The 43,353-nt window shown below is 71.7% G+C and carries 34 protein-coding genes and 1 pseudogene (1 of these 35 running past the window's edge); 21 read left to right on the top strand and 14 right to left on the bottom strand.

Annotation, left to right across the window (positions count from 1 at the left end):
- The first annotated feature begins 158 nt into the window (after positions 1-158).
- The gene (locus ACSDR0_RS28445; protein WP_435291958.1) at positions 159-620 is read left to right on the top strand and encodes a hypothetical protein; all 462 of its coding nucleotides are present in this window, start codon (positions 159-161) and stop codon (positions 618-620) included.
- Between the two features lie 63 nt (positions 621-683).
- Here ACSDR0_RS28445 and ACSDR0_RS28440 read toward each other — a convergent pair whose 3' ends face one another.
- Positions 684-932 carry a hypothetical protein gene (locus ACSDR0_RS28440; protein WP_435291957.1) on the bottom strand — a complete coding sequence of 83 codons (249 nt, stop codon included), beginning with the start codon at positions 930-932 and terminating at the stop codon, positions 684-686.
- Positions 933-1,336: 404 nt separating this feature from the next.
- Here ACSDR0_RS28440 and ACSDR0_RS28435 point away from each other — a divergent pair, with 404 nt between their 5' ends.
- From ACSDR0_RS28435 to ACSDR0_RS28405, 7 genes are all read left to right on the top strand, one after another.
- On the top strand, positions 1,337-1,978 hold the full coding sequence (locus ACSDR0_RS28435) for a hypothetical protein (protein ID WP_435291956.1): 642 nt from the start codon (positions 1,337-1,339) through the stop codon (positions 1,976-1,978).
- A gap of 803 nt (positions 1,979-2,781) precedes the next feature.
- A complete protein-coding gene (gene kdpF / locus ACSDR0_RS28430) occupies positions 2,782-2,871 on the top strand; it encodes a K(+)-transporting ATPase subunit F (RefSeq protein WP_350811823.1) in 90 nt (29 codons plus the stop codon).
- 16 nt (positions 2,872-2,887) lie between these two features.
- Positions 2,888-4,549, top strand: a complete 1,662-nt coding sequence (kdpA, locus tag ACSDR0_RS28425) for a potassium-transporting ATPase subunit KdpA (protein WP_435291955.1) — start codon at positions 2,888-2,890, stop codon at positions 4,547-4,549.
- A complete protein-coding gene (kdpB, locus tag ACSDR0_RS28420) occupies positions 4,549-6,681 on the top strand; it encodes a potassium-transporting ATPase subunit KdpB (RefSeq protein WP_435291954.1) in 2,133 nt (710 codons plus the stop codon). The genes kdpA and kdpB overlap by 1 nt, the downstream gene beginning before the upstream one ends.
- Positions 6,682-7,539 carry a potassium-transporting ATPase subunit C gene (locus ACSDR0_RS28415; RefSeq protein ID WP_435291953.1) on the top strand — a complete coding sequence of 286 codons (858 nt, stop codon included), beginning with the start codon at positions 6,682-6,684 and terminating at the stop codon, positions 7,537-7,539. It abuts the gene before it with no gap.
- Positions 7,540-7,680: 141 nt separating this feature from the next.
- Positions 7,681-10,242: a DUF4118 domain-containing protein gene (locus ACSDR0_RS28410; protein WP_435291952.1), complete on the top strand. Its 2,562-nt coding sequence runs from the start codon at positions 7,681-7,683 to the stop codon at positions 10,240-10,242.
- Positions 10,239-10,907 carry a response regulator gene (locus ACSDR0_RS28405; RefSeq protein WP_435291951.1) on the top strand — a complete coding sequence of 223 codons (669 nt, stop codon included), beginning with the start codon at positions 10,239-10,241 and terminating at the stop codon, positions 10,905-10,907. The genes ACSDR0_RS28410 and ACSDR0_RS28405 overlap by 4 nt, the downstream gene beginning before the upstream one ends.
- 162 nt (positions 10,908-11,069) lie before the next feature.
- On the opposite strand, the gene ACSDR0_RS28400 is transcribed toward ACSDR0_RS28405, so the two are convergent.
- From ACSDR0_RS28400 to ACSDR0_RS28385, 4 genes are all read right to left on the bottom strand, one after another.
- Complete coding sequence (locus ACSDR0_RS28400) at positions 11,070-12,920, bottom strand: pentapeptide repeat-containing protein (RefSeq protein WP_435291950.1); 1,851 nt, start codon at positions 12,918-12,920, stop codon at positions 11,070-11,072.
- A gap of 298 nt (positions 12,921-13,218) precedes the next feature.
- Entirely contained in the window at positions 13,219-14,568 is a 1,350-nt protein-coding gene (locus tag ACSDR0_RS28395; protein WP_435291949.1) for a cation:proton antiporter, read from the bottom strand.
- Positions 14,569-15,008: 440 nt separating this feature from the next.
- A complete protein-coding gene (locus ACSDR0_RS28390; protein WP_435291948.1) occupies positions 15,009-16,088 on the bottom strand; it encodes a hypothetical protein in 1,080 nt (359 codons plus the stop codon).
- Positions 16,089-16,306: 218 nt separating this feature from the next.
- On the bottom strand, positions 16,307-16,867 hold the full coding sequence (locus tag ACSDR0_RS28385; protein ID WP_435291947.1) for a TetR/AcrR family transcriptional regulator: 561 nt from the start codon (positions 16,865-16,867) through the stop codon (positions 16,307-16,309).
- Between the two features lie 95 nt (positions 16,868-16,962).
- Between ACSDR0_RS28385 and ACSDR0_RS28380 the strand changes: the two genes are divergently transcribed.
- Together ACSDR0_RS28380 and ACSDR0_RS28375 are read left to right on the top strand one after the other, a co-directional pair.
- Positions 16,963-18,231, top strand: coding sequence for an MFS transporter (locus ACSDR0_RS28380; protein WP_435291946.1), 1,269 nt, complete (start codon positions 16,963-16,965; stop codon positions 18,229-18,231).
- Positions 18,232-18,280: 49 nt separating this feature from the next.
- Positions 18,281-19,117 (top strand): aldo/keto reductase, encoded by an 837-nt coding sequence (locus tag ACSDR0_RS28375; RefSeq protein WP_435291945.1) that lies wholly within the window; start codon positions 18,281-18,283, stop codon positions 19,115-19,117.
- 210 nt (positions 19,118-19,327) lie between these two features.
- On the opposite strand, the gene ACSDR0_RS28370 is transcribed toward ACSDR0_RS28375, so the two are convergent.
- Positions 19,328-19,933, bottom strand: coding sequence for a TetR/AcrR family transcriptional regulator (locus tag ACSDR0_RS28370; protein WP_435291944.1), 606 nt, complete (start codon positions 19,931-19,933; stop codon positions 19,328-19,330).
- A gap of 276 nt (positions 19,934-20,209) precedes the next feature.
- Here ACSDR0_RS28370 and ACSDR0_RS28365 point away from each other — a divergent pair, with 276 nt between their 5' ends.
- The 7 genes from ACSDR0_RS28365 (at position 20,210) to ACSDR0_RS28335 (ending at position 27,376) form a co-directional block, all read left to right on the top strand.
- The gene (locus ACSDR0_RS28365) at positions 20,210-21,040 is read left to right on the top strand and encodes an NAD(P)H-binding protein (protein ID WP_435291943.1); all 831 of its coding nucleotides are present in this window, start codon (positions 20,210-20,212) and stop codon (positions 21,038-21,040) included.
- Positions 21,041-21,081: 41 nt separating this feature from the next.
- Positions 21,082-22,017, top strand: a complete 936-nt coding sequence (locus tag ACSDR0_RS28360; RefSeq protein WP_435291961.1) for an MBL fold metallo-hydrolase — start codon at positions 21,082-21,084, stop codon at positions 22,015-22,017.
- A 2,109-nt stretch (positions 22,018-24,126) separates the two neighbouring features.
- Entirely contained in the window at positions 24,127-24,552 is a 426-nt protein-coding gene (locus ACSDR0_RS28355) for an alpha/beta hydrolase fold domain-containing protein (protein ID WP_435291960.1), read from the top strand.
- Positions 24,536-25,375 (top strand): alpha/beta hydrolase, encoded by an 840-nt coding sequence (locus tag ACSDR0_RS28350; RefSeq protein ID WP_435291942.1) that lies wholly within the window; start codon positions 24,536-24,538, stop codon positions 25,373-25,375. The genes ACSDR0_RS28355 and ACSDR0_RS28350 overlap by 17 nt, the downstream gene beginning before the upstream one ends.
- A 69-nt stretch (positions 25,376-25,444) precedes the next feature.
- Complete coding sequence (locus ACSDR0_RS28345; RefSeq protein ID WP_435291941.1) at positions 25,445-25,570, top strand: hypothetical protein; 126 nt, start codon at positions 25,445-25,447, stop codon at positions 25,568-25,570.
- Between the two features lie 305 nt (positions 25,571-25,875).
- Entirely contained in the window at positions 25,876-26,304 is a 429-nt protein-coding gene (locus ACSDR0_RS28340; protein WP_435291940.1) for an RrF2 family transcriptional regulator, read from the top strand.
- A 127-nt stretch (positions 26,305-26,431) separates the two neighbouring features.
- Positions 26,432-27,376: a sulfite exporter TauE/SafE family protein gene (locus tag ACSDR0_RS28335; protein WP_435291939.1), complete on the top strand. Its 945-nt coding sequence runs from the start codon at positions 26,432-26,434 to the stop codon at positions 27,374-27,376.
- A gap of 206 nt (positions 27,377-27,582) precedes the next feature.
- On the opposite strand, the gene ACSDR0_RS28330 is transcribed toward ACSDR0_RS28335, so the two are convergent.
- Entirely contained in the window at positions 27,583-29,004 is a 1,422-nt protein-coding gene (locus tag ACSDR0_RS28330; protein WP_435291938.1) for an Ig-like domain-containing protein, read from the bottom strand.
- Positions 29,005-29,369: 365 nt separating this feature from the next.
- Here ACSDR0_RS28330 and ACSDR0_RS28325 point away from each other — a divergent pair, with 365 nt between their 5' ends.
- Positions 29,370-33,074 (top strand): S8 family serine peptidase, encoded by a 3,705-nt coding sequence (locus ACSDR0_RS28325; RefSeq protein WP_435291959.1) that lies wholly within the window; start codon positions 29,370-29,372, stop codon positions 33,072-33,074.
- A 22-nt stretch (positions 33,075-33,096) separates the two neighbouring features.
- Here the strand turns inward: ACSDR0_RS28325 and ACSDR0_RS28320 are convergent, their stop codons facing one another.
- From ACSDR0_RS28320 to ACSDR0_RS28300, 5 genes are all read right to left on the bottom strand, one after another.
- On the bottom strand, positions 33,097-34,149 hold the full coding sequence (locus ACSDR0_RS28320) for a hypothetical protein (protein ID WP_435291937.1): 1,053 nt from the start codon (positions 34,147-34,149) through the stop codon (positions 33,097-33,099).
- Between the two features lie 233 nt (positions 34,150-34,382).
- A complete protein-coding gene (locus ACSDR0_RS28315; RefSeq protein WP_435291936.1) occupies positions 34,383-34,964 on the bottom strand; it encodes a DUF305 domain-containing protein in 582 nt (193 codons plus the stop codon).
- A 221-nt stretch (positions 34,965-35,185) separates the two neighbouring features.
- Complete coding sequence (locus ACSDR0_RS28310; protein WP_435291935.1) at positions 35,186-37,129, bottom strand: ABC transporter ATP-binding protein; 1,944 nt, start codon at positions 37,127-37,129, stop codon at positions 35,186-35,188.
- 2 nt (positions 37,130-37,131) lie between these two features.
- A complete protein-coding gene (locus ACSDR0_RS28305; protein WP_435291934.1) occupies positions 37,132-37,971 on the bottom strand; it encodes an ABC transporter ATP-binding protein in 840 nt (279 codons plus the stop codon).
- A gap of 2 nt (positions 37,972-37,973) precedes the next feature.
- Positions 37,974-39,014: an ABC transporter ATP-binding protein gene (locus ACSDR0_RS28300; protein WP_435291933.1), complete on the bottom strand. Its 1,041-nt coding sequence runs from the start codon at positions 39,012-39,014 to the stop codon at positions 37,974-37,976.
- Positions 39,015-39,402: 388 nt separating this feature from the next.
- Here ACSDR0_RS28300 and ACSDR0_RS28295 point away from each other — a divergent pair, with 388 nt between their 5' ends.
- Both ACSDR0_RS28295 and ACSDR0_RS28290 read left to right on the top strand, forming a co-directional pair.
- A complete protein-coding gene (locus ACSDR0_RS28295; RefSeq protein ID WP_435291932.1) occupies positions 39,403-40,209 on the top strand; it encodes a UTRA domain-containing protein in 807 nt (268 codons plus the stop codon).
- 260 nt (positions 40,210-40,469) lie between these two features.
- Positions 40,470-41,738, top strand: coding sequence for an MFS transporter (locus tag ACSDR0_RS28290; RefSeq protein WP_435291931.1), 1,269 nt, complete (start codon positions 40,470-40,472; stop codon positions 41,736-41,738).
- Here ACSDR0_RS28290 and ACSDR0_RS28285 read toward each other — a convergent pair.
- Entirely contained in the window at positions 41,725-42,687 is a 963-nt protein-coding gene (locus ACSDR0_RS28285; protein ID WP_435291930.1) for an endonuclease/exonuclease/phosphatase family protein, read from the bottom strand. The genes ACSDR0_RS28290 and ACSDR0_RS28285 overlap by 14 nt on opposite strands.
- Positions 42,688-43,047: 360 nt before the next feature.
- On the bottom strand, positions 43,048-43,338 hold the full coding sequence (locus ACSDR0_RS28280) for a hypothetical protein (protein ID WP_435291962.1): 291 nt from the start codon (positions 43,336-43,338) through the stop codon (positions 43,048-43,050).
- On the opposite strand from ACSDR0_RS28280, the pseudogene ACSDR0_RS28275 reads away from it, so the two are divergent.
- A pseudogene (locus tag ACSDR0_RS28275) lies at positions 43,256-43,353 on the top strand (enolase C-terminal domain-like protein); its annotated part runs 370 nt beyond the window's last position; the annotation flags it as partial. The gene ACSDR0_RS28280 and the pseudogene ACSDR0_RS28275 sit on opposite strands and share 83 nt — an antisense overlap.

The following is a 43,353-nucleotide window of genomic DNA, read 5'->3' as shown; positions in this document are numbered from 1 at the left end:
AGAGCAACAGATCATCCAGCCGGAGTGTCACCCGCCTCCCGAGCCGGATCTGTCGCACGGGTCCTGAGCCCTGACACCATGATCATGCATGTCCTACGGGTCAGTCTCTAATACCGGTCTCACCATCTGCGCCATCAAGACCGGCTATGTTAGAGATCATGAAGAAGACGTACTTGGCGGTACTGGCGGTGGTCTTCGCGTTTCTCACAGTGATTGGCGTCGTCACTTTCCCTGCGTTCTCCTATGTAATGGGGAATCGGAGCAAGTGCGGTGAGGAATACAACATCATCGACAAAGCCTTGGCGTCATTCGACATCCTGGACGCACGCCCGCCTGGGGCCGTCCCGCGCGGGGAGCGCGACTTCAGCTGCGACACCGACGATTATTTCGCATCCGTGAGTCGTTCTTATCGCTCGGCACAACAGCAAACTCTGGAAAATGTCCAGTCTTACTATCGCGCCATTGCCCTTCAACAGGGTTGGAAAGTCGTCGTCTCCAGTGAGGAGTTCTCTGACGGTGAGGACTGCGTGGTGAAGGACATCGAGGGCTCTCAAGTCAATCTGTCGGTTTGGTTCCCTCCAAAGGCGAAGGGCGATTACCACGTGAGCGTGTCCACTTAGCCTTGCTGACAACCTGAACGCCTGTCAGGCCTGGGTGGCGAGGAAGCCACCTTCGGTAGGTTTCTAGATCATGAGGGCGATGCCGTTGTCGGCGAGTTCTTGCGGGGTGAATACCGCGCTGGTGTCGTCGGCCAGTTCGGCGCTGTAGCCGATCTCGTAGCGGTTGGCGGGGGCTTTGACCTCGGTGACCTCGATGGGGTGGCCGTTGGCGTGGGCCATGGTGCGGCGGATGATGAGGATCGCTTCGGCGTAGTCCATGCCCAGGCGGGCGCGTTCGTCTTCGTAGACGATGCGGGAGGTGGTCAGGGTCATCCACCGGATGGGGCCGTGTTAGCGGATGAGGGACTGGTAGAAGAAGCCGGGGTACATCAAAGTCTCCACCGAACCCGGGGCGACTCATGGTCCGTGGAGATCGATCTCATGGACACGCCTCTGTCGGACCTCGCTGGAACGCCTTGTAATAGATCACACAGAGGATGACCGGGTACGGCTCTAGAGCGATGGCAGCCACTTTAAAGGCGCATGTGGACCCTTGAATCTCGGTGAGATGTTGGAAGCTTTTCGAGACTTCGTTGAGACCGCCGCCATGTCTTCTCCCGCTTGACCTTCCTGTTCGTCCCGGCGGAAGGAATGATGACGTCAGGGGCCATCGGATATCCATCGATGATGGGTGAAATCTCGCTTACCGGGATTCGGGGGGCAGGAGACACTGTGGCATGCGTCCCTACGAGCAGGCCGATGACCTCGAGCAGGCTGTCGACGAGTTGAGTGCCCGCATCTACACGGCGTTGCGTGACGGTGGTCTCGACGCCGAACCCCTCGTCGAGCTGGCCTGCCTGACAGAGGAGTGGGACGTGTCCACCGCTGTCACGCGGGAACTCCTCGAACGCCCCGCCGTCGAGCTGACGGCCGCCGACCTGGCCCGGCTGGGCAAGGCTCTTCTCGACGACGTCGGCTTCGGGCCGACCTTCGCTCTGGAACCGGGCCTCTTGGTGCCGCTGGAGGAGGCGCTGAAGGTCGTGGATCGTGACGTCCGCGCTGCGGGGATCACCGGGACGCTTCGGATGGTCCTGCCCGACCGGGACTCCATGGGCCTGGCATGGGTCGAGTTCCAGGGCATTCGCCATGGCAACGGCCTCGGGCCCGGAGGGGGCGACGCCCAAGGAGTGCTCCAGTACGTAGCCGACGCCACCCAGGATGTGGTCGTGGAGGCGACGTGGAAGATGTGGCCCGCCTGCCCGGTGCACGACCGGGGCCTGCGCGCCGAGCTGGAGAACGAGATCGCCGTGTGGCACTGCACGAGCAGCGGAACGCACACCGTCGCGCCGGTGGGTGAACTGCTGCCCGAACGCCGTTAACGGTCTTCCGCCGACTTGCCTAAACTCCTAACGGATTAAAAGTGGATGGCGCTTCTTGGCTTTCGCGACGCTCCGACCTGGCGCTTCGAGTGCTGCCTTGTCCTTGTTCAGCGGGGCAACTCGCGCATAGTCCAGATCTTGAAATCCTGCCAGGATGAACCGCGGTCGGCCACGCTGCCCGGTGGGCTCGGGCTGAGACATCCGATGGGCGGGGTGCGTCAAGTCGGTCCGGAGTGGCCGCCGACGCGGTCGGCGGGTTGTAGGCACGGTGGGGTGCGCGTCGGTGGTTGCTCCGGCGCCCGGGGGTCTGGGGACTGGGGACTGCGAAGCCTCCAGCGGTAACGGCGATCAGGTGGTGTGGCTCAGCCTTGGGCCGCTGCGGGCTGCTGGGCTGCTGGAGGGGTGGGGAATGCGGTGTGTTCTCGGTAGCTCTGGCGGGTGGTCAGGCAGTGGAACAGGCAGCCTGGCGGCCGGGGTGGGCGGCGGCTCAGAGGCCGCCGCGGGAGCAGTCGGGCAGTCGAGCAAGCCTGGCGGCCGGGTTCGTGATCTCGCGCGGAGGAGGCGTCGGGCTTGCCGGCCGGGCCGTATGTGCCCCGTCAAGCCTCGGGGCCGGGGCGTATGGAACCCGTCAAGGCGTGCAGAAAGCGGGAAAAAGGGCGGTTTCCTTACGTATGCCCCACCCGTCGGGTGGTGGCGGACAAATCCCGGATTCGAGGAGTGGGGATGGCAGACGTCATCTTCGTCGCCCTGACGGTCGCGATTTTCGTGATCCTCGGGCTGGTCGTCAGGGCGGTGGAACGGTTGTGAGTGCCGTGAACGCCACCGGTCTGGTCGTGGTCGTCGGCTTGGTGATCTTCATGGTCGCGGCCCTGCTCTTCCCGGAGCGCTTCTGATGAGGGAGTGCCCCTGATGTCCTCGACCATGGCCGGGATCCTGTTCATCGGATCCCTCGTCGTCGCCCTCGCGCTGGTCCACCGGCCGCTGGGCGACTATATGTATCGCGTCTACACCGGTACGAGGCACCTCGCCGTCGAGCGGGTGATCTACCGGCTCGTCGGTGTCCGGCCGGACACCGAGCAGAGGTGGGGCGTCTACGCCCGCGCCCTGCTGGCGTTCTCGGCGATCTCCGTTCTGCTCCTCTACGGGCTGCAGCGGCTGCAGGACAGGCTGTTTTTGTCACTGGGCTTCGCCCCGGTGCCCGACCACGTCGCCTGGAACACCGCCGTCAGCTTCGTCACCAACACCAACTGGCAGGCGTACTCAGGCGAGTCGACCATGGGCCACCTGGTGCAGATGTCCGGCCTGGCGGTGCAGAACTTCGTGTCCGCCGCGGTGGGCATGGCGGTGGCGATCGCGCTGGTCCGCGGCTTCGCGCGCAGGAGGACCGAGGAACTCGGCAACTTCTGGGTGGACCTGGTCCGCGGCACCGTCCGCGTCCTGCTGCCGCTCGCCCTCGTCGGCGCGGTCGTGCTGCTGGCGGGCGGCCTGATCCAGAACTTCGCCTCCCCGCACGAGGTGACCACCCTGACCGGCGGCACCCAGGCGATCACCGGCGGTCCGGTGGCCAGCCAGGAGATCATCAAGGAGCTGGGCAACAACGGCGGCGGGTTCTACAACACGAACTCGGCCCACCCGTTCGAGAACGCCACCGCCTGGACCAACTGGGTCGAGATCTTCGCGATCTTCCTGATCCCGTTCGCGCTGCCCCGCACGTTCGGCCGCATGGTCGGCGACACCCGGCAGGGCTACGCGATCGTCGCGATCATGGGGACCCTGGCGCTGGCGAGCGTCGCGCTGCTGACCGGGCTGGAGATCGCCCACGGCGGTACGGTCCCGCAGGCGGTGGGCGCGGCGATGGAGGGCAAGGACGTGCGCTTCGGCGTGCCCAACTCCGGCACCTTCGCCGCAGCCACCACGCTCACCTCCACCGGGGCGGTCAACTCCTTCCACGACTCGTTCACCGCGCTCGGCGGCATGCTCACGATGTTCAACATGATGCTCGGCGAGGTCGCCCCCGGCGGCGCGGGCGCGGGCCTGTACGGCATGCTCGTCCTCGCCGTGATCACGGTCTTCGTGGCCGGGCTCATGGTCGGCCGCACGCCCGAGTACCTGGGCAAGAGGATCGGCTCCCGCGAGATCAAGTTCGCCGCGATGTACTTCCTGGTCACGCCGCTGCTCGTGCTGACCGGCACGGCATTGTCGATGGGCTCGGCCGAACAGCGGGCGAGCATGCTCAACAGCGGCCCGCACGGCTTCTCCGAGGTGCTGTACGCCTTCACCAGCGCGTCCAACAACAACGGATCCGCGTTCGGCGGCATCACCGTCAACACGCCGTGGTACGACGTGGCCCTCGGCCTGTGCATGGCCTTCGGCCGGTTCCTGCCGATCATCTTCGTTCTCGCCCTGGCCGGATCCCTGGCCAGGCAGGCACCGGTGCCCGTCTCGGCGGGCACGCTGCCCACGCACCGCCCGCAGTTCGTCGGCATGGTCGTCGGCGTGACGGTGATCCTCGTCGCGCTGACCTTCCTGCCCGCCCTGGCGCTCGGCCCGCTCGCGGAAGGAATCCAGTGATGCCCACCCAGACGCTCGAAGCGCCGGGCCGTACCCCCGCTCCGAAGGACGGCAAGGTGGGCGGCGGCCTCCTCGACCCCCGGCAGCTGGTCACCTCGCTGCCCGAGGCGGTGAGGAAGCTCAACCCGGCCACGCTCTGGCGCAACCCGGTGATGCTGATCGTCGAGATCGGCGCGGCCTTCACCACGGTGCTCGCCGTGCTCACCCCGTCGTTCTTCGCCTGGGCCACCGTGGTGTGGCTCTGGCTGACGGTGATCTTCGCCAACCTGGCCGAGGCCGTCGCCGAGGGGCGCGGCAAGGCCCAGGCGGCCACGCTGCGCGCCGCCAAGCGCGACACCACGGCGCGGCGGCTGCGCGGACGCGACTCCACCGAGTGGGACGTCGTCGGAGCCCCCGAACTGCTGCCGGGGGACTTCGTTGTCGTGGAGGCCGGGGAGATCATCCCCGGTGACGGCGACGTGGTCGACGGCATCGCCTCGGTGGACGAGTCGGCCATCACCGGCGAGTCCGCCCCGGTTATCCGCGAGTCTGGCGGCGACAGGTCGGCGGTGACCGGCGGCACGAAGGTGCTGAGCGACCGGATCGTCGTCCAGATCACCCAGCGGCCCGGCGAGAGCTTCATCGACCGGATGATCGCCCTGGTCGAGGGCGCGAACCGGCAGAAGACCCCCAACGAGATCGCCCTCAACATCCTGCTGGCCGCCCTGACGATCATCTTCCTGGTCGCCACCGCGACCATGCAGCCGCTGGCGATCTACGCCAAGGCCCAGAACCCCGGCGTACCGGACTCGCTGGCCCTGACCGGGGACGGCGTCACCGGCGTCGTGCTGGTCGCGCTGCTGGTCTGCCTCATCCCGACCACCATCGGGGCGCTGCTGTCGGCGATCGGCATCGCGGGCATGGACCGGCTGGTCCAGCGCAACGTCCTCGCGATGAGCGGCCGCGCGGTCGAGGCCGCCGGAGACGTCAACACCCTGCTGCTGGACAAGACCGGCACCATCACGCTTGGCAACCGGCAGGCGTCGGAGTTCCTGACCGCCACCGGCGTCTCCGCCGGCGAGCTGGCGACGGCCGCGCAGCTGGCCAGCCTCGCCGACGAGACCCCCGAGGGCCGCTCCATCGTGGTCTACGCCAAGCAGGCGTACGGCCTGAGGGAGCGCGGGCCCGGAGAGCTCGTCCACGCCGAGTGGATCGGGTTCACCGCGCAGACCCGGATGAGCGGCGTCGACCTCGACGGCCGCCGGATCCGCAAGGGCGCCGCCACCGCCGTCATGAAGTGGGTGCGCGAGCACGGCGGCCACCCCACCGACGAGGTGGGGAGCATCGTCGACGCCGTCTCCGGCTCCGGTGGCACCCCGCTGGTCGTCGGGGAGGTCGTCGAGGGCAAGGCGCGTGTCCTGGGCGTCGTCCACCTCAAGGACGTCGTCAAGCAGGGCATGCGCGAGCGCTTCGACGAGATGCGCAGGATGGGCATCCGCACCGTCATGATCACGGGCGACAACCCGCTGACGGCCAAGGCCATCGCCGACGAGGCGGGCGTGGACGACTTCCTCGCCGAGGCCACGCCCGAGGACAAGCTCGCCCTGATCAGATCGGAGCAGGAGGGCGGCAGGCTGGTCGCCATGACCGGCGACGGCACCAATGACGCGCCCGCGCTCGCGCAGGCCGACGTCGGGGTGGCGATGAACACCGGCACCTCGGCCGCCAAGGAGGCCGGCAACATGGTCGACCTCGACTCCAACCCGACCAAGCTCATCGAGATCGTCGAGATCGGCAAGCAGCTGCTCATCACCCGCGGCGCGCTGACGACCTTCTCGATCGCCAACGACGTCGCCAAGTACTTCGCGATCATTCCCGCGATGTTCGCGGCGGTCTACCCGGGCCTGGACGCGCTGAACGTCATGCGCCTGTCCAGCCCGCAGTCGGCGATCCTGTCCGCGGTCGTCTTCAACGCGGTCATCATCGTGGCGCTGATCCCGCTCGCCCTGCGCGGCGTGCGCTACCGCCCCTCCAGCGCGTCGAAGCTGCTCAGCCGCAACCTCTACGTCTACGGTCTGGGCGGCATCGTCGTGCCCTTCGTCGGCATCAAGCTGATAGACCTTCTCATCCAGTTCCTTCCGGGGATGTCTTAAATGGAACGCATGCCTAGCTGGATCCGCCAGCATCTCGCCGCGCTCCGCGCGCTGCTCGTCCTGACCCTGGTGACCGGGGCCGTCTACCCGCTGGTGGTCACCGGCGTCGCCCAGGCCGTGTTCAACGGCGGGGCCAACGGCTCCATCGTCCAGAAGGACGGCAGGGACGTGGGCAGCGCGATCGTCGGCCAGAGCTTCACCGACGCCGACGGCAGGCCGGTCGGCAGGTACTTCCAGAGCAGGCCGTCGGCGGCCGGTGACGGCTACGACATGCTCTCCACCGCCGCGAGCAACCTCGGGCCCGAGGACGTCGTGGACGTCCTGCCCGTCCCCGGGACGGAGGACGGGGAAGGCAGGCAGAGCCTGCTCACCCAGGTCTGCGCCAGGTCCAGGGCCGTCGGGGAGCTGGAGGGGGTCAGCGGCGCCAGGCCGTACTGCACGCCCGACGGGGTCGGCGCCGTGCTGAAGGTCTTTCCCGCCGTCGGCACCCCCACCCGGGCCGTCAGCGTCAACCAGGCCTGCCCGGCGGCCCCGTTCGTCGCCGAGTACCGCGGTGTCAGGGTCGAGTGCGGCAGGCCCGGCGAGGACTACGCGGCCGGTCGCACCGTCCCGGTCCGCGGTACAGCCGAGGCCGTGGTGCCCGCCGACGCGGTCACCGCCAGCGGCTCGGGCCTCGACCCGGACATCTCCGTCGCGTACGCCGACCTCCAGGCGGCCCGGGTGGCCAGGGAGCGCGGCCTGCCCGTGGAGACGGTGAGGCGGCTGATCGCGGCGAACACCACCGGCCGCCCCCTCGGCTTCATGGGCGAACCCGCGGTGAACGTCCTCGAACTCAACCTGGCCCTCGACAGGGGATGACGTCCCCCGCCGGGGCGGGCGCGGCACCGTGCCGCGCCCGCCCCTGAAGGTCCCGCCCCCTCGCACCCTCCGAACCCCCGAACCCCCGAAGCTCTCGCAGTTCTCGAAGTTCTCGAAGTGGAAGTCCGAAGGAGGTAACCGGTGAGCAAGGGGCGAGGGCGGCTGCGCATCTATCTCGGAGCCGCCCCGGGTGTCGGCAAGACGTACGCGATGCTGTGCGAGGGCCGACGCCGTCTCGCGAGAGGCACCGACGTCGTCGTGGGCCTCGTCGAGACCCACGGCCGTTCCCGCACGGCGGAGCTGCTCGACGGGATGGAGATCGTCCCGCGCAGGAGCATGGTCCACCGCGGGAGCGTGTTCACCGAGCTGGACGTGGACGCCGTCATCGCCAGGAGGCCCAGGGTCGCCCTGATCGACGAGCTGGCCCACACCAACGTGCCGGGCTCGCGCAACGCCAAGCGCTGGCAGGACGTCGAGGAGATCCTCGACGCGGGCATCGACGTCGTCTCCACCGTCAACATCCAGCATCTGGAGTCGCTCAACGACGTGGTCGAGGAGATCACCGGGGTGGTCCAGCGCGAGACGGTGCCCGACGAGGTGGTCCGCCGCGCCGACCAGGTGGAGCTGGTGGACATGGCCCCGGAGGCGCTGCGGCGGCGGATGGCCCACGGCAACGTGTACGCGCCGGAGAAGGTCGACGCGGCGCTGTCGAACTACTTCAGGGTCGGCAACCTGACCGCGCTGCGCGAGCTGGCGCTGCTGTGGGTGGCGGGCAAGGTCGACGACCAGCTCGACCGCTACCGCGCCGAGCACGGCATCGACGGCACCTGGGAGGCGCGCGAGCGCGTCGTGGTCGCGCTGACCGGCGGCCCGGAGGGCGACACGCTGGTGCGGCGGGCCGCCAGGATCGCGGACAGGAGCAAGGGTGCCGACCTGCTGGCCGTGCACGTCACGCGCGCCGACGGCCTGGCCGGAGCCGACCCCGCGAGCATGGCCCGGCAGCGCACGCTGGTGGAGGACATGGGCGGCACCTACCACCAGGTCGTCGGCGACGACGTCCCGAGCGCCCTGCTCGACTTCGCGCGCGGCGTCAACGCCACCCAGCTGGTGCTGGGGGCCTCCCGGCGCGGCCGGTTCGCCCAGGTCCTCTCCCGGGGGGTCGGGGTGACCACCACCGCGCGGTCCGGGTCCATCGACGTCCACATGATCACCCATGACGAGGTCAAGAGGGGACGTGACCACGCCCCGTCGCGGGCCGCGCTGACCCGCACCCGGCGGGCGGCGGGCTGGGGTCTCGCGATCCTCGGGCTGCCGCTGCTGACGATGGCGCTGTATCCCTTCCGCAGCGACGTGAACCTGCCGACCGACATACTGCTCTTCCTGCTCATGGTGGTCGTGGTCGCCCTGGTCGGCGGCATGTGGCCCGCAGTCACCGCCGCCGTGCTCGGCTTCCTGCTGCTCAACTACTTCTTCACGGCGCCGGTCGACCGCTTCACCATCGCCGATCCGGAGAACCTGTTCGCGCTGAGCGTCTACGTGCTGGTGGCCGTCATGGTGAGCGCGGTCGTGGACGTCGCCGCCCGCCGTACCCGGGAGGCGGCCCGCGCCCGCGCCGAGGCGGAGGTCCTCTCCACCCTGGCCGGGCACGTGCTCCGCGGCGAGCACGCGCTCGCCTCGCTGCTCGCCCGGCTGAGGGAGACCTTCGGGCTGGCCTCGGTCACCCTGCTGGAACGCACCGGCGATCCGGGCCCCGACGACCAGTCCAACCCCGAGGCGTGGCGGATCGTGGCCACCGCCGGTGAGGCGCCCTGCACCTGCCCGGGGGGCGCGGACACCGACGTGGTCATCGACGAGCGGCTGGCCCTGGCCATCCGGGGCAGATTGCTGGAGGCGTCCGACCGGCGGGTGCTGGAGGCGTTCGCCGCTGAGGCGGCGGTGGCGCTGCGGCAGGATCGGCTGGAGGAGGAGGCGGAGCAGGCCAGGCCGCTGGCCGAGGCCGACAGGATGCGCACCGCGCTGCTCGCCGCCGTCAGCCACGACCTGCGTACCCCGCTCGCCTCGGCCAAGGCCGCCGTGGAGAGCCTGCGCAACACCGGCATCGACTGGTCGCCGCAGGACAGGGAGGAACTGCTCGCCACCGCCGACGAGTCCCTGGCCAAGCTGGACCGCCTCGTCGCCAACCTGCTCGACATGAGCCGCCTGCAGGCGGGGGTGCTCGGGCTGCGGCTGGAGGCGACCGCGATCGAGGAGATCGTGCCGCGCGCCGTCGACGACCTCGGCCACCTGTCCCACCGGATCGAGGTGGACCTCTCCGCCGACCTGCCCGAGGTCGTCGCCGATCAGGCGCTGCTGGAACGGATCCTGGTCAACCTCATGTCCAACGCCGTCCGCTACAGCCCCGAGGACCGGAAGGTCCTCGTCATGGCCGGCGCGTACGGCGACCACGTGGAGATCCGCGTCGTCGACCGCGGCACGGGCATCCCGCCCGACGCCTACGACCGGGTCTTCATGCCTTTCCAGCGGCTCGGTGACCGCGACAACCACACCGGCGTCGGCCTGGGCCTCGCCCTCTCCCGAGGGCTCGCCGAGGCGATGGCCGGCACCCTGCTACCGGACGAGACACCAGGAGGTGGTCTCACCATGATCCTGACACTTCCCGTTTCCTCCCGCTCGCGCGCACATCCCGCGGCGGGACGGCCATGACCCGCGTCCTCGTCGTCGACGACGAGCCCCAGCTCCTGCGCGCCCTGCGCATCAACCTCGCCGCGCGCCACTACGACGTGGCCGTGGCCCCCGACGGCGGCGGGGCACTGCGGCAGGCCGCCGACTGGCATCCCGACCTGGTCGTGCTCGACCTCGGCCTGCCCGACCTCGACGGGATCGACGTCATCCACGGCCTGCGCGGCTGGACCACCGTCCCGATCATCGTCCTCTCCGGCCGTACGGGAGGATCCGACAAGGTCGACGCGCTGGACGCCGGGGCCGACGACTACGTCACCAAGCCGTTCGGCATCGACGAGCTCCTCGCCCGCATCCGGGCCGTCTCCCGGCGCACCGCGCTGCACGACGCGGAACTCGCCGAGATCCGCATCGGCGACCGGGTCGTGGACCTGGTCGACAAGACCGTCTCCGGTGGCGTACGGCTGACGCCCACCGAGTGGCACCTGCTGGAGATCCTGGTCCGCAACCCCGGCAAGCTCATCACCCAGCGGCATCTGCTGACGGAGGTCTGGGGTGCCAAGTACCTCGGGGAGACCCACTACCTGCGCCAGTACATGGCCCAGATGCGCAAGAAACTGGAACGGGACCCGGCCCGCCCGGTCCACCTGCTCACCGAGCCGGGCATGGGGTACCGCTTCCAGCCCTGACGGGCCCGGCGAGCCCTGACGAGCCCGGCGGGTTCGGTGGGTTCGGCGGGTTCGTTCCGGGCACCCGCGAGGTGAGCCCGTGCTCGATCCCCGTGCTGGATTCCCGGGCCCGATCCCCGCGGTGTCCCCTCCGGCCCTCGCGCACGACGGAGGCGCCGGTTCCTACCGGCGTCCCCTCAGGGCGTCGCGCCCCCGGGCCACGATGAGGTCGACGGCCTTGACCTCGTCGATGTCGCGGGCGGCGGCCAGGGCGTTCTTGGCCGCGTCGTAGGCGTCCAGGGCCCGGTGCCAGTTGACGTCGTCGCCGCCCTCGCCCCCGTCGGCCAGGCGGTCGATCTCCTCGCCCAGCCGCGTGACGTTCTCCTCCTGCGTCCGCCTGCTCCTCTCCAGGAGGGCCGCCCGCGCGGCCGCCTCCAGCTTGGCGGCCCTCCCGCGCCGCCGCCCGCGCGCGACCGTCTTGAATAGCACCCAGAACGCGACCAGGCCCACCAGGGAAAGGAAGATCACCCACCCGATCGCCAGCCGGCTGGACGACCCCGACAGGTCGGCGTCCTTGGCGCGGTCGGTCTTCATGCCGGTGACCTCGGCGTCGGCGAAGACGGCGCCTCGCAGCTCGGTGTACCTCAGGTCGGCGTCGGTCAGCGTCGCCCCGCGGAAGACCGCGCCCTGGAACTTGCCGCTGCTCAGGTCGGCCCGCTCCATTTTGGCGCCGGTGAAGTCGGCGTGGTCGGCCCTGGCACTGCCGAACTCCGCGTCGCGCAGGTCGGCGCCGCCCAGCCTGGCCTCCGTCAGGTCGGCGCTGCCGAACTCCGCCCCCGACAGGTCCGCCTTCGACAGGTTCGCCCCGGCCAGCTTGGCGCTGCGGAGCTCCGCCCTCGCCATGCGCGCCCCCGTCAGGTCGGCCCCCATCAGCTCGGCGCTGCCGAGCTTGGCGCGCTCCAGGCGCGCGCCGCGCAGGTCGGCGCCCTTGAGGTAGCGGATCGTGGCCCCGGTGGCCGAGACGTCGCGCAGGATCGCCCGGTCCAGCTTGACGCTGCCCAGGTCGACCCCGTCCAGCTTGGCGCCGGTCAGGTCGGCGCAGCTCAGGTCTCTGGGGAACTCGGTGACCGAGGTCAGGTCCCAGCCCGCGTACTTCTGCCCGCTGCCCCGCTCGCACGCCGGGTCGGGGGTCGGCAGGTCCTTGGGCATCCCCTTGCTGCCCGCCAGCCGCGCGCCCGTGGCGTCGCGCAGTTCGGCCCCGCCGAGATCGGCGCCCTGGAAGGTCGCACCGTCCATCACCGACCCGCGCAGCTGCGCGCCCCGCAGGTCGGCGTCCCGGAACACGGTCTTGATCAGCGTGGAGTTGTACAGGCGGGCCTTGGGCGCCTTGAGGCCGGTGAGGTCGGCCCGGCGCATGTCCGCGTTGTAGGCGTCCGCGTCGGTCAGGTCGACACCGACCAGCTTCGCGTCGTCGAACTGGGCCGCGTACGTCTTGGCGCGCACCATGGTGGCCCCGCTCAGGTCGGCACCCTCGAAGTGCGCGTTGTAGGGCAGCGAGTCGTCCATGGTCGCCCCGCGCAGGTCGGCGCCGCGCAGGTTCGCGTAGTACAGCTCCGCCTCCGACAGGTCGGCCCCGCGCAGTTTGGCCCCGGCCATCTCGGCGTTCCCGAGGCGGGCGCCCTTGAGCGAGGCGCCCCGCAGGTCGGCCCCGGTGAGGAGGCTGCGCACGATCACGCCGTCCAGCCTGGCCTTCCGCAGGTCGGCGCAGGACAGGTCGGCGGGCAGCGTGACCCGGGTGAGGTCCCTGCCGGCCAGCTTGGGACCGCTGCCGGGCCTGCACCCGGCCCTGGCGCTCCCCGTCGCCCGGATGTCCCGCGCGGCCCGGGTTTCCTGGGCCGTCTGGGTTTTCTGTACGGCGTGCGTGTCTTGTACGGCGTATGTGTCCTGTACGGCGTGGGCCGACGCCGCGGGGGCGGCCAGCAGGGCGGCCGGCAGGATGACGACCCCGGCGAGCAGGCGGGTAAGGCTGGACATGTCTCTCTCACTGTCTCCCCCGAGGCGCGCGGACCCGCCCGGCGGGGGAGAGAGAGCCGGGCGGGAAGTTCGTGGATAGACCGGTGCGGGTGACACCCCGAGGGGAGGGGCCCGCCCGAGGGACCATACGGGAACGCGACCCTTTATAGGAGGGTCCGGTTGCGGCCCGCTTGCGAACCGCTTTTTTGCTCGGGCCCCTCTCCCGCCGTAACGCGGACCGCCTTTCACCCCGGCCCTTCCCGCCCGGCTCCTCTCCCGCGCGAATCGCGGTACCGCGATTCGCGGTACCGCGACGGCACTACAGCGGTTCCGAGGCGTTCGTCTGGGACTGCTTCGACCAGGCGAGCTGCTCGGTCTCGCGCAGTTCCTCCTCCGCGGTCTGCTCCACCCTGGCCATGGCCCAGCGCAGGATCGGCGGCGCCATGAGCGAGGTCACGATCGCCACCAGCACGATGATCGTGTAGACCTCGACGCTGAGGATGCCCAGCCGCAGGCCCACCATGGCCACGACCACCTCGATCACACCCCGCGCGTTGAGCCCCGCGCCCAGTGCCAGGGCCTCCCACCGGTTGAGCTTGCTGGCGCGCGCTCCGGCGTACGCCCCGACGAACTTGCCGATGATCGCCACGGCCAGGATGCCGAGCCCGGCGAGCAGGACCATCGGGTCGGTCAGGGACGTCAGGTCCATGCGCAGCCCCGCGGTGGCGAAGAAGATCGGCGCGAAGCCGGAGAGCACCACCGTGCGCAGCGGGGCGAGCCGGGCCGGGTCGACGCCGCTCGCGGAGCCGATCAGGATGCCGCACACGAAGGCGCCGAAGACGGCCTCCAGGCCCATCGCGTGCGTGGCGGCCGCGGCGAGCAGGAGCAGCACGGCCGCGGTCGCGACGGAGGAGCCGGGGTCCTCCTCGTTCCGGGAGGTGAGCCGGAACGCGTGCCGTACCAGCGGGCGGCCCACGGTGAGCGCGAAGACCACGACCGCCAGCAGGCAGGCGAGCGAGATCAGCACGTTCCCGGCTCGCAGGCCGGTGGTGGCCATGGCCGACACGATCGACAGCATGAACCAGCCGAACGCGTCGTCGATCATGCCCGCGGCCAGTGTGAGCTGCCCGACGTTGCGGTGGAGCAGCCCCATGTCCATGAGGGTCTTGGCGATGACGGGGATGGCGCTGACGCACATCGCGACGCCGAGGAAGAGCGCGAAGACCAGTGTCTCCGTTCCGGCGGGAACGAGCGTGGCCGGGAGCAGGAAGCCCGCGCCGATGCCGAACGCGAGCGGTACCAGCAGCCCGCCGATGCTGACACCGGCGGCCGTGGCGCCCCGGCGCCGGATCAGCCCCATGTCCATGTGGATGCCGGTGATGCCGACGAGCAGCAGCACGCCGATCTGCCCGACCGCGTCGAGCAGGTGGAACTGGGCGCTGTCCTGCGGGAACAGCCAGGTGGACAGGTCCGGCGCGACGTGCGCGAGGAACGACGGGCCCAGGAGCACGCCGACGAACAGCTCGCCGACGACGGCGGGCATGCCGAGCCGCCTGGCGAGGCGGCCGAAGACGAGGGCGAGCAGCAGGAGCAGCCCTACCTGGAGTAAGAAGATCAGTAGTTGATGGGCGGCGATCGGCGCCACCGGCGCCGCGAGCGGGACGAGCACGACAGACCCCTTCGGTCTCTCACAAGGCACCGCCCTGTCTCCCCAGTCAGGACGGTACGGCGTAGAGCCTGACAAAACGAAGATCAGCTATCAATCCTTGAAGAGTTACCCAAAATATGCGTTGGCACGTGTGCCACATGTTTTGTGAGGGACATCACAGGGTCAACCGCGTTTCACCTGCGGATATCGGCGGGGGTTAGGAAAACCGGGAGGCGCGGAGCCGCTCCGGCGTCACCGGAGGCCGGGGAAAAACGGGACACCCGACCCTATTCCCGGCATCGCTGGGGGTCGGGGAAACAGGGACCTCCGGCGTCGCCGGAAGCCGGGAAAACAGGGGCCTTCGGCGCTGTTCCCGGCGTCGCCGGAGGCCGGGGAAAGCGGGACGCTCGGCGCCGCCGGAGTGGGGATCGCGCCGCGGCCGGGGCGGGGGCGACGCGCGCTCAGGCCCCTCGCCGGGCCGCGGAGTGGAGCGGTGCCGGGTGCCCGTCGCCCGTCTCCGCGGGCCGGGTCGCGACCTCGCGGTCCGCGCGAGGCGCCCAGCAGGTGACGGCGGGGGTGGGCCCGCCGGGAGCGTCGCCCTGGAAGAGCATCTTCAGGACGCCGGGGAACTCGCCGGTGCGGTCCAGGCCGAGGTCGTGCACCAGCACCGTCGCGGGCCGCGTCCGGGCGACGGTGTCGGCCAGCTCGACGAGCCCGGTGGGGGAACCGGCGGACGGTGGCGACGTCATGGCCAGGAACCAGGCGCCCACGTCGCCGACGAACCGGGCGAGCCGCGTCCCGTCCAGCGTGCGTGCCACGCCGTCGCCCGCGGGGGAGCCGGGGAACACCAGCTCGCCGCGGCCACCGGTGAGCCTGCCGGGGCCCACGAGGTGGACCACGTCCGCGGACCCTCCCGCCAGGACCGCACCGATCCAGTTGAGCCACGGGTCACCGGGACGCGGGGCCAGGGCCACCGGGGGGTCGTGGACCACGATGCCGGGACGGCGCGCCACGAGCCCGCGCATCCGCCCCGCGCTTTCCCGGCCGGTGAACACGTGCACGCCCACCCGGTGGCCGACGTCGTGCCACTGCTCGGCGATGTCCGCCAGGTCCGGCGCGAACACGGGACCGCCCGCGCAGAGCACCACCCGCAGGCCGCCGCCGGGCGCCGGCGGGCGCGGTGTGAGGTACGGCGTGCGCAGGACGGGCCTGGCCAGCGACTCCGACAGCAGCCGTTCCCAGGGAAGCAGGTGCAGGTGGCCGTGCGGATGCCGGATGTCGAGCCGGAGCGCGAGGTCCCCGCCGCCCTCGCCCGCCCCCAGGGCCTCGCCGATCGCCCGCAGGACCTCGCCCGGCACGGTGAACCCGTCCTCGGGGAGCTCGCCGGCCGGCGTCGTCTCGTCCGGTACGCCGAACAGCCGGGCGGGCCAGGACGCGCTCCACCGCAGCCCCGGGTCCCGGTGCGGCACCTCCAGGATCACCCTGTGCTCGCCCGCGGCCCTCTTCTCCAGCCGCACGCGCAGCGTGGGCGCCTCCTCCATGATCACTTCCTTACCGGGGAGAGGATGCTGGTTCTCCACCGGGACGGGACGCGCCTCATGGGGGTCGTACCTCGTCGTGAACGGCCCGTGTCACGGCCGGCCCATGTCACGAACCCCTCGTCATGAACGGAGCCCCTGTCGTGAACCGCTCCCTCGCCCGGTACGGCGATGATGGGCCGTGCGGGGCCGGGACACCTGAGTAGACCCCTACTCAACCGTCATCGGGGGTCCAGCAGGGTGTCGACCAGGGCGCGGCCGTAGCCGGGCGCGAGGGAGTCGCACATGAACAGGACCCGGTACGTCATCGGCGCGAGCACGTGGTCTCGCACCGCGTCCAGCGTGGGCACCTCCTCGCCGCGCCCGGCGGCGCGGGTGAGGATGGCCTTGATGCGGTTGCTGGCGTACGCGCAGCACTGCCCGGTGCTCCTGCCGTCGTCGTCGCCGGCGACCACGTCGCGGGCGAACGCGCGCCCGGTGGGAGAGGACATCTCCTCCAGCCACTCCTCGGCCCAGGCCGCGAGGTCGTCCCGCAGATTCCCGAGGTCGGTCGGCGGGCCGTCGGGCCGCATGTACTCGAGGGCGACGTCGGCCAGCAGCTCCTGCAGGTCACCCCACCTGCGGTAGACGGTCGAGGGGGTCACGCCCGCGCGGGCGGCGACGAGCGGCACGGTCAGGTCGGCACGGTCGCGCTCGGCCAGGAGATCCCGTACCGCCTCGTGGACGGCCTGCTGCACCCGCGCGCTCCGGCCCCCGGTGCGTACCGCCTGCCTCGTACCCATGCAACCGAGCTTAACGCAAAATATTTGCTTCAGTGGTCCTAGGTGTGTACGTTGCTAACGCAAATCCTTTGCTTTAAAGCTCCAGGAGTCCCTCGATGCCCACCGTGTCCCCCGAGACGTCCACTGAGACGTCCACCGCGACGTCTCCAGCGGCTTCGACGTTGCCCGCCCGCCAGGGCCGGCCGGGGGCCGGCGCGACCCTGGTGCTCCTGGCGACGACCCTGACGACGTTCATGGCCGCCGCCAGCGCGCCCACCCCGCTGTACGCCGTGTACCAGGGTCACTGGGGCTTCTCTCCCGGCGTCCTGACCGCGGTCTTCGCCGTCTACGCGGTCAGCCTGCTGGTGGCCCTGCTCACCGTGGGCTCCCTGTCGGACCACGTCGGGCGCCGTCCGGTGATCCTCGGGGCGGTGGCGCTCGAAACGGTCGCGATGGCCGTCTTCGCCTACGCCGACGGGGTGCCCGCCCTGGTGGTCGCGCGTGTCCTGCAGGGCTTCGCCACCGGCGCCGCGACCGGGGCGCTGGGAGCGGGCCTGCTGGACGCCGACCGGACACGCGGCCCGCTGGTCAACAGCGTGACCCCCGCCCTGGGCCTGGCGGTGGGCGGCCTGGGGTCGAGCCTGCTCGTGCAGTACCTGCCCGCGCCGACGCGGACGGTGTTCGTCGTCCTGATCGTCGCGTTCGTGCTGCAGGGCGTCGCGATCCTCCTCCTGCCCGAGTCCGTCAGCCGCCGGGCAGGCGCGCTGGCCTCGCTGCGCCCGCACGTCAGCGTGCCCGCGGGGGCGCGCCGGGTCCTGCTGATGGTCACCCCGATCACCGTGGCCGGGTGGGCGCTCGGCGGGTTCTACCTGTCCCTGGGGCCGTCCCTGGCGCGCGGCGTCACCGGCTCGGGGTCGGTCGTGGTGGGCGGTCTGCTCGTCTTCGCGCTGACCTTCAGCGGAACCGTCGCGATCCTCGCCCTGCGGGCGGTCCCCGCCCCGCGCGCCATGCGGGTGGCCGCCGTGCTCCTCGCCCTCGGGGTGGTCGTGACCCTGCTCGGCGTGAACACCGGCTCGGGGGTGCTCTTCTTCGGAGGTACGGTCGTCGCCGGGCTGGGCTTCGGCGCGGGCTTCCAGGGCGCCGCGCGCGTCCTGCTCCCGGCCGCGGCCCCGCACGAGCGGGCCGGGCTGATGGCCGCCTTCTTCATCGTCAGCTACCTCGCCATGAGCATCCCCGCCACCGTCGCCGGGATCGTCGCGGGCCACCTGCCCCTCACCGAGATCACCACGTACTACGGGATCGTCCTCGCCGTCCTGGCCATGGCGGCCCTGGCGGGGACGTTCCTCGTCCGCGACCGCCTCCCCGAGGCGGCGCGCACGGCATGACCTCGCCCCGGCGGCGGCCGTCCGGGCTCGGCGTGGAAGGCTGTCGGTCATGACTGTTCTGGACATTCCAACGGTGAAGCTGGTCAACGGCGCGGACATCCCGCAGGTCGGTCTGGGCACCTGGCCCATGTCGGACGAGGAGGCGGAGGTCGCGGTGGCGGGCGCCGTCGAGATGGGCTACCGGCTGGTGGACACCGCCTACGCGTACGGCAACGAGACCGGGGTGGGGCGCGGGCTGCGGGCGAGTGGCGTGCCGAGGGAGGAGCTGTTCGTCACCACCAAGCTGAACGGCGAGTGGCACGGATACGACGCCGCGCAGGAGGCGTACCAGGCCAGCCTGGACCGGCTCGGCCTCGACTACGCCGACCTCTACCTGATCCACTGGCCGCTGCCGCGCAAGGACCGCTACGTGGAGGCGTGGAAGGGCCTGGTCAAGCTGCTGCGGGACGGCCGCGTGCGGGCGATCGGCGTGTCGAACTTCAAGCCGGCCCACATCGACCGGCTGCTGGACGAGACCGGCGTGGTGCCCGACGTGAACCAGATCCAGCTCAACCCGTTCTTCACCCGCGACGAGCCCCGCGCCTACGACGCCGTGCACGGGATCGCCACCCAGTCCTGGAGCCCCATCGGGCAGGGAGGTGACCTGCTGGGCCATCCGGTCGTCACGGCCGTGGCCGAGCGGCACGGCAGGACCCCCGCCCAGATCGTGCTGCGCTGGCACATCGAGCTCGGCCTGATCACCGTGCCGAAGTCGGCCAGCCCCGAGCGGATGAGGGCCAACGCCGACATCTTCGGCTTCACCCTCGCCCCGGAGGAGGTCGCGGAGCTGTCCTCCCTCGACCAGGGCGAGGCCGCCGCGACCGACTCCGACACGGTCGGCCACTGACCTTCTCGGCAGGGGCGAGGCCGCCGAGAGCGGCTCCGAACGGTCGGCCACCGGCCTCCTGCGGGAAGTCGTCCGGCGGAACGGCGCGCGGCGCCGAGCCCGGTCTCCACGCCGGCCATGACGCGTTCGACGCCGCGGCGGGCGAAGGGCGGCATCGCCGGAGACGCGACCCGCCCCCCGGAGCGGGGCGGGCATGCGTCGGCCGCCGGGTCAGGTTCGGCCCGAGGTGGGCGTGGCCGGCCCGGAACCCCCTGACGCGGAGAGGAGAAGCTCGGCCAGCGCCCTGGCGCGCCTGGCGGGTCCTCTTTCACCGAGCGCCTGGACGGAGGCGTACACGCCCTCCATGGTGAGGGCGAGCTGGTCGGCGAGTTCGGCCGGGTTGTCGGCTCCCGTGGCGGCGGTGAGTTCGCCCAGGCGGACACGGACCCAGGTTTTCGTACCGACGGCGTGCCGGTGGGCGGGGTGGTCCCGATCGGGGATCTCGGCCAGGGCCATCAGGAAGGGGCAGCCGCGGCACTGCTGGGGTTGCACCTGCTCGGTGAGCGCGTCGAAGAGCGCGAGGATTCGGTCCCGTGGGCCGCGGCCGTCGTCGGCGACCACGGCGTCGAACCATTCCCGGTACAGCCGGCCGGCGCGTTCGACGTACGCGGCGATCAGGTCGTCCTTGGAGGCGAACAGCCGGTAGAGGGTGGTGGGCGCGACGCCCGCCTCGGCGGCGATCCTGTCGACGCCGACGGCCCGGATGCCGTGCCAGTAGAACAGGTCGTGGGCGATCTGGAGCACGTGCTCACGTGTTTGGGCGGCGTTGCGCCGCATGAGAAACCCCTTGATCGGTCGGGAACGTGCCCCTAGTGTAAACCGTTGTTAGGGATCGTTCCCTAACAACGGGGACTCGGCGCGGGCGAGTGTGATCGCGACGAGATGGGGACGGTTCGGCCGCGAGGCTCGTGCCGGGATGCCCGGTGCCGGCCGGATTCGCGATCGATGCGACGGGGCCGGTCATCGTTCGGATCCTGGACGTCACGGATGCGCGAGTGGCGGCCGACGCCCGCCGCCGATCCCCGCGGTCGGAGCGGACGGAAGGAAACAGCAATGATCTTGGTGACGGGGGCCGGCGGCAACGTGGGCGGCGAGCTGGTCGATCTGCTCGCCGACGCCGGCCGGCCGGTGCGGGCGTTGGCCCGTGGCCCGTGGAGGTCCCGGGCGCGGCCGGGTGTGGAGGTGGTCGCCGCCGACCTGAACCGGCCGGAGACCTTGTCCGAGGCGCTGGACGGTGTGGACGGCGTGTTCCTGCTGGGCGGGTTCGACGACATGCCCGGGGTGCTGGCCGCGATGCGCGCGGCGGACGTGGGTCACGTCGTGTTGCTGTCGTCGCGTTCGGTGGTGGGCGGCCACGCCGACAACGCCGTCGCGGGCATGCACATGACCTCGGAGGCCGCGGTACGCGCCTCCGGCATCGGGTGGACGCTGCTGCGGCCGAGTGGTTTCATGTCCAACGCGCTGGAGTGGCGGGCGCAGCTTCGCGCCGGTGACGTCGTACGTGCCCCGTTCGCCGGGGTGCCGGTCGCCGCCATCGACCCGCACGACATCGCCGCGGTCGCGGCGGCCGTGCTCACCCGGGCGGACCACCATCATCGTGACTACGCGCTGACCGGCCCGGAATCCGGCCTTCCGGCCGACCGGGTGCGGATCCTGGCCGAGGTCCTCGGCCGGCCGCTGCGCTTCGAACCACAGTCCGACGCGCGGGCCAGGGCGGAGATGAGCGAGACCGTCCCCGCCAGGTACGTGGACGCGTTCTTCCGGTTCTTCGTCGGCGGCGAGTTCGACGACTCACAGGTGCTGCCGACGGTCCAGGAGATCACCGGCCGGCCGGCGCGCTCCTTCGAGCAGTGGGCGCTCGCGCACGCGGAGGCGTTCAAGTGAGAAAGCCGATCGCGTTCCTGACCGCGGCCCTGTGCGCCGCGATGCTCCTCGCGGGCTGCTCCGGCCCGGCCGGGGACCGCGAGTCCGCCTCGCCGGCCCCGGCCGTCGGGCGGATCGCGTCGGCCGATCCCGGCTCGGTCAACACGTTCTGGCTGCGTACCCCGCGAGGACTCGTCGTCGTCGACGCCCAGCGTTCACTGTCCGACGCCCGCCGGGCGCTGGCGGCGATACGGGGCACCGGAGATCCCGTCGCCGCGATCCTCATCACCCACGGCCACCCCGACCACGTCGGGGGCGTCGGCGTGCTCCACGACGCCTACCCGGCCGCTCCCATCCACTCGTCCGAGGCGACGGCGGCCTGGATGCGGGCGGATCCGCTCCACTTCTACGAGATCACCCGGAAACTGCCCGGCGCCGACTACGCCCCCGAGCTGACCTACCCGGACCACACCTTCGCCCCCGGCGCCACACTCGACGTCGGTGGCGTCCGGCTGGAGACCGCGGAGTTCGGGCCCGGCGAGACCGAGACGGCGACCGCCTACTACGAGCCGAGGAGCGGCGCCCTCTTCGCCGGCGACCTCGTCGCGAACAGGGCCACGCCCGCCCTGCTGGAAGGGCACGTCTGCGGCTGGCTGACCGACCTCGACCGCCTTCGCACCCGATTCCCGCACGCCCGCACCCTCTACCCCGGGCACGGAGCCCCCGGCGACGCCGCCGATCTCATCGAAAGGCAACGGACCTACCTTGAAGACTTCCGCCGCCTCGTGCGGCCCACCGTGCGGCCGGACTCGCCCGCGGGCAGGAAGGTCAGCCCGGACGAGCAGAGGTCGATCATCGCCGACCTCGGCCGCGCCTATCCCGGCTACCCGTCGGTCGCCTCCCTGCCCACCTTGATGCAGGAGAACGTCAAAAGCGTGGCCAGGGAACTCCTCGAAGAGGATCCCGCCGAACTCCCACCTGCCTGCCGGGACGTCTGACCGCCCGGCCTCACGGGCGCCGGCGCGGGCCTCGCGAGGCCGATCGTGGCGCGTCGAGCTCGACGACCCCGGTCCGGCTTGAGCGCACCGACGGGAGAGTCCGGTCACGGGCGAGGACGTCAGCCCTCCGCCTGTGCCCGGCCTTCCTCCGGCATCGGGCCGGTCCGGGCGCATGCCGATGTGGAGAACCGGGGAGGGGGTCAGCGCCGCCACCTCCTCCAGGGCGCGCACCGCCGCGCGGGCGGCCTCCGGGTGGCCGGCGCCCACCGCCGCCTCGACCAGGTCGCCGACGGCCCAGCAGCGGATGAACGGATGGTGGGCCGGGTCGCCGGGCTCGAACACCCGCCGCAGGTGGGCGTACGCCTCGGCGTGCCGTCCCGCGCAGAGCGAGGTCATGCCACGGGCGAGCTGGAGCAGCGCGAGGCTGGAACCGTTGGCCATCGGGACCAGGACCCGCTCGGCCTCCTCGGCGGCGGGCATCGCCACCGTCCACTCCTCGCTGTGGACCGCCGCGTAGGCCTGGCTCACCAGCGCCTGGGCGAGCAGCCCCAGCCTGCCCTGGGCGCGCAGGGCCGCGATCGAGGCGGTGAGGAAACCCGTCGACAGGTCGAAGGCGCCCACCGAGGTCGCGGCCGGGCCGAGCAGCCGGGCGATCGCCGCGTCGCCGCCGGTGTCCTGGAGCTTCGACAGCCGTTCGATGACGGCCGCCCCGCGTTCCGCCGGGCCCGCCAGGCCCAGGATGAGGAGCAGTTCGGGATCGTCCTCGGTCGCGGACAGCCGCTCGGCGGCGGTGATGACGGGTTCGCGAACCTCCCAGCCGGGACCGGTCCACCAGCAACGGATGGCCGCCGCCCGGAGGAAGTTCAGGGCCAGGGCCCGGTCGCCGGCCGCCTCGACGCGTTCGGCGGTCTCGACCAGCCCGCGCACCCGAGACGCCCCCTCGCCCGGTCCCTCCTCGAGCATCTCGCGCAGCCAGCTCATCCGGGCCTGCTGCAACGGGTTCGGGTGCGAGAGCTCCGTCCGGCCGAGCAGCTCGGCGACGAGGTCGCGGCGACCCAGCTCGAAGGCCAGTTCGGCGGCGCGCAGGGACCGCTCGCGCCGGAGCGCGGGATCCTCGCCGAGCTCCGCCGACCGCTGCAACGCGGCCACCGCCACCGTGATCGCGCCGCGCCCGCGCGCCCGGTCGGCCACGGCCTCCAACTCGGCGGCGATCGACTTGTCCCCGCGCGTGATCGCCGCCGCCCGGTGCCAGGCCCTGCGGTCCGGATCCCCGGCGTGCGCCTCGGCCAGCGCGGCGTGCGCCGCCAGCCGCTCGGCAGGTCCGGCCCCCTGGTAGATCGCCGACCGCATGAGGGGGTGGTTGAACCGTAAGGTCCGCTCGTCGGCCCTCACCAGCCCCGCCTCGGTGGCGGGGGACAGTGCCGCGGCCGTCACCGGCGCGCCGGTGACGGCCGCGGCGGCGATCAGCATGTCCGCCAGGAACTCACCGTCGTCGGCGGCGGCGATCAGCAGCAGCGCCCGCGTGGCGGCGGGCAGCTCGGCCATCCGCGCGGCGAACGCCCGCTCCAGCCGCTCGGTGAGCGGAAGGAACTCCGCCTTCGTCACGAGCGGTTCCGTCTCCAGCCCCAGCGGGAGCTCGACCAGCGCGAGCGGGTTGCCGGCCGCCTCGGCCAGCACCCGCCGGCGCGTCCCGGTCGTGAGCCTCGGGGCCCGCGCGTCCAGCAGCGCCTCCGCCGCCGCGGGTTCCAGTGCGCGCAGGCGCAGTTCGGGCAGCCCGCAGTCGTCAAGGCTCATGGCGTATCCGTCGCGGACCGCCATCAGCAGCACGATGGGCTCCGAGCCCACCCGCCGCGCCACGAACCCCAGCACGTCCACGGTGGGGCGGTCGAGCCACTGCACGTCGTCGACGACCACCAGCAGCGGCCCGCGCGCCGCCGCCTCGCCCAGCAGGTTCAGCGCGGCGAGCGCGATCAGGAAGAACTCGGGCGCGCTCGCCTCGCTCATGCCGAAGGCGCCCAACAGGGCCTCGCGCTGCCGCGCCGGAAGCTCTCCCGCGGAGCCAGCAACGGACGGTCGCTTTAGTGTCGTTCCCAAACCCCATGAACCAGGCTGGAAAGGGACATCCATGAGTGGCCCTGTTCTCGAACCCGCCGCGCGGGCGTTCGCGGTGGCATCCGCGAACCCGCCCCGCCCGTTCGACCTCGGTCCCGGCCGGGGGCGCGACACGGTGGACGAGGTGCGGAGCCCGAGGATCGAGGTGCCCGGCACCGGCTCGACCCGGCGCGCGTCGCCGGCGACTCCATGGGGGGCGACATGGCCGCCTTCCTCACCCTGACCGCCAAGGAGCGCGGCGACCTCGCGCTCGCCGGGCAGGTGCTGTTCCGCCCGGTCATCGACGCGGCCGTCGACCAGGCCGTTTCCTTCCTCCGCCGAGTGCTCGCCCAATCCTGGGCCCGTGTTCCGGGCCCGTGTTCCGGGCTCGCCCTGACCGACGACCATCACAGAAGGAGCCCCACGCATGTCCGTATCGCATGACGTCCAGCAGATCGAGCAGGCCAACTCCTCCGGCCGGACCCCGGTCGTCTTCGTCCACGGGTTGTGGCTGCTGCCCAGCAGTTGGGACCGGTGGGCCACCGTCTTCGCCGAGGCGGGCTACGCGCCGGTGACGCTCGGCTGGCCGGACGACCCCGACACCGTGGCCGAGGCCAAGGCCCATCCCGAGGTCTTCGCCCACAAGACCGTGGGCCAGATCGCCGACCACCTGACCGAGCTGATCGGCAAGCTGGAGCGCAGGCCCGCCGTCGTCGGCCACTCCTTCGGCGGCCTGCTCGCGCAGATCCTGGCCGGTCGCGGCCTGTCTGCCGCCTCCGTCGCGATCGACCCCGCCCCCTTCCGCGGCGTGCTGCCGCTGCCAGTCTCCTCCCTGCGCGCCTCCGTGCCCGTGCTGGGCAACCCGGCCAACATCCACCGCGCCGTCCCGCTCACCTACGAGCAGTTCCGCTACGCCTTCGCCAACGCCGTCACCGAGGAGGAGGCCAAGGAGCTGTACGAGACCTTCTCCGTCGCGGCCCCGGGCGCCCCGCTGTTCCAGGCCGCCACCGCGAACTTCAACCCCTGGAGCGAGACCAAGGTCAACAGCAGGAGTCCCGAGCGCGGCCCGTTGCTGATCATCTCGGGGGAGAAGGACAACACCGTCCCGTGGGCGATCGCCAACGCCTCCTACAAGAAGCAGAAGCGCAACGAGGCGGCGGTCACCGAGATCGTCGAGATCCCCGGCCGCGGGCACTCGCTCACCATCGACAGCGGCTGGCGCGAGGTCGCCGACACGGCCCTGGCCTTCGTCCGGCGCTTCCTGTGACCGGCGGCCCTCCGTAGCGGCCGGGGGACACGACGTGCGGCCGGGGAAGTACGACCCGCGGCCGGGGTCGTGGCCTGGGCGGGCGTCGCCCTCAGTCCCGCCGTCGGCGCCCCGCTGATGTCCGCCTCCACCGTCGTCGTCGCCCTCAACGCCCGGCTGCTGCGCCGCCTCCACCTCCACGGCGAACGCCCCTGACGGCCTCCGCGCCGGTTCCGGCCCTCCGGTTTCACCCTTCACGGCGAACGTCTCCGGTCGTTCCCGCACCGGTCCGGGCTCTCCACCTGCGAGAACGCGCGCGCCCCGGGAGCGCGTACCCCTGACGCGGGGGCGTCCGACGCGGGCCCGTCCGCGCGGCCGGAGGGATGAGCGGAGCTCTCGCGGGCAGGCCTGACCGTGAGAATAATTCACGGTTAACCTATAGAGATAGTAGATTTAATCGGGATAGGCCCGCATGGGGCCGTCGGCCAGAGGCAGAGGCGCACCGTCGGGGGGACTTTCGGATGCACATCACGGCCCGGAGCGACTACGCCATAAGAGCGATGCTGGTCATCGCGCTGAGCGATCCCGCCCCGGTCAAGTCGGAGACGATGGCCCAGGCGCAGGAGATCCCGGCGAGCTTCCTGCGCGGCATCCTGACCGACCTGCGCCGCGCCGACCTCGTCTTCGCCCAGCGGGGTCACGAGGGCGGTTTCACGCTCACCCGGTCGCCCGTCGACATCTCGGTCGGAGACGTCCTGCGCGCCGTCGCGGGTGAGCTGACCTCGGTGAGGGGGCTGCCGACCGGCGACGTGGCCTACTTCGGAGAGGCGGTACGGCTGCGCACCGTGTGGCTGAACATCGAGACCTCCGTCAACGCCATCGTCGACACCGTCAGCCTGGCCGCACTCCTGTCGCCGGTGGCCGAGGCCGGCAGGCGGCGCAGGGCCTGACGCCGGGTGTGGGACGAAGATTCCCATACCTTGAGACGCCTTGCTCGAAACGTGACTTGACGTCGCCTTGGCATTCAATCACCATAATTCCTATCAACAGAGTAGGAAAAACAGGAAGGGGGGCGTTGTGCGTGCGCTCATCCTCTTAGGCCTGGTCGGCTTCGCGGCGCAGCTCGTCGACGGCAGCCTTGGCATGGCCTACGGTGTCACCTCGACGACGCTGCTCCTGGCCATCGGCACGAACCCCGCTGCCGCTTCGGCCACCGTCCACCTCGCCGAGATCGGCACCACCCTCGCCTCCGGCATCTCCCACTGGCGTTTCAACAACATCGACTGGAAAGTCGTCGCCAAGATCGGTGTTCCCGGCGCCATAGGCGCGTTCGCGGGAGCGACCTTCCTGTCCGGCCTCTCCACCGAGGTCGCGGCCCCGGTCATGTCGATCATCCTGCTCACGCTGGGTCTCTACGTCCTGATCCGCTTCACCGCCTTCGGCCTCCCGCGCGGCAACCTGGGCAAGCCGCTGCGCAAGCGCTTCCTCGCGCCCCTCGGCCTGGTCGCCGGATTCGTCGACGCCACCGGTGGCGGCGGCTGGGGCCCGGTCGGCACCCCGGCGATCCTCGCCAGCGGCCGCCTGGCGCCGCGCAAGGTGATCGGTTCCATCGACGCCAGCGAGTTCCTGGTCGCCATCGCCGCCAGCGTCGGCTTCTTCTTCGGCATCGGCTCCGAGAACATCAACTTCTCCTGGGTCGCCGTCCTGCTGATCGGCGGCGTCATCGCCGCCCCCATCGCCGCCTGGCTGGTCCGCCACATCCCGCCGCGCATCCTGGGCTCGGCCGTCGGTGGTGTCATCATCCTGACCAACGTCCGGACCCTGCTGCGCAGCGACTGGATCGACGCCTCCGGCGGCGTCCAGACCGTCGCCTACATCACCATCGCCGTCATCTGGGCCGCCGCCATCGCCTACTCGGTCCGCGAGTACCGCCGTGACCGCGACAACGAGACGGTCGAGGCGATCGAGGCAGAGGAGAGGCGCCGCGCCGCGGAGCAGGAGACCGCCGGCGCCGCCAGCTGAACCCCGGTCCGGCGGCGCCCTCCGATGCGCCGTAGCTCACACGAAGGCCCCTCCCGCCGAAGCGGGAGGGGCCTTCGTGTCGCGTACCGCGGCAGCCGCCCGTCCGTCTCCGGCCGCGCGGTCCCCGGCCGGGTGTCGCGTGTGACGGACGGTCAAGGATCCGGGCGGCCGCGCGGCGGCGGCCGGTCAGGCCGCGGCGCGCGCCTTCACGGGTTTCCGGTCATGGGCAGGCAGGGCGGCGTCTGGAACACCACGCCGTCCAGGAAGTTGCCGGCCGTCGCGGTGCCCCCCGCGGCCGACACCGACTCGAAGGCGAATCGCGTGGTGGTCTGTCCCGGAGGGACGACGTACACGCCGGTGTAGTGGCGCCAGGCGGTGTTGTCGTCGGAGATGTCCGGGGAGGAGGCCCCGGTCGGGGTCTGGGCCACGGTCGAGCCCGGTGCGCCGATGAGCACCCGCATCACGTCGGTGCCGAGGCGGCCCCGGTGGTACAGCGACCAGGTCATCGGTGTTCCCGGGACGGTGGGCACGTCCTGGTAGAGCGTGGAGACCTGGTTGGCGTTGAGCTCGGCGAACTGCTGACCGTCCGCCGCCGGGACCCCGCTCGCCCCACCCCGCCAGAACTCCAGCTTGTTGTCGGTGGCGGTGGTGTGCCAGCCGACGCCCGGGTTGACGGAGGCGTCGGAGATGGACCAGTCGACCGTGGCCACGGGTGGCGCCTCGAAGCCGCCGTTGACCAGGTTGACCGGTGCGTAGGCGCAGGTGACGGTGACCGTGACCGTGGCGGTGCTGGTGCCGCAGTCGGTGGTGACGGTGTAGGTGAAGGTGTCGGTGCCGCCGAGGCCCGCGGCGGGTGTGTAGACCACGTTGCCGCCGGAGATCGTCGCGGTGCCGTTGGCGGGCTGGGTGACGCCGCTGATCGTCGGTGAGGCCGCGGTGTCGTTGGCCAGGACGGGCACGCTGACGGCTGTGCCCTGCGTGGTGGTGGCGGTGTCGTCGGTGGCCCTGGTGGGTGAGATGGACTGCCCGCCGACGATCTGGATCGGAGGGGCGGGCGTGTTGTTTCCGAGCTGACCCGGAGCGGCGATGACGCTGCTGATCCCGGTCGGCCGGATGGTCATGCTTCCCCCGGTGGTGCCCTGCCTGACCTGGAAGGTGATGACCTTCGGGGCCGGGTCGGTCTTGGTGCCCGACGAGGCGATCGTCAGGGTGGTGCCACTGATGGTTCCGCTCCCCGACTGGCCGACGACGTCGGCGTGGGCCAGCAGTGACGACAGGTCCCACGTGGTGGTGTAGCGGCTGACCAGCAGCGGCCACTGGGCCGTGCGGTGCGCCAGCGTGAGGGTGAAGGTGCCGCCCGGTGTGATCTGCCCGCCCCACAGGGACGGGGAGGTGTCGACCGAGACCGACCCGCTGCCCAGCCTCATGCCGAGCGCGTTCTTCCAGTAGTAGCTGACGGGGTAGGTGGCCTGTCCCTGCCGGACGCAGGGCGCGGCGGCCTGCCGTGCGGCGGTGGCGTGCGCACCGGTATCGGCCGTCGCCGGCGTCCCCGGTGCGGCCAGTAGCGCCAGCAGGGCGCAGGCGAGCGCGGTGAGCGAGGTGAGCGCGGATCTGGATCGTTGTGACACCAACGCTGGACTTCCATTCTGTCGTGAGAGATGTCCTCGTAGATCAACTTCACAGCGAAGGCTACTCTCCGTGGTCGATCCAGTGCGTCAAGTGTTCGCGTGGCCTCCGTGTCGCATCCCGCCCGCGCCCGCGACCGCCGGAAATGTCGGAAGTATGAGCATTTTCCACGCCATTCGTCCTAAAAGTGAACCTGCGACTTGAACGTGTAATACGACTCCTGTTGACGCGGGCCGTCAGAGATCATCAAATTGTCCTTTGGCAGATACGGTCGTCCGTTTCTCTCCTCGATAGAGGACAAAAACAGCCGTCACCCTCGCTGTCGCGTCCCCCCGACCAATCGAGTCAAGGAACCCACTTGGCACTCATGCCCTGCGGCAGATCGCGGCTGCTCGCCGTCGCGGTCGCCCTGGCGGTACTCGCGGTGACCCCGCCGACGTACGCCACCACCCGGCTCGACCCCCCTCCGACCGCGAAGACGCCCGACCACGGCGCACCGGCGGTCACCCGCACCATCACCCTGATCACCGGGGACAAGGTCACCGTCCGCTCCGGCGGAACCGAGACCGGCACCACGGTGGTACGGGGGCCTGGCGGAGAACCCGTCGGCGCCCACGTCACCACCGTGGGCGCCGACACCTACGTCTATCCCGACAGCGCGATGCCCTACGTCTCCGCGGGGCTGCTCGACAAACGGCTGTTCAACGTCACCCGCCTCCTGGCCGACGACTACGACGACGCCCACGTCGACCACCTCCCGCTGATCGTCACCTACGCGGACGACTCCGCCGCCCGCGCCGCCAGGCCGCTGCCCGAGGGCGCCACGAAGGTCCGCACCCTCAGCAGCATCAAGGGCGCCGCCGTCACCGAGGACCGTGACAAGGCCGCGAGCTTCTGGTCCTCGCTCACCGGCGGCCAGGCCACGGCGCCCGGCGCCCGGAGCGGGAACGCCGCGCCCGCCTTCGCGGGCGGTGTCGCGAAGATCTGGCTGGACGGCAAGGTGAAGGTCGACCTGGCCGACACCGTGGCGCAGATCGGCGCCCCCGAGGTCTGGGCCGCGGGGAACACCGGCGAAGGCGTCGACGTCGCCGTCCTGGACACCGGCGTCGACGCAGGTCACCCCGACCTGACCGGCCGGATCGAGGCCTCCGCCAGCTTCGTGCCCGGCGAGGAGGTCACCGACCGGCACGGCCACGGCACCCACGTCGCCTCCACGATCGCCGGCACCGGCGCCGCCTCGGGCGGCAAGGAGAAGGGCGTCGCACCCGGAGCCGAACTGCAGGTCGGCAAGGTCCTCAGCAACCAGGGCCAGGGCCAGGACTCCTGGATCGTGGCCGGCATGGAGTGGGCCGCCAGGGAGCGGAAGGCCAAGGTCATCAGCATGAGCCTCGGCACCGACGGGCCCACCGACGGCACCGACCCGCTGAGCCAGGCCGTCAACGCGCTCAGCGCAGAGACCGGCGCGCTCTTCACCATCGCGGCGGGCAACGCCGGGCCCTTCGACCGCACGGTGGGCGCCCCGGGCGCCGCCGACGCGGCCCTCACCATCGCGGCGGTGGACACCTTCGACCACCTCGCCGACTTCTCCAGCCGGGGCCCGAGGCTGGCCGACGGCGCGCTCAAGCCGGACCTCAGCGCTCCCGGCGTCGGCGTGCTCGCGGCCCGGTCCCAGTACGCGCAGGGAGGCGAGGGCCCGTACACGACCATGAGCGGCACCTCGATGGCCACCCCGCACGTCGCGGGCGCCGCCGCGCTCCTGGCCGCCGCGCATCCCGGCTGGACCGGCGGGCAGCTCAAGGACGCTCTGATGAGCACCTCCAAGAGCACCCCGGACTACAACGCCTACCAGGCCGGCACCGGCCGCCTGGACGCCCGCGCCGCCACCACCGCCACCCTGTTCGCCACCGGCACCGCCTACCTGGGCATCCACCCGCTGGGTGAGGAGCCGGGAGGCAAGGCCGAGCGGCAGGTGACCTACACCAACACCTCCGGCGCCGACGTCACCCTCGACCTGGCGCTCAAGGCCGCCGGTGCCCCGGACGGCCTGTTCTCCCTGTCCGCCTCCCGGGTCGTCGTCCCGGCGGGCGGCAGCGGCACCGTCACCATCACCGCCGACCTGGACCGCGCACCGGACAGGAACGGCTACACCGGGTGGATCGAGGCGTCCGGCGGCGGGGCGGTGCTCGCCCGCACCGTCGTCGGCGTCAGCACCGAGGACCAGCCCCGCCACCTCGTCATCAAGGCCAAGGACCGCGACGGCGCCCCGATGCGCGGCCTGATCAGCCTCCTGCGGGAGGGCGACCCCGCCGACGGCTACCACAGCTTCCTCACCTTCACCGGAGAGGTGGACGTCCTGGTGCCCCAGGGCAGGTACTCGGTGTGGATGTGGGGCGACGTGCGAGGCACGCACGGCCCCGCCTCACTCGGTCTCGCGCTGCTCAACGAACCCCTGGTCACCGTCGAGGCCGACACCACCGTGACCCTGGACGGCACCACCGCGCGCGAGGCCAAGGCGGTCACGCCCCGGGAGAGCGCCGACGCCGAGACCCGGGTCGACTACCACCGCACGCTGGGCGACACGGCCTCGGTCGCCGACTCCTACACGCTCGGCACGGGGTACGACAGCATCTGGATCCAGCCCACGAAGCGGGTGCGCGAGGGACGGCTGTCCGTCGGCGCGCGCTGGCGCAAGATACAGCCGCTCCTGACCGTGAGCTCGGGCGGGCAGACGTACGACGACCTGTGGATCCAGCCGGGGGCGGGGCTCCTGCCCGAAGGCTCGTGGGACCTCCCCGCCGTCTTCGCCGGCGGAGGCCGCCCGGCCGACTACGCGGGACTGGACGTCAAGGGGAAGATCGCGGTCGTGCGCTACGGCGACACGGACGAGCAGGTTCCGGCCGCCGTGGCCGCCGGGGCGAAGCTCCTGCTGATCGTCAACGACGAGGAGGGACGGCTCCGCGAGGCGATCAGGAGGACGCCCCTGACCGTGGCGTCACTGACCAGGGACGAGGGCGAGCAGCTCATCTCCCGCCTCGGGAAGGAGGCCGTCCGGCTGCGCACGGTCTCCCACCCCACCACCACCTACCTCTACGACCTGGTCCGGCGCTGGGAGCAGTCCGTTCCCGGCGACCTGACCTACCGTCCCGCGCACCGTGACCTGGCACGGGTCGACGTCGACTTCCGCAACAACCCGGCGGCCGAGGTCGCCGAGTACCGCTTCGACGTCGTCCCCGGCCTGAACACCAAGGTGGGATACACGCTGCTGAGCAGGTCGAAGCGCGAGCGCACCGACTGGGTCACCCCGGGAGACTCCGTGCGCTGGACGACCGAGGCGGAGATCCCGCGAGAGACGATGCAGTTCTCTGGGGAGAGGTCCTACCGGGCGGGGAGCACCACCGCCGAGCAGTGGTTCGGCCCGATCCAGCGCCCGAGGGTCAACGGCTCGGTCTCGCTCCCGGTCCGCGAGGGGAACACCCTCCGGGTCCAGGTGCCCGGCTGGGGCGACTCGGGGGCCGACCACGTCGGGCTCTTCGCCCCCGGCCAGATCGACCAGACGACGGCGCTCTACCAGGGTGAGACCCTCGTCGGCCAGACGGGCGGCTACGTCCTGGACACCGAGGTGGGCCAGGCCCGGCTTCCCTACCGCCTCGTCACCACGACGGAACGCGAGCCCCTGGTCCACCCGTACTCCACCGGCACGCGAACCGTGTGGGACTTCACCTCGGCGCCCGCCGGGTCCGCCGCGCCCGTCCCGCTGCCGCTGGTGCAGCTCGACTACGCCGTGGACACCGACGTGGACGGCAGGGCCTCCCGCTCGGCGGCCCTGACCCTCCTCCCCTCGCACCTGCCGGGGGTGCCGAAGGCCGCCGCGATCCGTTCGGGTGAGCTCGAGGTCTCCTACGACGACGGCGCCACCTGGCGTACCGAGCGTCTGACCCGCACCGGCGACGGGTGGCGGGCCAGGCTGGACGCCCCGGCCGGCGCCCGGTACGTCAGCCTGCGGGCCGGCGTCAAGGACGAGCGGGGCAACGCCGTCGAGCAGACGATCGTCCGCGCCTTCGGGCTGAGGTAGCGCGAGCGGCGCCGCCCGCCCGTCACGGGCGGGCGGCGCCGTTCGGCGGCCCGAAGTGCTCCGACACGCGCTCGGCGGGATAGGCGCCGTGCTCGGTGACGATCCTCGTCACCAGGTGCGGCGGGGTGGCGTCGAAGGCGGGATAGTGGCCGGTCACGCCCTCGCCCGCGGTACGCCTCCCCAGAACGTGCAGGACCTCGTCGCCGTTCCGCCGCTCGATGACGACGTCGTCGATACCCGGCGCCTGCGGGTCGGGCGCCGGGATCACCACGTAGTACGGGACGTCGAAGGCGCGGGCGGCCAGCGCCACCCCGAGCGTGCCGACCTTGTTCACCACGTGCCCGTCCATCGTCACCCGGTCCGCCGCGGTCAGCGCCACGTCGGCGAGCCCGTCGGACAGCACCGAGGCGACCATCCCGTCGGTGATGAGGGTGGGCCGGTAGCCCATCTCCACCAGCGTCGGCGCGGTCAGCCGCGCCCCCTGCAGATAGGGCCGGGTCTCGGTGCAGACGAACTCCAGCCGCTTGCCCGCCTCCTGCGCGGCCTCGACGGTCGCGATCAGATAGGCGTCCGCCCAGCAGTGGGTGAGGACGCGGGCGCCGTCGTCGAGCAGCGCCGCCGCGTGCCTGCCCATGGCCGCGCTGCTCGCCAGGTAGGCCGCGTCGTGCCCGGCCGCCGCCCGGGTCACGGCCTCCACCAGCTCGTCCCCGCACGCCTCGGGCAGCGGCCCGTCCACCGTGGCGGCCAGGACGGCCTCGACGGCGTCGCGGATGTGGTTGTTCGTGGGCCGGGTCGCGATCAGCCGGTCGCCCGCCTTGCGCAGCCGCGCCGCCGCCAGGCCCGGCGGCTCGCCCCGCGCCTCACGGGCGGCCAGCGTCATCCCGGCGGTCGCCGCGAACGAGGGGCCCGTGCTCTGCGTCACCATCCGCTCGATGGCCACCGCGACGTCCTCGCTGGTGGCGCAGCGCACCCAGCTGTGCTCGAAGGGATAGACCCGGCGGTCGAGGATTTCCACACCGTCGTCGGTGGTCCGGACGGAGTCCGCGAGGACAGGGCGCCTTCCGGTCGTGCTCATGAGACCTCCAGCGGGGGATCGGGCGGTCTGCCGCCTGCTCGCCACACCGGGTGCCGCTCGGCGTCACCGCCACCACCGCGACCCGGTTGTGCCTCGCGCTTATGCCCCTTTTGGATGGCCTCGTACCCCTGGGCGGCGGGCCGTTTCCCGGACGACCCGCCCTCCAGGCAGCGACGACCCGGAGTCGACTCCGGGTCGACCCGGAAACGAGCCGGCCGCGAGCCGGAGACGGCTCAGGAGAGCTTCTTGCCGATCTCGGCGATCTGGGCGCGCTGCCCGGCGACCAGCTCCTCCGCCAGCCGGGTGGTGGGCCGGTGCCTGCCCAGCGCGATCACGACCTGGGCCATCTGGACACCGCTGTTGAGGTGCTTGCCCAGCACGCTCAGCCACAGCTTGTCGAAGGCGGCACCCGAGCGTCTCTCCAGGGAGGAGATCTGGGTGGCGGACAGCATGCCCGGCATGTCGTGCACGGCGCGGTCGCCCTCCGCCGGTACCTCGACCTTCCACGACCGCAGCCAGCCGGACATCAGGTCGATGTCGGCGGACTCGCTCTTCTTGATCTTCGCGGCCAGGCCGCGCACGTACGGGTTCTCGGTCCGGCCGTCCACCAGGTCGGCGAGCTGGATCGTCTGGCGATGGTGGGGGATCATCTCCTGGGAGAAACGGACGTCCGCGTCGGCCCGATCGCCGGCCAGTCCCACCGCCTGGACGGGAGTGGTGGTCACGGCCGCTGACGAGCACCCGGCGACCAGTATGGCGGAGACCAGCAAGGTGGCGGTCAGAGACCGTCGTTTGCGCGACCGCCGGGTGCTCATCGAGATCACTGCCCCTTTCCTGCGGGTGGGAAGGACCATTCGTGCCGTTCCGCCCTGAGATACGCGGACACCGTTCCCGGGGTTCAGGGGCCGCCGGAAATCGCGGGCCCGAAATTCCGGACGCCGGACTCCGGCTCGGGACGCCTCCCGTTCCGGGTGTTCCACGGCCCGGGACCGGCTCCCGGACGTGTCCCGGGAAGGGGGACGCGTCCGGGAGCGGTTCACGGAACCCGGGGAGCCCGGGTGGGTCGGCCGGGGACGTCGCGATGGTCGGAGATGCTGTCGAGCCAGGCACGGTGCAGGTCGGCGTAGCGGCCGGCCCGCCCGACGAGCTCGCCGGGCGGGCCGTCCTCCATGATCCTGCCGCCGTCCATCACCAGCACCCGGTCGGCGATCTCGACGGTCGACAGGCGGTGCGCGATGATCAGAGCCGTCCGGTCCGCCAGGATCGTCCGCATCGCGCGCTGCACGAGCCGCTCGCTGGAGACGTCCAGGCTGGACGTCGCCTCGTCGAGGATCAGCACCGCGGGGTCGGCCAGGAACGCCCTGGCGAACGCCACCAGCTGCCGCTGCCCGGCCGACAGCCGGCCGCCGTGCTTGCCGACCTGGGTGTCGTACCCTTCGGGAAGCGCGGAGACGAAAGCGTCGGCGCCGATCGAGCGGGCCGCCGCCACGATGTCGGCCATGCTCGCGCCCGGCCTGCCGAACCTGATGTTGTCGGCCACCGACCCGCTGAACAGGAAGTTCTCCTGGGTCACCAGGACCACCGCGGCGTGGCGCGACTCCTCGCCGAGGTCGCGCAGGTCGACCCCGTCCAGCAGCACCCGCCCCGCCACCGGGTCGTAGAACCTGGAGACCAGCTTCGCCAGCGTGGTCTTGCCCGCGCCGGTGGTGCCGACCAGCGCCACGGTCTGCCCGGCGGGGACCACCAGGTCCAGGCCGGGCAGCACGGGGGTGCCGTCCAGGTAGGAGAACTCCACGCCCTGGAACTCGATCCTCCCGCGTGGCCGCTCCAGCGTCACCGGGTCGCCGGGCTCGGCCACCACGGGACGCTCCTGCAGCACGCCGGAGAGCTTCTCCAGCGCGGCCCCGGCGGACTGGAACGTGTTGTAGAACTGCGAGATCTCCTGCATCGGCTCGTAGAACTGGCGCAGGTAGAGCAGGAAGGCGGCCAGCACGCCCACCGTGACCTCGCCCTGGATCGCCAGCGTGCCCCCGTAGAGCAGGACGGCCGCGATCGTCACGTTTCCGATCAGCTTGACACCCGGCGAGAAGATCGCGATCAGGTGCATGCTCCGCCGGTTGGCGTCGCGGTAGTCGGCGTTCAGCTGGGAGAAGATCGCCTGGTTGCGCGGCTCCCTGCGGAACGCCTGGACCGCGCGCATGCCGGCCATCGACTCCACGAAGTGGACGATCACCAGGGCCACCGTCTCCCGGGTCCTGCGGTAGATGATGCTCGACTGCCGCCGGAACCAGCCGGTGAACAGCATCAGGACCGGCAGCGGCAGCAGCGCGACCACGCCGAGGTGGACGTCCAGGACGAGCAGCAGGACCGCCGTGCCGACCAGTGTCAGCACGGCGGTGACGAGGTCGTCGAAACCCGACTGCAGCATCTCGGAGATGGCGTCGATGTCGGAGGTGAGCCGGGAGACGACCCGGCCCGAGGTGTAGTCCTCGTGGAACGACAGCGACAGCCTCTGGAAGTGGACGAACACCCGCCGCCGCAGCTCCAGCAGGATGCTCTGGCCGATGCGCCCGGCCATCCTGAGGAATATCCGCCGGGTCACCAGCTGGACGGCCGCCGCCGCCAGGACCGCCGCGACGACCGTCACCAGCGTCCGCGGTCCCGCCCCCGCCACCATCGGCGGGATGCCCGCGTCGATGCCCACCTTGACCAGGTACGGGATGGCGAGCGAGGCGACGTTGCAGGTCACGATGATCGCGACGAGCAGCACGATCTCCCTGCGGTACGGGCGCAGCAGGTCGCCGAGCAGCCGCCTGGACCTGTCGCGCAGCAGGAACGACACCTGCGCCGACAGCTCGTCCTGGTTCTCCGCCGCGACCCCGCGCCACTCACGGGACCCGTTCGCGGTCTCGGCGCCGGAGGGTTCCGCGGAGGGGTTCGCGGAGGATTCGGCGGAGGGGCCGGTGGAAGGTTCGGTCACGCTCACAGCCGTGCCTCCTCGACGTCCGGGTCCGCCGACAGCAGCGCGCGGTACTCGGGCACGCTCGCCATGAGCTCGTGGTGCTCGCCGACGTGCGCGATCGTGCCGTCCAGCAGCAGGGCCACCCGGTCGGCGAGGAGCACGGTGGAGGCCCGGTGGGCGACGACGATCCCGGTGGCCTCGCGCAGCATATGCCGGAGCGCCTCCTCCACCAGGGCCTCGGTCTCGACGTCCAGGGCCGACAGCGTGTCGTCCAGCACGAGGATTCCCGGACGGCTGAGAACCGCGCGGGCCAGCGCGAGCCGCTGGCGCTGGCCGCCGGACAGGGACATGCCCTGCTCGCCGATCCTGGTCTCCAGCCCCCACGGCAGCGCGTGGACGAACCCGGCCTGGGCGATCCGCAGCGCCTCCGCGATCTCCTCCTCGCTCGCGTCGTGCCGTCCCAGCGTGAGGTTCTCCCTGACGCTCATCGAGAACAGCGTCGGCTCCTCGAAGGCCGTGGCGACCATCGAGCGCAGCGTGGGCAGCGGCAGGTCGCGGACGTCGACCCCGTCGATCGTGACCCGGCCGGCGCCGACGTCGTACAGCCGCGGCACCAGGGAGGTCAGCGTGGTCTTGCCCGACCCCGTCGCGCCCACGACCGCCACCGTCTCTCCCGGCCGGACCTCCAGCCAGACGTCGTGGAGCACCGGTTTCTCGTCGCCGGGGAAGGTGAACCCGGCCCCCTCGAAGCGCAGGTGTCCCCGGGGCCGTTCGATCACGCCGGTGCCCCCGACGATCTCCGGTTCGGTGTCGAGCACCTCCATCACCCGGTCGGCCGCGGTCATCGCCTCCTGGCCCATCGTCAGGATGAAGCCAGCGCGGAGACGGGCCAGACCAGCTGCAGCATCAGGGTGGCGAAGGCCACCAGCGTGCCCAGCGTCAGCGTGCCGGAGCCGACCGCCAGAGCGCCGAGCAGCAGCACGAGCGCGAGGGTGATGTTCGGGATCACCTCAAGGAAGGTGAAGAACCTGGCCGACAGGCCGACCTTCTCCATCGAGGTCCGGAAGACCTTCAGCGCCCCCTCCTCGAAGATCCCGGAGACGTACGGGCCGCGGCCGAAGGCCTTGATCGTACGGATGCCGGCCGCCGACTCCTCGACGACCGTGGCGAGGTCGCCCTGCTCGTCCTGAACCCGGCGGGAGATGGTGATGTACTTGCGCTCGAAGCGCAGGGTGGTGAACACGATCGGCACCGCCGAGGCGACGACCAGCAGCCCGAGCGGCCAGTACATGTGGAGCAGCAGCCCGGTCACCGTCGCGATCTGCACGGTGGTCAGGACGAGGAAGAGCAGGCCGAAGCCGAGGAAGCGCCGGATCGTCGACAGGTCGGTCGTCGCCCGGGACAGCAGCTGACCCGACTGCCATGAGGCGTGAAACCCCATCGGCAGCCGCTGCAGGTGGCCGTAGAGGTCGTCGCGGATGGCGGTCTCCAGGCCCAGGACTGCGGCGGCCAGCAGCCACCGCCTCAGGAAGACGAGCAGCGCCTCGACCACGCCCAGCCCCAGGGCGAGCAGCGCGAGGGGCGGCACGGCCCCGGTGTCGCCCCGGGCGACGGGGCCGTCGATGATCTCCTTGCCGATCAGCGGGACGGTGATGCCGATCGCGACCGCGCCGAAGGACAGCACCCAGATGAAGAGCAGGCGGGCGACGTACGGGCGGAGGTAGGACTTCAGCCGCCACAGGGAGCCCGCCCCGGCGCGGCGCGAGGGAAGGGGGCGCGGGGCCGACGGCGACGGGGACGCCGGGGGCGTCGTGTCGGTGGCGGAGGTGTCTGCGTTGTCTGCGTTGTTGGTATTGTCTGCGTCGTTGGTCCTGGCTGCGGTGGTTCCGGTGTCAGGGGGCATGGGCAGGCGGCACGCTCCTCACGGTGTTCTGACGGGGTGAGAGCCGTCCGGGGCATGGCAGGCCGGAACGCCATCCCCTCTCAACCGGTCTCTCCCGTGCCACCGCTCCCGGTGGGCGCCCCGTCGGATCACCGCCACCCGCGCGACGCGGGCGACCCTCCAGTTTTTGCACCCGGGCATGGCGTCGGCAACTGATTTGACGGTCCGCATGGTGTAACCACCAGGCCAGAGTGCCCGTTGACCGCGAACCCTCCACCGGAGTGAACGCCCGTGTCCCGGGCGGGCGCGTGTGACGGCCTTTCCCTCCCGCCGGCCGGGGCACTGTCACGGCATCGAAATAGGGGGGCTAAAATTCCCGGTGGCGTCGAGCGCGAGGAGGCGGTCCCCGATGGATCTGAAGACGTTGCACGACGTCTCCGAGCTGAGCGACCCCATCGAGCGCGCACGGGTTCTGAGCCGTCTCATGGCCGAGGAGCAGGGACTCGTCGCGGAGGCGGCGAAGATGCGTCGCCAGGCGATCGCCGAGGCCCGTGACTCCGGGATGAGCCTGGAGGACATAGGGGCGCGCCTGGGCGTGTCCCCGGGCCGCATCTCCCAGATGAGGAAGGGGCCGGCGGCCCGCGCCCCCGAGGGCCCCGCGCCCCGCGCCCCGAAGGTCCTGGTGCGGCGGGCGCTGCCGACCGACCCCGCCGTGCGGGGGGCCGCGTCCCTGTTCCTCGCCGAGGCGGAAAGGCAGGGCATCACGCCGGACCGCAGGATGCTCTACGTGGGCCCGGAGCCGGCCGGTGAGCACGTGGCCGCCTGCCTGCGCGTCGACCCCGGGGCCGAGGTGATCGCCCGCCGGAAGATGATGACGGCCGACGGTGTCCCGGTGCGCATCGCCACCAGTTACTTCCGGGCCGACCTGTTCGGGGGGACCCGCCTCGCCGAGCCCGGGTTCGTCAGGCCGTCGCTCCAGTCGGCACTGGTCGCCCTCGGCCACACCTTCGGCCGTGCCGAGGAGACCCTGACGGCCCGCCCGCCGACGTCCTTCGAGTACGAGACCCTGGAGCTCGAACCGGGGGAGTGGGTCGTCCAGGTCCTTCGCGCGGGCTACTCCGACCAGGACACACCCGTCCACGTCCTGGAGACCATCTGCGCCGCGAGCAGGCACGTCTTCCCGATCGGCCAGGTCTCCGGGCACGACGAGTTCTGACACGGCCCGCCCGGTCCGGTCACGTCCGGCCGGTCGGTCGGAGGCGGGGGGCGGGAGGCTCGGCCGCCCGCCGTGCCCGCGACGGCCGGGAGACGAGGCCGGGGAAAAGGGGAGGCCGCGACGGGCGGGGCGGTTGTATCGTCTGCGGTATGACCTGGCGACATTGATCCTCAACGATCGGTCGGTCCGGCGCGAGCTGCCGTGGACCTCCGGAGATGCCGAGCATCCCGAGTCCGCACAGTCCCCGCGAGAAGGACCTCATGACCACTTCTTTTCTCCGTGCGCCCGAAGGGCGTGCGAAGCGCCTGGCCGCGACGCTCTACACCTACACCATCCTCGATGAGTTCGTCCTGTTCTACCCGTTCTACGCATTGCTGTTCGTCGACACGGGCCTGTCGACCGCCGAGATCTCCTCGCTCCTGGCGATCTGGTCGCTCACCTCCGTCGGGCTGGAGGTCCCCTCGGGTGTGTGGGCCGACGCCGTCTCGCGGCGCGCGCTGCTCGCCCTGGCGCCGCTGCTGGCCGCCGTCGGCTTCGGCCTGTGGGTCGCGGCCCCCTCCTACTGGGCGTTCGCCGCGGGTTTCGTGCTGTGGGGCGCCTCCGGAGCATTGCAGTCGGGCGCGCTGGAGGCGCTGGTCTACACCGAGCTCGACCACCTCGGCGCGGCCGGCCGCTACGCCGCGATCATGGGCCGCGCCCGCGCGGTCGGCACGGGCGCCGTCGTGGTGTCCATGGCCGTGGCCGCCCCGGTGTTCGCCGTGGGCGGCTATCCGCTGGTCGCCGCCGGCAGCGTCCTGGCGTGCGTGCTGGCCGCGATGGCCGCGCTGGCCTTTCCCGAGCACCGCGTACGCGCCGGAGGGGAGGAGGGCGCGGGGTCCTCGGAGGAGTCCGGCGAGGAGGCGCCGGCGGGCGGTTATGCCGCGATCCTGCGCGAGGGGCTGCGGGTGGCGCGCACCGACCGGCCGACGCGCCGGGCGCTGCTGCTGGTACCGGCGGTGACGGCCCTGTGGGGTTCGCTGGAGGAGTACACCCCGCTGCTCGCGATCGGCACCGGCGTCGCCACGCACGTCGTGCCGCTCCTGGTGCTTCTGATCTCCGTGGGCATCGCGGCCGGCGGTGTGCTCGCGGCGGCCGGGCGGAGCTTCACGGACCGGGAGTTCGCCGCGCTCCTCGCGTTCGGGGCGCTGGCGCTCGGCGCTGGCGCGGTCAGCGGGGTCGCGGCGGGGTTCGTTGCCGTCGCGGTGGCCTTCTGCGTCTTCCAGATGGCGAGCGTGCTGGCCGACGCGCGGCTGCAGGAGAGCATCACGGGCCGGGCCCGCGCCACCGTGACCTCGCTGGCCGGGCTGGGCACCGAGCTGGTCGCCGTCCTCGTCTACGGAGGCTACGCCGCGGCCTCGTCGCTGACCGGCCACGCCACGATCTTCACCGCCTCCGCGGTGCCGTACGCCGTCCTCGCCCTGGTCCTGTTCCTCGGTGGGTCCCGCTCACGGAGGACCGCGACCGCCCGGGTCCCGCTCAGCGATCCGTGAAGCGGGGCAGGCCCAGCTCGGCGAAGACCGGCCGGTGGTCGGTGTGCGGGAGGCGGTGGACGCCGAAGGTCCTGATCGCCATGCGCGAGTCGGCGAGCACGTGGTCGATCGTCACCCCGGGGACGGGTTCCCAGCCCTGCTGCGGCCAGGTGGCCGTCAGGCCGTGCCCGGTGACGTCGGCCGCGTCGCGGTAGCCGCTGTCGAGCAGGTCGCGTACCAGCCGATGGTCGAGGGTGGCGTTGAAGTCTCCGGCGAGCACCCGCAGCTGCCCGCCCGCCCTGGGCAGCGCCCGCAGCCCCGCGTCCCAGCACGGCACCTTGGAGTCGTACCGGGGCGCGCAGGGGTGGACCGAGACGACCTCGATCTCGTGGCCGCTCGGGTGCTCGACCACCCCTCGCGCCTGCCGGAACCGGCCCAGCGCGATCAGCGGTTTCTCGGTGATGGGGTGTTTGGAGTAGACGCCCGAACCCCAGACCCCGTCGACCGCGCGGTCCACGACGTGAGGCATGCGCCGGCGCAGCCCGGCCGCCTCCAGACGGTCGCGGGCGGCCGGCGTGAGTTCCTGCAGGGCCAGCACGTCCGGGTCGAGGGAGCGCACGAGCCCCATCAGGACGTCGGTGTCGCCCGCGCCGACGGCGAGGTTCGCGGCGAGCACCCGGAGCCGCCCCCCGTCGGCGGCGGGCTGGGCGCCGTCGCCGAAGTAGCGGGGGAGCACGGCCGTCGCCAGCACCGCGCCCGTGACCAGGGCGAGGGCCGCGGCGGCCCAGCGGCGCAGCCCCAGGGCCAGGAGCAGCGGGATCGCCGAGGCCGCCGCCACGTACGGCGTGAACGCCACCAGGGGGACCCACTGCCAGACCGGGTTCCAGCCGCCGGTCCTGAGCACCGCCCAGGCCGCGAACGGCAGCACCGCCAGCCAGACCAGCAGGCTCACCCATCTCGATCTGATCATGCACCCGGAGCGTAACGGTCTCCTGTGCAGATTCGGTGGAGATCGGGGTCTTTACCGGCGCAGATCCGCAATGTCCGGGTCAATACCACCTCACCGGATTGCAAAGAAAATGAAAGTCATTATCATTCCTCCTGTCTGGCCTTGTTGCTGGGGAGGTTGTCTTGGGGCATCTGCTGATGGTCGAGAGCTGGGTGGGGTCGGCCGTCGAGGTCCCGGCATGAGGCTCGACTGGGAGGTGGTCCCGCTGAGGCTGCGCGAGCCCTTCCGCATCTCCCGCTCGGTGATGTCCGCGCGCGACGCCGTCCGGGTCGCGGTGCGCCACGAGGGGGTGACCGGGTACGGCGAGATCGTGACCAGCGCCTACCTCGGGCTGGACGTGCCCCGCATCACGGCCGCGCTGGAGGGGGTGGGCGGCCGGCCCGACCCGGAGACGCTCCTCGCGGAGCTGCCGGACCTGCCGTGCCCGCCGGGGGTGCTCGCCGGCCTCGACGCCGCCCTGCTGGACCTGGTGGGCAGGCGCGACGGGCTGCCCGTCCACCGGCTCGCCGGGTCCCCCTCCTGGCGACCGGTGCCCACCGCGTACACGATCGGGATCTGCGGGCCGGAGCGCGCGGCCGGGGCCGCGCGCGACCTGCGCGCCCGCGGTTTCACCGTGCTGAAGGTCAA

Origin of the sequence: Streptosporangium sp. G11, from assembly GCF_051192615.1 — a bacterium.
Classification (GTDB): domain Bacteria; phylum Actinomycetota; class Actinomycetes; order Streptosporangiales; family Streptosporangiaceae; genus Streptosporangium.
The sequence above is the reverse complement of the archived record's forward strand: the minus strand, read 5'-3'. Positions and strand labels throughout refer to the sequence as shown.

Bases quoted from the DNA above. Each gene is read 5' to 3' on its own strand.
- ACSDR0_RS28390 (WP_435291948.1), bottom strand. From the start codon at position 16,088: ATGGAGGAGGCGCCCACGCTGCGCGTGCGGCTGGAGAAGAGGGCCGCG.
- ACSDR0_RS28375 (WP_435291945.1), top strand. From the start codon at position 18,281: ATGACTGTTCTGGACATTCCAACGGTGAAGCTGGTCAACGGCGCGGAC.
- ACSDR0_RS28305 (WP_435291934.1), bottom strand. From the start codon at position 37,971: ATGGGCCAGGAGGCGATGACCGCGGCCGACCGGGTGATGGAGGTGCTC.
- ACSDR0_RS28325 (WP_435291959.1), top strand. From the start codon at position 29,370: ATGCCCTGCGGCAGATCGCGGCTGCTCGCCGTCGCGGTCGCCCTGGCG.
- ACSDR0_RS28320 (WP_435291937.1), bottom strand. From the start codon at position 34,149: ATGAGCACGACCGGAAGGCGCCCTGTCCTCGCGGACTCCGTCCGGACC.
- ACSDR0_RS28400 (WP_435291950.1), bottom strand. From the start codon at position 12,920: ATGTCCAGCCTTACCCGCCTGCTCGCCGGGGTCGTCATCCTGCCGGCC.
- ACSDR0_RS28315 (WP_435291936.1), bottom strand. From the start codon at position 34,964: ATGAGCACCCGGCGGTCGCGCAAACGACGGTCTCTGACCGCCACCTTG.
- ACSDR0_RS28340 (WP_435291940.1), top strand. From the start codon at position 25,876: ATGCACATCACGGCCCGGAGCGACTACGCCATAAGAGCGATGCTGGTC.
- ACSDR0_RS28445 (WP_435291958.1), top strand. From the start codon at position 159: ATGAAGAAGACGTACTTGGCGGTACTGGCGGTGGTCTTCGCGTTTCTC.
- ACSDR0_RS28350 (WP_435291942.1), top strand. From the start codon at position 24,536: ATGTCCGTATCGCATGACGTCCAGCAGATCGAGCAGGCCAACTCCTCC.
- ACSDR0_RS28385 (WP_435291947.1), bottom strand. From the start codon at position 16,867: ATGGGTACGAGGCAGGCGGTACGCACCGGGGGCCGGAGCGCGCGGGTG.
- kdpB (WP_435291954.1), top strand. From the start codon at position 4,549: ATGCCCACCCAGACGCTCGAAGCGCCGGGCCGTACCCCCGCTCCGAAG.
- ACSDR0_RS28285 (WP_435291930.1), bottom strand. From the start codon at position 42,687: ATGATCAGATCGAGATGGGTGAGCCTGCTGGTCTGGCTGGCGGTGCTG.
- kdpA (WP_435291955.1), top strand. From the start codon at position 2,888: ATGTCCTCGACCATGGCCGGGATCCTGTTCATCGGATCCCTCGTCGTC.
- ACSDR0_RS28300 (WP_435291933.1), bottom strand. From the start codon at position 39,014: ATGCCCCCTGACACCGGAACCACCGCAGCCAGGACCAACGACGCAGAC.
- ACSDR0_RS28440 (WP_435291957.1), bottom strand. From the start codon at position 932: ATGACCCTGACCACCTCCCGCATCGTCTACGAAGACGAACGCGCCCGC.
- ACSDR0_RS28360 (WP_435291961.1), top strand. From the start codon at position 21,082: ATGCTCCTCGCGGGCTGCTCCGGCCCGGCCGGGGACCGCGAGTCCGCC.
- ACSDR0_RS28365 (WP_435291943.1), top strand. From the start codon at position 20,210: ATGATCTTGGTGACGGGGGCCGGCGGCAACGTGGGCGGCGAGCTGGTC.
- ACSDR0_RS28415 (WP_435291953.1), top strand. From the start codon at position 6,682: ATGGAACGCATGCCTAGCTGGATCCGCCAGCATCTCGCCGCGCTCCGC.
- ACSDR0_RS28405 (WP_435291951.1), top strand. From the start codon at position 10,239: ATGACCCGCGTCCTCGTCGTCGACGACGAGCCCCAGCTCCTGCGCGCC.
- ACSDR0_RS28435 (WP_435291956.1), top strand. From the start codon at position 1,337: ATGCGTCCCTACGAGCAGGCCGATGACCTCGAGCAGGCTGTCGACGAG.
- ACSDR0_RS28380 (WP_435291946.1), top strand. From the start codon at position 16,963: ATGCCCACCGTGTCCCCCGAGACGTCCACTGAGACGTCCACCGCGACG.
- ACSDR0_RS28290 (WP_435291931.1), top strand. From the start codon at position 40,470: ATGACCACTTCTTTTCTCCGTGCGCCCGAAGGGCGTGCGAAGCGCCTG.
- ACSDR0_RS28370 (WP_435291944.1), bottom strand. From the start codon at position 19,933: ATGCGGCGCAACGCCGCCCAAACACGTGAGCACGTGCTCCAGATCGCC.
- ACSDR0_RS28295 (WP_435291932.1), top strand. From the start codon at position 39,403: ATGGATCTGAAGACGTTGCACGACGTCTCCGAGCTGAGCGACCCCATC.